This is a genomic window from Sporosarcina contaminans, from assembly GCF_042679045.1.
GTDB classification, from domain to species: Bacteria; Bacillota; Bacilli; order Bacillales_A; family Planococcaceae; genus Sporosarcina; species Sporosarcina contaminans.
In genome coordinates, this window is the sequence record NZ_JBHTLT010000028.1 from 1 (window position 1) to 57,671 (window position 57,671).

At 41.5% G+C, this 57,671-nt stretch carries 51 protein-coding genes, 1 tRNA gene, 2 CRISPR repeat arrays and 1 riboswitch (1 of these 55 running past the window's edge); of the genes, 23 read left to right on the top strand and 29 right to left on the bottom strand.

The window, feature by feature from the left end:
- Window positions 1-53: 53 nt before the first annotated feature.
- Together ACFQ38_RS05855 and ACFQ38_RS05860 are read right to left on the bottom strand one after the other, a co-directional pair.
- Window positions 54-317, bottom strand: coding sequence for a metal-sensitive transcriptional regulator (locus ACFQ38_RS05855; protein WP_336825418.1), 264 nt, complete (start codon window positions 315-317; stop codon window positions 54-56).
- 67 nt (window positions 318-384) lie between these two features.
- The gene (locus ACFQ38_RS05860) at window positions 385-1,386 is read right to left on the bottom strand and encodes a YeiH family protein (protein ID WP_381480035.1); all 1,002 of its coding nucleotides are present in this window, start codon (window positions 1,384-1,386) and stop codon (window positions 385-387) included.
- Between the two features lie 108 nt (window positions 1,387-1,494).
- On the opposite strand from ACFQ38_RS05860, the gene ACFQ38_RS05865 reads away from it, so the two are divergent.
- The gene (locus ACFQ38_RS05865; RefSeq protein WP_381480036.1) at window positions 1,495-2,385 is read left to right on the top strand and encodes a LysR family transcriptional regulator; all 891 of its coding nucleotides are present in this window, start codon (window positions 1,495-1,497) and stop codon (window positions 2,383-2,385) included.
- Between the two features lie 84 nt (window positions 2,386-2,469).
- Here the strand turns inward: ACFQ38_RS05865 and ACFQ38_RS05870 are convergent, their stop codons facing one another.
- Window positions 2,470-3,120, bottom strand: a complete 651-nt coding sequence (locus ACFQ38_RS05870) for an MOSC domain-containing protein (protein ID WP_381480077.1) — start codon at window positions 3,118-3,120, stop codon at window positions 2,470-2,472.
- Between the two features lie 554 nt (window positions 3,121-3,674).
- Here ACFQ38_RS05870 and ACFQ38_RS05875 point away from each other — a divergent pair.
- From ACFQ38_RS05875 to ACFQ38_RS05890, 4 genes are all read left to right on the top strand, one after another.
- A complete protein-coding gene (locus ACFQ38_RS05875; RefSeq protein ID WP_336825412.1) occupies window positions 3,675-4,337 on the top strand; it encodes a lysoplasmalogenase in 663 nt (220 codons plus the stop codon).
- Between the two features lie 35 nt (window positions 4,338-4,372).
- Entirely contained in the window at window positions 4,373-5,599 is a 1,227-nt protein-coding gene (pepT, locus tag ACFQ38_RS05880) for a peptidase T (RefSeq protein WP_381480037.1), read from the top strand.
- 125 nt (window positions 5,600-5,724) lie between these two features.
- On the top strand, window positions 5,725-6,702 hold the full coding sequence (locus ACFQ38_RS05885) for a DMT family transporter (protein WP_381480038.1): 978 nt from the start codon (window positions 5,725-5,727) through the stop codon (window positions 6,700-6,702).
- Window positions 6,703-7,061: 359 nt separating this feature from the next.
- Window positions 7,062-7,811: an arylamine N-acetyltransferase family protein gene (locus ACFQ38_RS05890; RefSeq protein ID WP_381480039.1), complete on the top strand. Its 750-nt coding sequence runs from the start codon at window positions 7,062-7,064 to the stop codon at window positions 7,809-7,811.
- A 53-nt stretch (window positions 7,812-7,864) separates the two neighbouring features.
- Here the strand turns inward: ACFQ38_RS05890 and ACFQ38_RS05895 are convergent, their stop codons facing one another.
- The 5 genes from ACFQ38_RS05895 to ACFQ38_RS05915 all read right to left on the bottom strand — a co-directional run bounded on the left by ACFQ38_RS05895 (window position 7,865) and on the right by ACFQ38_RS05915 (window position 12,674).
- On the bottom strand, window positions 7,865-8,944 hold the full coding sequence (locus ACFQ38_RS05895) for an ABC transporter substrate-binding protein (RefSeq protein ID WP_381480078.1): 1,080 nt from the start codon (window positions 8,942-8,944) through the stop codon (window positions 7,865-7,867).
- 41 nt (window positions 8,945-8,985) lie between these two features.
- On the bottom strand, window positions 8,986-9,774 hold the full coding sequence (locus tag ACFQ38_RS05900; RefSeq protein WP_336825403.1) for an ABC transporter ATP-binding protein: 789 nt from the start codon (window positions 9,772-9,774) through the stop codon (window positions 8,986-8,988).
- Between the two features lie 4 nt (window positions 9,775-9,778).
- Window positions 9,779-10,591, bottom strand: a complete 813-nt coding sequence (locus ACFQ38_RS05905; protein WP_381480041.1) for an ABC transporter permease — start codon at window positions 10,589-10,591, stop codon at window positions 9,779-9,781.
- A 368-nt stretch (window positions 10,592-10,959) separates the two neighbouring features.
- Entirely contained in the window at window positions 10,960-11,310 is a 351-nt protein-coding gene (locus tag ACFQ38_RS05910; protein WP_336825399.1) for a rhodanese-like domain-containing protein, read from the bottom strand.
- Window positions 11,311-11,405: 95 nt separating this feature from the next.
- Window positions 11,406-12,674: an acetyl-CoA hydrolase/transferase family protein gene (locus tag ACFQ38_RS05915; protein WP_381480042.1), complete on the bottom strand. Its 1,269-nt coding sequence runs from the start codon at window positions 12,672-12,674 to the stop codon at window positions 11,406-11,408.
- Window positions 12,675-12,768: 94 nt separating this feature from the next.
- Here ACFQ38_RS05915 and ACFQ38_RS05920 point away from each other — a divergent pair, with 94 nt between their 5' ends.
- Complete coding sequence (locus ACFQ38_RS05920; RefSeq protein WP_381480043.1) at window positions 12,769-13,476, top strand: hypothetical protein; 708 nt, start codon at window positions 12,769-12,771, stop codon at window positions 13,474-13,476.
- A 1-nt stretch (window position 13,477) separates the two neighbouring features.
- Here the strand turns inward: ACFQ38_RS05920 and ACFQ38_RS05925 are convergent, their stop codons facing one another.
- Window positions 13,478-13,759 carry a hypothetical protein gene (locus ACFQ38_RS05925; protein WP_336824630.1) on the bottom strand — a complete coding sequence of 94 codons (282 nt, stop codon included), beginning with the start codon at window positions 13,757-13,759 and terminating at the stop codon, window positions 13,478-13,480.
- A gap of 67 nt (window positions 13,760-13,826) precedes the next feature.
- Between ACFQ38_RS05925 and ACFQ38_RS05930 the strand changes: the two genes are divergently transcribed.
- Together ACFQ38_RS05930 and ACFQ38_RS05935 are read left to right on the top strand one after the other, a co-directional pair.
- The gene (locus ACFQ38_RS05930) at window positions 13,827-14,150 is read left to right on the top strand and encodes a CHY zinc finger protein (RefSeq protein ID WP_381480044.1); all 324 of its coding nucleotides are present in this window, start codon (window positions 13,827-13,829) and stop codon (window positions 14,148-14,150) included.
- Between the two features lie 13 nt (window positions 14,151-14,163).
- Entirely contained in the window at window positions 14,164-14,607 is a 444-nt protein-coding gene (locus ACFQ38_RS05935; protein ID WP_381480045.1) for an NUDIX hydrolase, read from the top strand.
- A 3-nt stretch (window positions 14,608-14,610) separates the two neighbouring features.
- Here the strand turns inward: ACFQ38_RS05935 and ACFQ38_RS05940 are convergent, their stop codons facing one another.
- Both ACFQ38_RS05940 and ACFQ38_RS05945 read right to left on the bottom strand, forming a co-directional pair.
- Window positions 14,611-15,207, bottom strand: coding sequence for a class I SAM-dependent methyltransferase (locus ACFQ38_RS05940; protein ID WP_381480046.1), 597 nt, complete (start codon window positions 15,205-15,207; stop codon window positions 14,611-14,613).
- Window positions 15,208-15,274: 67 nt separating this feature from the next.
- A complete protein-coding gene (locus ACFQ38_RS05945; RefSeq protein WP_336824627.1) occupies window positions 15,275-16,957 on the bottom strand; it encodes a DUF2207 domain-containing protein in 1,683 nt (560 codons plus the stop codon).
- Window positions 16,958-17,197: 240 nt separating this feature from the next.
- Window positions 17,198-17,399: riboswitch (cobalamin riboswitch) on the top strand.
- A gap of 147 nt (window positions 17,400-17,546) precedes the next feature.
- Between ACFQ38_RS05945 and ACFQ38_RS05950 the strand changes: the two genes are divergently transcribed.
- The 7 genes from ACFQ38_RS05950 to ACFQ38_RS05980 all read left to right on the top strand — a co-directional run bounded on the left by ACFQ38_RS05950 (window position 17,547) and on the right by ACFQ38_RS05980 (window position 24,666).
- Window positions 17,547-18,545 carry an ABC transporter substrate-binding protein gene (locus tag ACFQ38_RS05950; protein ID WP_336824637.1) on the top strand — a complete coding sequence of 333 codons (999 nt, stop codon included), beginning with the start codon at window positions 17,547-17,549 and terminating at the stop codon, window positions 18,543-18,545.
- Window positions 18,508-19,578 (top strand): FecCD family ABC transporter permease, encoded by a 1,071-nt coding sequence (locus ACFQ38_RS05955; protein WP_336824626.1) that lies wholly within the window; start codon window positions 18,508-18,510, stop codon window positions 19,576-19,578. Before ACFQ38_RS05950 ends, ACFQ38_RS05955 begins: the two co-directional genes overlap by 38 nt.
- Complete coding sequence (locus ACFQ38_RS05960) at window positions 19,575-20,945, top strand: ABC transporter ATP-binding protein (RefSeq protein WP_336824625.1); 1,371 nt, start codon at window positions 19,575-19,577, stop codon at window positions 20,943-20,945. Before ACFQ38_RS05955 ends, ACFQ38_RS05960 begins: the two co-directional genes overlap by 4 nt.
- Before the next feature lie 14 nt (window positions 20,946-20,959).
- The gene (locus ACFQ38_RS05965; RefSeq protein ID WP_381480047.1) at window positions 20,960-22,357 is read left to right on the top strand and encodes a cobyrinate a,c-diamide synthase; all 1,398 of its coding nucleotides are present in this window, start codon (window positions 20,960-20,962) and stop codon (window positions 22,355-22,357) included.
- The gene (locus ACFQ38_RS05970; RefSeq protein ID WP_336824623.1) at window positions 22,344-22,886 is read left to right on the top strand and encodes a cob(I)yrinic acid a,c-diamide adenosyltransferase; all 543 of its coding nucleotides are present in this window, start codon (window positions 22,344-22,346) and stop codon (window positions 22,884-22,886) included. The genes ACFQ38_RS05965 and ACFQ38_RS05970 overlap by 14 nt, the downstream gene beginning before the upstream one ends.
- A gap of 291 nt (window positions 22,887-23,177) precedes the next feature.
- The gene (locus ACFQ38_RS05975; RefSeq protein ID WP_381480048.1) at window positions 23,178-23,681 is read left to right on the top strand and encodes a sigma-70 family RNA polymerase sigma factor; all 504 of its coding nucleotides are present in this window, start codon (window positions 23,178-23,180) and stop codon (window positions 23,679-23,681) included.
- Window positions 23,665-24,666, top strand: coding sequence for an anti-sigma factor (locus ACFQ38_RS05980; RefSeq protein WP_381480049.1), 1,002 nt, complete (start codon window positions 23,665-23,667; stop codon window positions 24,664-24,666). The genes ACFQ38_RS05975 and ACFQ38_RS05980 overlap by 17 nt, the downstream gene beginning before the upstream one ends.
- Before the next feature lie 275 nt (window positions 24,667-24,941).
- Window positions 24,942-26,035: a CRISPR direct-repeat array (repeat unit 32 nt; unit sequence ATTTCAATCCACGCTCTCATATAGAGAGCGAC).
- Window positions 26,036-26,227: 192 nt separating this feature from the next.
- Here the strand turns inward: ACFQ38_RS05980 and ACFQ38_RS05985 are convergent.
- The 8 genes from ACFQ38_RS05985 to cas3 all read right to left on the bottom strand — a co-directional run bounded on the left by ACFQ38_RS05985 (window position 26,228) and on the right by cas3 (window position 37,278).
- Window positions 26,228-27,357 (bottom strand): IS3 family transposase gene (locus ACFQ38_RS05985; RefSeq protein ID WP_336825706.1). Its coding sequence is split into 2 segments (ribosomal slippage): window positions 26,228-27,105 and window positions 27,105-27,357, totalling 1,131 coding nucleotides; the frame shifts between segments, so codons are not numbered across the junction.
- A gap of 113 nt (window positions 27,358-27,470) precedes the next feature.
- A CRISPR array of direct repeats spans window positions 27,471-29,258; the repeat unit is 32 nt; unit sequence ATTTCAATCCACGCTCTCATATAGAGAGCGAC.
- Window positions 29,259-29,416: 158 nt separating this feature from the next.
- A complete protein-coding gene (cas2, locus tag ACFQ38_RS05990; protein WP_381480050.1) occupies window positions 29,417-29,707 on the bottom strand; it encodes a CRISPR-associated endonuclease Cas2 in 291 nt (96 codons plus the stop codon).
- 10 nt (window positions 29,708-29,717) lie between these two features.
- Window positions 29,718-30,749 carry a type I-C CRISPR-associated endonuclease Cas1c gene (gene cas1c, locus ACFQ38_RS05995; protein WP_381480052.1) on the bottom strand — a complete coding sequence of 344 codons (1,032 nt, stop codon included), beginning with the start codon at window positions 30,747-30,749 and terminating at the stop codon, window positions 29,718-29,720.
- Window positions 30,746-31,405 carry a CRISPR-associated protein Cas4 gene (gene cas4 / locus ACFQ38_RS06000; protein WP_381480079.1) on the bottom strand — a complete coding sequence of 220 codons (660 nt, stop codon included), beginning with the start codon at window positions 31,403-31,405 and terminating at the stop codon, window positions 30,746-30,748. The genes cas1c and cas4 overlap by 4 nt, the downstream gene beginning before the upstream one ends.
- Window positions 31,392-32,267: a type I-C CRISPR-associated protein Cas7/Csd2 gene (gene cas7c, locus ACFQ38_RS06005; RefSeq protein WP_381480053.1), complete on the bottom strand. Its 876-nt coding sequence runs from the start codon at window positions 32,265-32,267 to the stop codon at window positions 31,392-31,394. The genes cas4 and cas7c overlap by 14 nt, the downstream gene beginning before the upstream one ends.
- Window positions 32,248-34,182, bottom strand: a complete 1,935-nt coding sequence (gene cas8c / locus ACFQ38_RS06010; RefSeq protein ID WP_381480055.1) for a type I-C CRISPR-associated protein Cas8c/Csd1 — start codon at window positions 34,180-34,182, stop codon at window positions 32,248-32,250. Before cas8c ends, cas7c begins: the two co-directional genes overlap by 20 nt.
- Complete coding sequence (gene cas5c, locus ACFQ38_RS06015; RefSeq protein WP_381480056.1) at window positions 34,179-34,904, bottom strand: type I-C CRISPR-associated protein Cas5c; 726 nt, start codon at window positions 34,902-34,904, stop codon at window positions 34,179-34,181. The genes cas8c and cas5c overlap by 4 nt, the downstream gene beginning before the upstream one ends.
- Window positions 34,905-34,920: 16 nt before the next feature.
- Window positions 34,921-37,278, bottom strand: coding sequence for a CRISPR-associated helicase Cas3' (cas3, locus tag ACFQ38_RS06020; RefSeq protein ID WP_381480058.1), 2,358 nt, complete (start codon window positions 37,276-37,278; stop codon window positions 34,921-34,923).
- 546 nt (window positions 37,279-37,824) lie between these two features.
- On the opposite strand from cas3, the gene ACFQ38_RS06025 reads away from it, so the two are divergent.
- Genes ACFQ38_RS06025 through ACFQ38_RS06045 form a run of 5 tightly spaced genes read left to right on the top strand, consistent with a single transcriptional unit; the run spans window position 37,825 to window position 44,738 of the window.
- Window positions 37,825-39,147: a hypothetical protein gene (locus ACFQ38_RS06025; RefSeq protein WP_381480059.1), complete on the top strand. Its 1,323-nt coding sequence runs from the start codon at window positions 37,825-37,827 to the stop codon at window positions 39,145-39,147.
- Window positions 39,148-40,404: a Zn-dependent hydrolase gene (locus ACFQ38_RS06030; RefSeq protein WP_381480060.1), complete on the top strand. Its 1,257-nt coding sequence runs from the start codon at window positions 39,148-39,150 to the stop codon at window positions 40,402-40,404.
- 39 nt (window positions 40,405-40,443) lie between these two features.
- A complete protein-coding gene (locus tag ACFQ38_RS06035) occupies window positions 40,444-41,889 on the top strand; it encodes a M20 family metallopeptidase (RefSeq protein WP_336824612.1) in 1,446 nt (481 codons plus the stop codon).
- A gap of 12 nt (window positions 41,890-41,901) precedes the next feature.
- Window positions 41,902-43,413, top strand: coding sequence for an AbgT family transporter (locus ACFQ38_RS06040; protein WP_336824611.1), 1,512 nt, complete (start codon window positions 41,902-41,904; stop codon window positions 43,411-43,413).
- 41 nt (window positions 43,414-43,454) lie between these two features.
- Window positions 43,455-44,738, top strand: coding sequence for an amidohydrolase (locus ACFQ38_RS06045; protein WP_381480062.1), 1,284 nt, complete (start codon window positions 43,455-43,457; stop codon window positions 44,736-44,738).
- A 227-nt stretch (window positions 44,739-44,965) separates the two neighbouring features.
- On the opposite strand, the gene ACFQ38_RS06050 is transcribed toward ACFQ38_RS06045, so the two are convergent.
- From ACFQ38_RS06050 to ACFQ38_RS06070, 5 genes are all read right to left on the bottom strand, one after another.
- Window positions 44,966-45,394, bottom strand: a complete 429-nt coding sequence (locus ACFQ38_RS06050; RefSeq protein WP_381480063.1) for a hypothetical protein — start codon at window positions 45,392-45,394, stop codon at window positions 44,966-44,968.
- Window positions 45,395-45,749: 355 nt separating this feature from the next.
- A complete protein-coding gene (locus ACFQ38_RS06055) occupies window positions 45,750-47,123 on the bottom strand; it encodes a GntP family permease (protein ID WP_336824608.1) in 1,374 nt (457 codons plus the stop codon).
- A 70-nt stretch (window positions 47,124-47,193) separates the two neighbouring features.
- On the bottom strand, window positions 47,194-48,225 hold the full coding sequence (gene pdxA, locus ACFQ38_RS06060) for a 4-hydroxythreonine-4-phosphate dehydrogenase PdxA (protein WP_336824635.1): 1,032 nt from the start codon (window positions 48,223-48,225) through the stop codon (window positions 47,194-47,196).
- Window positions 48,209-49,510 carry a four-carbon acid sugar kinase family protein gene (locus tag ACFQ38_RS06065; protein WP_381480065.1) on the bottom strand — a complete coding sequence of 434 codons (1,302 nt, stop codon included), beginning with the start codon at window positions 49,508-49,510 and terminating at the stop codon, window positions 48,209-48,211. Before ACFQ38_RS06065 ends, pdxA begins: the two co-directional genes overlap by 17 nt.
- Window positions 49,507-50,277 carry a DeoR/GlpR family DNA-binding transcription regulator gene (locus ACFQ38_RS06070; RefSeq protein WP_336824606.1) on the bottom strand — a complete coding sequence of 257 codons (771 nt, stop codon included), beginning with the start codon at window positions 50,275-50,277 and terminating at the stop codon, window positions 49,507-49,509. Before ACFQ38_RS06070 ends, ACFQ38_RS06065 begins: the two co-directional genes overlap by 4 nt.
- Window positions 50,278-50,490: 213 nt before the next feature.
- Here ACFQ38_RS06070 and ACFQ38_RS06075 point away from each other — a divergent pair.
- The 3 genes from ACFQ38_RS06075 (at window position 50,491) to ACFQ38_RS06085 (ending at window position 52,616) form a co-directional block, all read left to right on the top strand.
- A tRNA-Asn gene (locus ACFQ38_RS06075) sits at window positions 50,491-50,562 on the top strand.
- Window positions 50,563-50,620: 58 nt separating this feature from the next.
- Window positions 50,621-52,294, top strand: a complete 1,674-nt coding sequence (locus tag ACFQ38_RS06080) for a ribonuclease J (protein ID WP_381480080.1) — start codon at window positions 50,621-50,623, stop codon at window positions 52,292-52,294.
- A 127-nt stretch (window positions 52,295-52,421) separates the two neighbouring features.
- Entirely contained in the window at window positions 52,422-52,616 is a 195-nt protein-coding gene (locus ACFQ38_RS06085; protein WP_336824633.1) for a DUF4083 domain-containing protein, read from the top strand.
- A 157-nt stretch (window positions 52,617-52,773) separates the two neighbouring features.
- Here ACFQ38_RS06085 and ACFQ38_RS06090 read toward each other — a convergent pair whose 3' ends face one another.
- The 5 genes from ACFQ38_RS06090 to ACFQ38_RS06110 form a co-directional block, all read right to left on the bottom strand.
- Complete coding sequence (locus tag ACFQ38_RS06090; RefSeq protein ID WP_381480066.1) at window positions 52,774-53,517, bottom strand: SDR family NAD(P)-dependent oxidoreductase; 744 nt, start codon at window positions 53,515-53,517, stop codon at window positions 52,774-52,776.
- Between the two features lie 61 nt (window positions 53,518-53,578).
- Window positions 53,579-54,178 carry a nitroreductase family protein gene (locus ACFQ38_RS06095; protein ID WP_381480068.1) on the bottom strand — a complete coding sequence of 200 codons (600 nt, stop codon included), beginning with the start codon at window positions 54,176-54,178 and terminating at the stop codon, window positions 53,579-53,581.
- Window positions 54,179-54,522: 344 nt separating this feature from the next.
- Window positions 54,523-55,602 (bottom strand): AI-2E family transporter, encoded by a 1,080-nt coding sequence (locus ACFQ38_RS06100; RefSeq protein WP_336825374.1) that lies wholly within the window; start codon window positions 55,600-55,602, stop codon window positions 54,523-54,525.
- Window positions 55,603-56,227: 625 nt separating this feature from the next.
- Window positions 56,228-57,328, bottom strand: coding sequence for a DUF4179 domain-containing protein (locus ACFQ38_RS06105; protein WP_381480069.1), 1,101 nt, complete (start codon window positions 57,326-57,328; stop codon window positions 56,228-56,230).
- Window positions 57,325-57,671, bottom strand: partial view of a sigma-70 family RNA polymerase sigma factor gene (locus ACFQ38_RS06110; RefSeq protein ID WP_336825370.1) — the 3' portion only. The gene runs 220 nt beyond the window's last position; 347 of the gene's 567 nt are visible here — the last part of the coding sequence; the start codon falls outside the window, past its right edge — the gene reads right to left on this strand; the stop codon is at window positions 57,325-57,327. The genes ACFQ38_RS06105 and ACFQ38_RS06110 overlap by 4 nt, the downstream gene beginning before the upstream one ends.

Below are 57,671 nucleotides of genomic sequence, written 5' to 3' on the forward strand. Positions count from 1 at the left end.
CCACCTGTTCTATTTTAGGGACTTATTGGACAGCCCCTTCGTATTAAGTATGGTTACCGGCTTTTCACTAATAGCTCTACAGCCTCTTTTACCAGATCCTCTTTGGAAGTCGGATTGTTTTCATCCATATTTTGCATGCAGGAAATTAAATTTTCACTGACGATTACGCCGATCGTTCGGTCCATAGCGGAACGGGAGGCAGATAGCTGTGTAACGACTTCTTTGCAGTCCTTGCCTTCCTCGATCATTTTCAAAATCCCTTTAATTTGCCCTTCTATCCTTTTCAACCGATTCACGATTTTGGCATCGTATTGCATTTGAACCTCCCCTTTCACTTCTTCATCAATCATATGCCCCAAGAGGTATATGAGTCAAACGAACTGTTTAGATGATGAAATATGCCAATACAGACAGCATGACAGATGTGATGGTCATGGCAATTAACGGTTTCATTGCACGTTCGCGAAGGTCCTTTAAGCTTACATTTAAGCCAAGCCCAACCATCGCAGCTGTCAATAGCCATGTCGTTAACGTACTGACGCCATCCATGAATCCTTCTGTAACCGGAATGGAGTGACCTAAGACGTAACTGCCTAAAAGGCTTAGTGCAATAAAACCGACCAAAAACCAAGGAAACTCAATTTTGCTTTGTTCTCCCTCTGATCCTTTGCTTTTACGTTTCATGAAATAAATAAAAATAAAACATAACGGCACTAATAAGAAGACTCTTCCCAGTTTCGCCAAAAGCGCGATCGCTAACGCATCTTCTCCTGCAGGTGCTGCCGCAATTGCAACATGCGCCAATTCATGTAGGCTAATGCCTGACCATATTCCGTATTCTGTCGGTAATAGCGGAACGATCGGCCGAAGAATCGTATAGCCGATTGCAAACACCGTCCCCATTAGCGCAATAATGCCAACGCCAATTGCAGTGTCTTCATCTTTCGCTTTGACTATAGGCGCTACCGCTGCAATCGCTGCTGCTCCGCATACGCCAGTCCCTACGCCAAGCAGCAATGAAATCATTCTATCTGCTTTCAGCCATTTTGCAATGAGAACAGTAACCGTGATAGCAAATGCAATGACGATCGCATCCCGCGCTAACAATCCAAGACCATCTTTAAATACGATATCAATATTCAGCTTCAATCCATATAATATAATCGCCAACCGAAGTAGTTTTTTCGATGAAAACGTAATCCCTTTACGAAGCAATTCGGGATAGCCAAAAAACTGCCGGTAAGCGACAGCAATAATAATTGCGCTCGCCAACTGTCCGATATGATTGAAGCCAGGCAGTTTTGCCAATAAAAACCCTAATAATGCAATGAAAAATGTAAACCCTATTCCAGCTATCCATAATACGCTTGATTTTCTGTCATTCAACGGTGAACACCTCCTGCCATTAGAATAGTATCGTAATTGCTATAAGTAAAATAAATTATAATAATAGTAATGATAAGTAATCCCTTATGAATCAAGGAGGTCTTCAATTTGGATCAGCAATTGCAAATATTTATTACAGTTGCAGAAAAAGAAAGCTTTTCTCAGGCTGCAAAAGAACATCATATGACACAGCCGGCCGTTAGTCAGTATATTCGACAATTTGAGGACCAGTTCGGGACCAGGCTATTGGAACGATCAAATAAATATGTACGCTTAACAAAAGCCGGGGAAATTGTCTTTCATCATGGAAAAGAAATATTGGCTCTCTATGGGAAAATGCAAAATCTATGTGATGACCTACTGAACCAAGCATCCGGCACTCTGTCAATTGGTGCGAGTTACACTTTTGGAGAATACGTCCTTCCCCGTATTTTATCCAATTTGAAAAGAACATACCCTACTATTCTGCCCGCCGTTACTATTGGCAATACAAATACAATCGCTGACTTAGTCGCAAGCCATCAATTGGACATCGGGATTGTAGAAGGTCAATTTGAACAAGTAAAACTGATAAAGGAGGAGTTAGCAGAAGACGAAATGGTTGTCGTTGCTCCTCCTAACCACCCGTTCGCTAAAAGAGCAATTCCTTTGAAAGCAAACGAGTTAGAACAGGAAATGTGGATCAAACGGGAAATCGGTTCTGGAACACGTGAAGCGATGGAGCAATTTTTTGAACGCTTTAACATTTCACCGAAGCAGACGATGAGCTTTAGCAGCACTCAGCCTATTAAGGAGTCCGTAGAGGCAGGGCTTGGCATTAGTTTGTTGTCGACTTGGGCGATACAGAAAGAAGTACGGAATGAGGATTTATGTATATTATCAGTTGAAGGACTGCCCTTCCTCCGTAAGTTTTCCATTATTACAAGTACTCCTTTTCAAACAAAAGCTCTGGAGGTTTTCATTGATTTGCTACGAACGCGTGCTTTTCTTCGCCATTGATGGAGTAGCTGCAAGTAGCGCACGCATAGGAATAGTTTATCGATAGAGGGAGCCTGCTTCCTGTCCAAGCAGGCTCAATCCAAACTAACGGGAAATTGTAAGTTTATGTAACCGACTTTTTAGAGCTTCTTTCCACTCATTTGCTAATTCATCAACAGACAGTAGTCTTTCTATCCCTTCAATATCTTTTGGACGATGAAAATAAACTTCATTTCCAAAAAGAATGGACACTTCTTTCGGGTGCGCTTCCAATAAAGTAATGCGTGAATTATTTCGAACAATGCCTTCCTCTAAAACCCGGCATAAATAGCCCGTGAATCCCGTTTTCACCAGCATTTTTAAAAGGGCTGGCTCATTCGTTCTTTTTGTAATTGTGCTGCAAGGGATTCTGCCTTGGGTTACTTGGATAACCGCTTCCCCGACACGAAATATATCCCCAATACAAACGTCTTTTTCCAGCATATTCGTCACTGTCAAGTTTTCACCGAAAGTTGAAGGGGATAATGAATGTCCCAATTCCTTTTCCCAAAGCAAATAATGTTCGTAAGGATATACACATACCGCACGATCTAAACCGCCGTGATGCTTTAAATCCCCTACACCATCTCCTTGGAAACCTTCCCTTTTCAAATGGGCCTCTTCCGTAGATTGTTTGCGAATTCCTGTGAGGATTTCTTTACCATCTCCGTATACCATCTTTGTAGGCATTCCAGTTGATAATGTTTTAATTTCCATCGTTTCGCTACTTATCACTTCATATATACCTTCTTTCTTCAATTTAAAAGCCCTTCTATCCTAGGCATCATGTGAGAGACTATTTTTTTCTTTCTATTATTAATTATACAACAGACATTGTTTCATAGTGTTTCATTATTTTTAGGTTTTATTAAAGAACTCTGTCGATATAACACAGCTATCCGGTTTTAAAGAAGTTTTTATGGATGGGGATGGAACCACTATGAAGGAGTGACTTGGTTTATAGGGGAATTCCAATAATCACTAGTAGGGCTGATTTCGACTGTCCTCTTTTTTCACGAGACCGATTTAACACTTTATTGATTGAACGTATCACTATGAGAAAATGCTATTTTCCTATACAAAACGGCAAATTTTCACGTCATTATAACCAATTAAGCGTAGTGGGCTACTGCCTTTTTAATTCTTCACTTCAGCGAAAAAAATGGCATTTCCGAGTTTATTTTCGTTTCCCCGCAACTTTGTTTTTTCCACGCAGGAAGGAATTTTGTACGTCCTTCTCGAATATTTTGGGAGGAAAGGAGTTGGGCGAAATGGCAAGAATCTTGTTGATGGCTGCGATAGCCGTAATGGGTATCATTTACATATTTTTCATCCCCGCGGATCCTGTCGTTTTCAAGATTGTTATGAAATTGATACCAATGGCGTTAATTATAGCGCTTGCTGCGACGACCTTGCCGCTTGTCTCGAAAAAGTATAAGCGCATCATTATAGCTGGGCTGTTCATTTGCATGATTGCAGACGGGGTTATTTATTGGTTTATGGCTGGGTTGGTAACGTTTTTCATCGGCCATCTTTTTTATATTTATGCGTTCAAACAAGCAATCCGTAAGAAAATCCCCATTTGGGTTGCGGCATTGTTGCTGTTGTACGGGGCAGCTATGGCAATTGTCATTGCAGGGTCGCAGTTTAAAATCGGGCATGTTTTATTGGGAGTCGCCATAATCGCTTATATCATTGTCATTTTGACGATGGGCTGGATGGCTATTCGAACAGGATTCCCTTTAGCCATTGCAGGGGCAGTGCTATTCATTTTTTCCGATTCAGTTCTTGCTATTGACCGTTTTGTTATAGATATACCTTATAGAGACGCATTCGTGATGGTCACTTATTACGCGGCGCAATTCCTCATCGCTTTAAGTATTGGAAGCCGAGTCGTTACGTATTCCGTGAAGCGAAGTAATCTGATAAGATGAAATCATCCAAAGTGATGAAATTAGGAGGAATCCAAATGAAAGAGAAATTAATTGATCGGTTAATTCGTTATGCAAAAATCGATACACAATCCGATGCGAGCAGCACATCCACCCCATCTACAGAAGGACAATGGGATTTACTGCACGTATTGCAAAAAGAACTATCAGACATCGGAATGGAAGAAATTACGTTAGATGAAAACGGTTATCTTTTCGCTTCATTGCCTGCTAATACCGATAAAGAGTTGCCGGTAATCGGCTTCTTGGCGCATGTCGACACAGCAACCGACTACACGGGCAAAAATGTCAATCCACAACGCATCGACAATTATGACGGCAAAGACATTCATTTAAACGAAAATACAGTGATGGCTGTCGAGACGTTCCCAGAATTAAAAAATTACGTCGGCCATACATTGATTACAACAGACGGCACAACGCTTTTAGGGGCTGACAATAAAGCCGGAATCGCTGAAATTATGACGGCTATGGAATATTTGATTGCCCATCCTGAAATTAAACACGGCAAACTCCGTGTCGCTTTCACGCCTGACGAAGAAATCGGTCGTGGGCCGCATAAATTCGACGTAGAAGCATTCGGTGCAAAATATGCGTATACGATGGATGGCGGCCCAATCGGCGAGCTTCAATACGAGAGCTTTAACGCTGCAGGTGCAAAAGTAACTTTCACTGGGACGAATGTGCACCCAGGATCTGCAAAAGATAAAATGGTTAATTCCATTTTAATTGCGAATGAATTTCAAGCGGTCATGCCTGTAGATGAAATCCCACAGAAAACTGATGACTATGAAGGCTTTATTCACTTAATGGAAGTGAATGGTTCAATCGAAAAGACTGAGTTAGACTACATTATCCGTTACTTCGACCGCGAGCAATTTGAAGACCGCAAGCAGCTTATGGTCAACACAGCGGAGAAATTAAAAGAGAAATACGGAGAGCATGCTGTTTCTCTAAAAATTGAAGACCAATATTTCAACATGCGTGAAAAAATTGAGCCCGTTATGGAAATTGTCGATATTATTTCGGATGCATTCAAAATATTAAACATCGAGCCGAATATCGTCCCAGTTCGTGGTGGTACAGACGGATCGCAATTATCCTATATGGGCATGCCGACACCAAACATTTTCACTGGCGGTGAGAACTACCACGGAAAATATGAATACATCTCTGCAGATAATATGGTGAAGGCGACCGAAGTTATTATTGAAGCAGTCAAACTTTACGAAGAACGCGCATGAGGAAAAAGTAAGCAGCTCCTATCAATTGAACTGAATACAGTGCAGTTCTATGTAGCCGTTGAGAATGAACATGAATGGGGATACAAACTGTATATTGGAGAACAGAAGGAATGGGGGATGCTGCTATGAAAGCAATTTGGCTCGGAATTCTATCATCTTTGTTTTTTGCAGTCACTTTTGTGTTGAACCGTTCAATGGAGATGGATGGTGGCAGCTTCCTTTGGAGTGCATCTTTGCGCTACTTCTTCATGGTCCCCTTCTTGGTTGCCATCGTTGCAAAGCGTAAAGGTCTTCGGGAGATGACAGAGGCGATGGCCGCGTCTCCAGGTCCATTTTTTCTTTGGAGCTTCGTTGCATTCGTTCTTTTCTATGCGCCGCTGACTTTTTCCGCAGCATATAGTCCGGGTTGGTTGCTTGCTGGAACTTGGCAATTGACGATTGTTGCGGGGGTTTTATTGGCCCCGCTATTTTTCGTTCGGACGCAGATGACTACTGGACAGCAATTCGTGCGGCAACGAATTCCAATCGCCTCCCTGTTCATTACGCTGATCATTTTCGCAGGGGTTGTCCTCATTCAAATCCCGAATGCGAGCAGCGTCGATAGAAGAACGCTTTTGCTTGGCATTTTACCTATTATAGTCGCAGCATTCGCCTATCCGTTAGGAAATCGTAAAATGATGGATTTGTTGCAAGGTAAGTTAGATACATTCCAGCGGGTACTCTCCATGACATTAATGACAATTCCTGTCTGGATCGGCTTTGCCGTCTATGCTCTGTTAACGGTAGGACCTCCTTCCATCGGGCAAGTCGCCCAATCATTGATTGTCGCCATTAGTTCGGGCGTTATTGCAACGACTCTATTCTTTATGGCGACCGATCTTGTGAAAAATGATCAAGGAAAGCTATCAGCTGTGGAAGCAACACAATCGACCGAGCTCATCTTTGCGATGTTTGGCGAAATGCTAATTTTACATATTGCCTTGCCAGGCCCGCTTTCCCTAATCGGAATTGGTGTTATTATTATTGGAATGGGGCTACACAGTTACCAGACGGCGATCGCAGGAAAAAAGAAATTCAAATTGGCAAACGAACAACAGACGTAAAGGAAACCAAGATTGGATAACTCAATATATACTACTACGTTACAAATAAATGATGAATCCCTATTATGCACTGGAAGCTTCCTATAATCAATTTGGGAAGCATTTCAAAAGGAAGCTGAAAAACGTTTTGAGGAAATTTAGGCGCAAGGAACACTTCTTATAATTATTTGGGACCATGAAACCGGGAGCTATCTATGAAGGACATGGTATGGTTACCTATTCTAATCGACCAAGACTGAAAATCTTTCTTGGATTTTTCAAAAAGCAGACTCATGGTGCTTCAATCCGCCTGACAAGCATCTACTATCGGAAGATCACTTTTTCAGAACAGAAGTATTACGTAAAAGGAGTATCTATATATGAATGTAAATGAATATTTACGGCGGATTGGCATAGACAAAGTTGAAGAGGCAAACGAAAAAACACTTGCTCATCTCCAATTGCAGCATATGCTTCATATTCCTTTTGAGAATTTGGATGTAATGCGTAATGTGCCGATTCCTTTAGATGTGACAACGTATTATGAAAAAGTTGTGTCGAATCATCGCGGAGGGTTTTGTTATGAGCTAAACGGGCTATTCAATTGGCTGCTTCATAACGTAGGCTTCACCAACCACCTGGTTGCAGGCACTGTTCGACGCCCCGATGGCGGTTGGGCAAAAGAAGGAAGCCATGCTGCCCAGATTGTCGAACTCGATCAGCCTTATTTAGTCGATGTCGGTTTTGGCGACTCTGCTCGGGTTCCAATTCCATTGACAGGCGAACTTCGAGAAGATGTGAGTGGTGTTTATCGTGCAGTTCAAGTGAAAGATCATATTTTCGACTTGCAAAGAGCTGATGGTGATGCAAACTATAATACATTGCTACGCTTCGACATCACGCCTAGGGAATTGCCGGATTTCGCGGAGGTTTGCCGCTTTAATCAAACCTCTCCCGAATCGCATTTTACTCAAAAAGAGCTCGTTACAATTGCCACCCCGGATGGTCGGGTGACATTATCCGATAATCAGTTAATAACTACACGTAACGGGGAGAAACAAAAGACAACTGTCAGCGAAGATGAAAAGCCAACTATTCTACAGCAATATTTCGGTATCCAACTGATGTAACGAAAAGGATGCCAGATTCACAACAATAAGTTGTGTGTGGCATCCTAAGTTATTTATTCATATTCCCCAATAATTTCTACTGCTTCTTCTGCAAGGGATGTATCCACAGCCTTTTCAAAATCGATCTCTCCAACAATTGCCCCGTTCGCTTTATAGGTTTCAAATTGCTTTTTAATATCATCGACAAACATCTTTCCATTTGGATCAAGACCAGTGACATACACTTTATCCCATAATGCAGGGTCTTTTAAAGCAGTATGCTGCACCATAATAGCTACGATTTCATCTCGATTGATATCTTTGAAGAACGCATCGTTGTAATCATGCAGACCTTTAAGATACGCGGCCATGAAACGGATGGACAGCTCTTCATCCTCCATAAATTTCGGTGAAGCTAGCACCATCGCAATTTGTGATTCCGGCATATAATCGGTCGTGTCGCCGAAGCGGACGTGGATTCCTTGGTCAACGCCTTGCGCAATGAGCGGTTCGATGTTCAGTGCCGCATCAATCGTACCGGAGTTAATGGCACCTAACATCGCTCCAAAATCTGCGATGTGCACGTACTCAACATCATCCTCTGTTAATCCCGCATGCTTCAGCATTTCTTCAAAAATATAGCCGTCAATGGAATTTCTAGAAGATACTGCAATCTTCTTTCCGTGAAAATCCGGATAATCTTTAATCGTATCTACCATATGATTACCGATGACAAATGTGAAATACGATTTGCCAGGTACATTATGTCCTTTATCCGCAATGATTCGTACGTCGATTCCTTGCGCAATTGCATTAAAAAACGAAGCTGTCGAGACGCCTCCCGCAATATCAACTTCCCCTGCGGCAAGGGCCGGCAACATGTCGTCACTATTCGCAAAATCCGCAAATTCTACTTCTATATTGTATGCATCAAAATATCCTTTTTCCTTGGCAATGTAAAAACCTGCCCCCGAAGCAGCCCCATCTTCTGCAATCAGTATTTTTGCCCGTTTTTCTAAAGGCGGCAAATCTCCTGAAGAAGGTGTGTCTACAACCGTATCGAAAGGCTGATCGACCGGCTTCTCCTTTTCCGGCTCTGTTTCCTTTTTACTGCATGCAGCTGCCAATAACAAGACAGACAACAGCATGAGCATCCACCCATACAACAACCCTTTTCTCACCGATTCTCCCCTTTTCAAGCCTGATCCCTCCTTGACCGTTGTACCTCATCTTGCAAATGCGTCCATATGTCAACAAACTGTGCCGCCATGACTGGGTTCTTGCGGATATCTTCAATCGTTCGCGGACGTGGCATGTCAATCCGGACCTGCTTGATAATCTTCCCGGGCTGTGCGCTCATAAGTAAGATGCGATCGCTTAATAGCAACGCTTCATCAATGCTATGAGTAATGAACAGTACCGTCTTTTTCGTTTCAGACCAAATCGATAATAGCTCTTCTTGCAAAATAAATTTATTTTGTTCATCCAAAGCAGCAAACGGCTCATCCATCAATAAAATTTCCGGATCATTTGCGAAGGCACGCGCGATGCTAACCCGTTGCTTCATACCACCGGATAATTCTTTCGGATATAGCTTAGCAAAACGGTCAAGCCCCGTTTTCTTTATATAATAGTCCGTCCGTTCTTGGATGATTTCCTTCGGCAAGCCTCTCATCTTTAATCCGAAGGCGACGTTTTCCTCTACTGTTAACCATGGAATGACTCCTCTTTCTTGAAACACCATCGACTGTAAAGGACGGTTTTCATTTTCTGAACGGATCGTGAATTCCCCGACACTCGGCTGTTCCAAACCTGCCAAAATTCGAAGCAACGTCGTTTTCCCGCAACCACTCGGACCAACGAGGCAGACAAATTCTCCGTCTTCGATCGTCAATGAAATATCGTCAAGCGCTGTCACACTATCCTGCTTTTTGTAGAAAGCCTTCGTCAAATGTTGAATGTCAATTTTCGCACCTTTCTTCATCCACTCACCTCCAAGGCAGCAATTTTTTTTGTAATCCACGCAGCAACAAGGAGAAGAGATAGCCGAAAAACGATATGAGAATCAACCCGACAAACATCTCTTTCAGCAAAAATGCCTTGTACGAAGTCCATATCAAATATCCGATGCCTGAAGTCGCTCCCATCATTTCTGCAGCAACAATCGTCAGCAGTGCAATCGCCTGACCCATTTGAATGCCTTCCAACATGACCGGAAGTGCACCGGGCAATGCAATCTTAAAGAAAAATTGCATCTTCCCCGCTCCATAATTATTCGCTACGTCCAAATAGATTCGGTCGATATTCAACACACCCGCAGCCGTATTAATGGCAACTGGGAAAAATACGCTTCCTGCAATCGTCACTACCTTCGACAGATCGCCAATACCGAATAAAATGATGATAATTGGCAACAACGCAAGCGTCGGAATCGGCATAAGCGCCATGACAATCGGCTGAACGAAATGCCGTATCGGTGAATAAAGCCCCATCAGCAAACCGATGATCACACCAGGTATGACACCTGCTAAAAACCCGACAAAAATTCTATAAAGGGACACCCCAATATGATTTGCCATCGCACCGCTCGCAATCATATCGAAAAATGTACCGATAATTGCAGTGGGCGGCGGAAAAAAACGAATATCAAAGATTCCAGTACGCGACAGCACTTCCCAAACCATCAACAGAAAGATCGGAGAAATAATCGTCAGTAACTGCTTATAGCGTTCCTTCTTCTGCTTTTGCTTCCACTCTCTCTGCTCGATCTCAAATGGATCAGTCACATAGTCTTTTTTCAACGGCCACCACCTCTTCATCTAAATAGTATGTATCCGCCTAAAGGTATGGTTGGGCAAACGTATCGATCATCATGTTTTTCCCCCGGATTTTGTTGAAAAATGTGCGGCGTGGTTTCCAGAATAATTTGGGGTGCTATACCACTTTGAAGGTGAAATGTGAGGTAGATGCAATGCACGTGGGTAAAATATCACAATGTAGACGCTACGCAACACAAGGGTAGATGTGCAACACAATGTAAAAGCTCTGTATCACAACATAGACGGGGCGCAACATAACATAGCATAATTACAGTCTTCCTTCCCCAAAATAAAAAACACCCTAATGACTGTATAAAGCCAATTAGGGCATAGCAACAACATCTATACTTTTAACGCCATGCACTCATGCCGCCTCTTACATTGATCACTCGTTCAAATCCGGCTTTCTTTAAAGTCTTGGCGGCTTGTGCGCTTCGCATGCCGCTTTGGCAGATGACGAAGGTTTCTTTGCTTTTATCCAACTTTGATAAGTGGGCATTTAGGGCATTCAGTGGAATATTGCTAAACTCTTTTATATGACCGCCCTTGTATTCTGCAGATGTTCTGACATCTATAAATTGACTATTTTTGTCTGAGAGGCGCTTCTTTAATTCAGCTACAGTTATTGTTTTTACACCTTTTGCTGGCATCATTCGGTAGGCGATAAATGCAATGATGAGTAATATGATAATCCATTTCATAAAAATCCCCCCTTTAATCCTCTGTAAATATACCATGCAGGGTATAAACGAACAATGTTTTTGCCTACAAAAAAAGAGAGCGATCTCCGCTCCCTTTAGATCAAACCAAATTCCTTCGCTTCATGCTTCAGTTCTTCTCTAAATTTTGGATGTGCTATGCCAATTAAAGCTTTTGCCCGCTCAGACACCGATTTTCCGTGAAGCCGAGCAATACCGTACTCCGTTACAACATTGTCGACGTCATTTTTCGAAGTAGTGACGACAGAACCTATGGACAAATTCAACTTAATACGTGAAATCGCATCGCCCTTCACTGTTGAATGCATGCATATATACCCTTTACCATTCTCCGCAAGCCTCACGCCGCGCGCAAAATCCGCTTGTCCACCGGTTGAGGAAAAATATTTGCCCGCAACCGTCTCTGATGCACATTGCCCGTACAAATCAACTTCCGTCGTAGCATTGATGGAAACCATATTCTTTTCTTTTGCAACTTCATAAGGGTCATTGACGACACTTACAGGGAGGAACTCTACAGATGGATTATTATGAATGAAATCATAAAGCCTCTGAGTGCCGAAAGCGAAAGTGGTGACGATCTTGCCTTGATGTGTTCCCTTTCGCATGCCATCTACTGCGCCAGCTTCAACAAGGTCAACAATGCTGTCTGTCAGCATTTCCGTATGCACCCCAAGATGACGCCGATTTTTCAGCTGCCTCATAACTGCATTTGGTATTGCGCCGATGCCGATTTGCAACGTATCTCCATCTTGGATATCTTCCGAGACATATTCAGCAATTTTCAAATCCTTTTCCGTAATGACTGGCGATTTTTCTTCCGTCAACGGCAAGTCATTTTCAATAAATCCAGCAATTTGACTAATATGAATTTGATTTTTTCCGAAAGTTCGCGGCATATATCTATTCACTTCCAATACGAAAGGAACCTTCCCGATAAATTCAGCCGCATAATCAGCCTGTGTACCAAGTGAAAAATAACCATGCTCGTCCATTGGCGATGCAACAGCCATCACAATCGGCTTCTTCACCGTCTTCCTTAGCAATTGATACATTTCCTGAAATCGATTAGGAATTAATTCAACATGACCTTCCCAATAAGCTTTCCTCGTTGCCCCGCTCAGAAAATATGAAATATGAGAGAGATGCCCTTTCATTTTTCCATTTATATAATCACGTTCATGCAGCGTCAACATTTGGTGCACTTTAACGTTATCCAACTTCTCATAATGGGCTTCAAGCAAATCCAATATCCCATGAGGTTCCCCATTTGAAAGTGGAATAATAATATCCGAGCCTTTATCAAGCAAATCGATGAATTGAAGTGGGTGCAAAAGCTTCGTCATTCGTCACACTTCCCTATTTCTTTTTATTCAGTATATTATAGACTGAGCGCTCGCTCAACTTGTTGAAAAGTGTGAACATACGTATAATAAAAATATGACAAAATTAACGAATGATCAAATTCAGCAATTGAATAATTATAGTATCTATTTGAAAAACCCGCAACGTCCCTTATTTTCACTTGAAGAGCTTTTATATGACGAGAAAAATAGGGATTGTCTTCTTCTCGTTCAAGCTGTCAGCTCAAGCCCAAATTTGACAGTTGCGGCATCGTTTTTCATGCGGCGGTTTGGCATGATGATTGCGATGCAGCTAACAAACCTTACGATGTATGATGAAATATGGGATGGACCTGCGGAACGGATGAAATTTGGTGCATTGGAAGAGTACGGCAATCGCACCGTCAGTACGTTTATCGAAACGGGGGATTGGAAGTCTGTCGATGAAGAGGATCGGACTGCTGTTATCCGCGGCATTTTAAGTATGGCGGACAGCGTTATTCGTCAAATCCGTAAAACTGCTGCTGTTTCCCCGATAACATTATGGGAGAATATTTTCGGCTTTTTACTTTGGCAATATCATGTTTTATTTAACAATCCGGGGACGTCAGAGGAAGCTCAATTAGACCTTCAAATTCTGAAGGACGATCGAACTTGGGAAAGCATCGCCCCCCGTTCCCGTTTCGCAGCCTACTTGAAAGGCAAAGAACCATCCGAACTGCTGAACACGACAGTCCGGACGACATGCTGCCTGTCAAAAGACGTACCGGGGTTAATGCAATGCGGATTTTGCCCGCTAAAGTAATTTATTCCGTTGTGCGATACGCCAAATAACTTTGCTTTACAGAATAAATAATGCCGATCGCCGCACCGCCATAAAAGAATCCCATAAAAATTCCTGCCGCTAAATTATGAGGATGACTTACAAAAACAGATAACAACAAAGCTGTAACGGTCGCAACGGTAGACAACCAACTTGAAGGCACTTTAAACACCCATTTCGCCAATAGCACAATTATCAATACAACAGGAACAGCCCAAAATGCGTCCCAAATATTTGTATGGACAACGGGAAATTCAGTAATCATAACATCAGTCCTTTTTCAAATAGGATGTGCGTTTTTGTATAAATTACACGAAAGTATGAGGGAGAAAATGAGAGAATTTCAAGTGATGGGAAGCATTATAGACGAAGAAACTAGATGTAAACATTACAACTCAAAGGTAGATATTATTGCAATAAAGTTTCATTGCTGCAAAATGTATTTTCCATGCTATTCATGCCATGAAGAATCTGGTTGCGGTACTCATAAAGTATGGCCAAAGGATCAGTTTAATGAAAAAGCTGTCTTGTGCGGTATATGCAAGCATGAAATGACGATTGAAGAATATAAAAACTCCCAGTACAAATGCCCTTCATGTCATGCGGAATTCAATCCGGGATGCGGGCTGCATTGGGAGCTTTATTTTGAAAATTAGGAGGTGTCACTACATGCATCCTCGAGCTACCGCTTTAGGAATCATCATTAAAGAAGACGATATCCTTTTAGAGGAGAAAATAGGGAAACACTCACAAGGAAATGGTTATTATTATCGTCCGATCGGTGGGACGATTGAGTTTGGCGAGACGTCCGACGAGACATTAATAAGAGAATTCCGCGAAGAAATAGGTGCCGAAATCCGTATTATTCGATATATAGCATGTCTCGAAAATATATTTACAATAGAGGGCATTATTGGACATGAAATTACTCAAATCTATTTAGTGGAGCTTGTAGATAAAAAACTTTATGAGAATGCAACCTTTGCAGTAAAAGAACAAACTAAAGTAACGACTGCAAAGTGGATATATAAGGAAGATCTATTTTCAGGCCAAAAGAGCATTTATCCTAATGGCATTGTCAATTTGTTAAAAGGCATATTTTATAAGAGTTAAGAATCACTTCATACAGGTGCATATGAACATCGATGCATCCTTCTTCATAAAAATATTTTTCCCATGATGGAATGTTTTAATATCAATTGAAGTAAAGCCAACTTCAGCCAACACTTTCTCCAATTCATCATGCAAAAAGCCGTTATGGACTTTCGGGTGGCTTATTTTATCGTTTTTATCAAAATCAATAATGATTAGCTTGCCCCCATCGTTCAATACTTCGAATAGTTCATGTAAAATTTTCTTCGTCTCCGGTATATGAAGAAGAACTAATGATAGTAAAACGATGTCCGCCTTCAGCCCAGGATTCCCTTTTGTAAAATCGGAAGAAAGCACTTTCGCATTCGTAATTCCTTTATTGGATATTTTAGCATCCGCAACCTCTAGCATTTGCTCTGATGAATCAACCAATAAAACAGAATCAACCAAATCCGCAACTTCAAGCCCAATTAGGCCAGTGCCGCTCCCATAGTCTATTAAAGATTTTGATGCACGATCGCTCAGCTCCGATCTTACTTCCTTGATGATCACTTTAGACAACTCGATTCTTTCTTCTGTATCGTATTTTTTTGCCATTTGTTCAAAAACGTTACTTTCCATTTTGCACTCTCCTACCTAGCGGAATAGACCGGACTTCATATGCCCGGCACCGCTCTTATAGATTAAGTTAAAACGCACCAGATCCTCCACCGCCGCCTCCGACGCCACCACCTCCAGATGAAATCGAAGTGGAACTTCCACTTGAAGAAGGAGAGGCATCGTTATTGGCTGTTGCAAATGTTTGCGTCATGAACATAGGATTATAGGCAGCATAATAATGATCATTTTTACGATCTGAACGCTGTTCGGCTCGTTCAAATTCGTTGTATAGCTTTTCTAACTTACCATCTTTCACACCGATTCCATAAATATATGCTCGGTATTTATCGTCGACAGGCAACCTCTCCCACTCTTCCGCGCTCACTTGCTCAAAGTGTTTTCTAAATCGTTTCCATTCTTCCTTTATTTGTAAACCTTTCAAATTTCGAGGTTTGTAAAAGAATGCAATACACAGCCCAACGAGCGCTAGTCCAATCAAAATGGCCATAGAGAGATATACTTCATAGCGTCCCAACTGCACAATGACCGGAATAAGCGCAATGCTTAATAAACCCGCTGACCAGCGTAACCCAATTTTCTCTTCATATAGTTGAGCATCTTTCACTTCCTGTAAAATTGCAGTTTTCCAAGTATGAAGTGTATTACTATACGATTCATGATTTTCTTCGTTTTTCGTATACGTCTTCAAATCCTCAAGCGTAAATTGTTCACCATCTCCAACTTCGTTAAACAATAAATCGATTAGTGCTGCTTCATGATTATTGACACCAGATGTATGTAGAAGTCCAAAAGACTCGTCTGTTACTTGTTTCACATAGCCTTTTCTAATTAAATCCAATAACGAAGCAGACATCACCTCAGGTCCAAGCCCAGAAGGGTGAGTATAATAAATCGTCGCCGGCATTGATAACGTTTCTTTCGGAATGAAACCGTCCTCCATTAACGAGTGCACCATTTCTCGATTATCTTTCCTCTTCATAACCATGTACACAAGCAGTCCGAATAAAAAGGCAACAAAAGCTATTATTGAGTAGCTACCGACTTTCCCCATACTTTTCTGCGCCGTTAGAAACGCAGTCCGATCTTCTTCAATTTTCTCCTTATCCGCCTTCAACGCATCACGGATTGTTCCCTTTTCTGCATTTATACTTGAAAATAGAGAAGGCTCATAAATGACTCGGATATCGCCGTTCGTACTGTCCGGAACTTTACCGAAGTCAAAAACGACAACTCCATCTGCTTCAAGGACGCCCTTTCCATAAGCAGCGTCATACCCAAGATAATCTACATCCATTGCTTTCGCGGGTGGATGCACAGATATTTTCAGTTTACCGTAATCCGTTTCATTTCTTTTATCAAAAAATGGCCAATAAAATTGCGCTCCATCTTCATACTTCTCTACACCATTTCCAATTTGATAATGCAGCTCAAAGCGTACAGTTTCATTTTTCCCTGATCGATAAACTTTATAAAGCTGCCCCTTTTTTTCAACCTTCAATAATTTACCGTTTTCATAGGCTTCAAAACGATCAATGGAAGATCCTTTTTTCGGGCTAATCTCACGGGAAATCCCATTAAATTTTCCATCAAAATCATACGTATGCTTTTCAACGACATCCACATGTCCATTTTCTTTTAGGTAGACATCAATTTGAACATCGGAAATTTCGAATTCAACAGCATTTGCTGTAACCGGAATTACTAAAAGAACTATGAAAGCCAATATCGAAATAAAATTACTCCATCTCATTGCATTCACCTCTTCTTACTTTTATTTTACGGAATAAGCAAAGTGAAAGTTTCATATTTGAAGAATGCCCATCCTATCGTATATAAGTAAACCTTATTCGGCCGCCTTTCTCCAAATCGGTTTATTACGTTTTCATGATGCGTTTAAAGAAGAAACACATTATTCGCATTAATACTATATCAATATAAAGTTTACAAACCATTCTCACTTCTATATACTTGGCATGAGCTAAAACGTTAAAAAAGAATAGTAGAAATAGGTTTTTCAAACCGTTGCTATAAAACTGTTTGAGACTAAGAGGGAAGTTGGTGAGAATCCAACACGAACCCGTCACTGTAATCGTCGAGGAACGTCCCATTTATCCACTGCGCTAATAGCGTGGGAAGGAGGGACCATCCGTTGAACCGTAAGTCAGGAGACCTGCCTATTTCGATTATCGGCTTCCTCGGGATATAGGAATGCTTGAAATATCGGTTTTGCCGTCCTTTTGGATTTGATGACAGCCGTTCTTATTTTCATGCGCTTTCCCCCGAGGAAAAGCGCTTTTTTGACGTTCACCAACAAAAGGAGGACTATAATTTTGCAAAACATGATGAAACGTTGGGGACTATTCAGCCTAATCTTTGTCTTATCCATGGCCATTTTGGCTGGATGCGGATCAGAATCGGCAAACCCTGCGAAGCAATCGGGCCAAGAAGGTCAATTAACTGAAACGGATAAAACTCAAGAGACAAATAAAGATGAGGCACTTTTCCCTGTCACATTTACCGATGATGCTGGACGTGAAGTGACCATCGAGGAAGAACCTGAAACGCTCATCTCGATCCAGACGAGCAACACAGAAATTTTATACGCCCTTGGTGTAGGGGATCGTCTCATCGGCGTATCCGATTACTGCAACTACCCTCAAGAAGCGCTGGAAGTACAGAAAGTCGGCGGACAAGATATGGATGCCGAGTTAATCATGACACTTTTGCCGGATGTCGTGTTTGCTACAAAATATCATTTTGATAACCATGAAAACATCCTGAAACAATATGAAGATGCGGGCATTAAAGTTGTCGTTACAGGCAGCGCCACTTCATTCGACGATGCCTACAACACGATGAAAATGCTTGCAACTGCTACAGGCACGGAAGACAAAGCAGATGAAATTATTCAAGATATGAAAGATCGCCGTGCTGCAATTGAAGAAAAAGCAAAAGAGATTACAAATCCAAAAAAAGTTTGGGTTGAAGTTTCACCCGAACCGGATATCTTTACGACTGGAACGAATACATTCATGCATGAAATGCTTCAAACCATTCATGCTGTAAACGCCGCGGAAGCACATGAGGGTTGGGTGAAATTGACCGAAGAAGAAATTGTGGCCCTTAATCCGGACGTCATCATTACAACATATGGCTACTATGTAGAGAATCCTGCAGATGGCGTATTGGCCCGTGATGGATGGCAGGAAGTCAATGCTGTAAAAAATGGACAAGTGTTTGACGTTGATAGTGATACGGTTACACGTCCAGGTCCACGCCTAATTGAAGGAGTCGAGCAGCTTGCGAAACTTATTTATCCGGAAGTTTTTGGGGAATAAAATTACCTATCTTTATATCGCAAGTATCGGGGTTGTACTTTGTGCAACCCTTCTTGGCATATTCGTCAGCAGTGTAAAGTTTCCGATATCGACTATTCTTCATGTCGTGACAGATAAAACATTTGGGCTTGGTTGGCTGACAGAGGTTCCGAGAAACGAGGAGCTAATTATTTGGAACATCCGTGTTCCCCGCGTATTATTGGCCTTCCTTGTCGGTGCTTCCCTTTCGCTTGCCGGTGCCGCATTCCAAGGACTTCTCAGAAATCCTTTAGCCGACCCCTACACGATCGGTGTCTCATCAGGTTCTGCCTTAGGTGCCGTAACAGTTCTATTTTTTCAATATACAATTTGGGGGCTCGGCAGCTATACATTGCCAATCGTCGCTATTCTAAGCGGATTTTTCACATTATTTATCGTCTTCGGCCTAGTTAGGTTAAGCAGTCGAAGCTTGGCGATCGAAACGATCATCCTTGCCGGGATTATTGTCGGCGCTTTCGTAGGAGCACTTACTTCGTTAATGATTGCATTAGGAGATCGAGATGCGATGGCGCAAATCATTTATTGGCTATACGGAAGCGTAGCCATGCGTGGTTGGAGCCATGTGCAGCTGATCATCCCCTTCCTTGTGATTGGAGCAATCATCCTACTAGCCCATTATCGGGAACTGAACGCTTTAGCTCTTGGCGAAGAAGCTGCAGATCATATCGGGGTCAATGTGAAGCGGGGTAAAATACTCATTTTGATTGGTGCATCTCTCCTTACCGGATCGGCAGTCGCCGTTTCTGGATCGATCGGTTTCGTCGGATTAGTTGTCCCCCACTTAGTACGGCTCATGACTGGACCGAACCACCGGAATGTCCTCCCGTTGTCCATGCTTCTTGGCGGTGCATTTCTTGTCTTGGCTGATTTGCTTGCACGGACAGTGATCGCTCCGAAAGAGTTGCCGATCGGTGTTATTACCGCTCTAATCGGAGCACCTGTATTTGCATTTCTATTAATCCGAGATCGAATTGGAAGAGGGGAACAGCGATGATCACAGTCGAACATCTAACAGGCGGTTATGGGAAAAAGCCAATTATCCGTGATCTCCAATTCGAAATCCGTAAAGGGGAATTCTTCGCTCTATTAGGACCGAACGGTAGCGGTAAATCGACAATTTTCAAATTGATTACCGGTCAACTGCCGATCACATCCGGCTCCATTTTGATTGACGGGAAACCGATGTCGCAACTAACAAAGTTAGAGAAGGCACGGAAAGTGGCTGTGCTTGCCCAAGAAAGCCAAGTAACATTTGATTTCACTGTCGAAGAAATCGTAAGCCTTGGGCGATATCCCCATCAGACCGGTCTCTTCAAGCGACTATCTCCGGAAGATAAGCAAGTCATCGAGGACGTTATGCACATGACACGCATTGAGCAATTCAGAAGTTTTCAGTTCAGAACATTAAGCGGGGGAGAAAAACAAAGGGTTTTGTTGGCAAAAGCGCTAGCGCAACAACCCGAAGTTCTTTTATTGGATGAACCAACCAACCATTTGGATATTAAGCATACGTTCCAAATACTTACTATGCTGAAGAAATGGCAGCGATCAAAAGATTTAACCATTTTCGCCATCCTGCATGATTTGAATGTCGCTTCTCTCTATGCAGACCGAGTTGCCCTACTCCATAAAGGCAACTTCCTTGAAGTGGGAGATGTGAACATCTTGCGAAAGGAAAATCAGCTGAAGAAGGTGTATGAGGTTGATGTTAAAACACAGGCACATCCAGTTGTTGCCAAGCCTCAGCTGCTCATGACGCCTATGTTCGAGGAAACGGATGCCTCAGTTGCCCTTATTGAAAGTTTCTTTGTAGATCGCAAGGAGGACCATCTGATCGTCCATTTTACAGAGCCTTTGCGGACTATTTCCAATGCTGCAATCGGCAGTGGCATCCAGTGGTTTAAACACTTTTGCCTTATGAATCAACCATCTGCCCATACAAGCCGTGAACAGCTGAAAACCATGTTGGAAAAGTATGGCATTCCACCTGAACAGGCATCTATCGTGATATGCTCCGGAAATCTGAATGACGCTTTCATTATGGAACGGCAATTAAATGGCGTGGACATTTTACTTATTACAGCATTCGATGAAGCGGTCCACCTTCTTCTGTTCATCGATGCACCATTAGATGATCGGACATTGTTCGATTTTTACATGGCAGCGACAGAAGCGAAAGCGGCAGCGTTCCAGCGAGCCGGAATTCCGTTGGAAACGGACAGGCAGGATAGCCTCGTCATCGCTGCAAACCTACAACACAGTCTTCCGGGTGAAGCGATCGAGTCGATTTCCCGCGGACAGATCGGACAACTTATCTTATCCGAAATGACCGAAACGCTGCTACAGAAAGTAGGAAAATAAAGGAGGGATGTTGTATGGCGAAACGAAGACTCGTAATTGCAGGTACGAACAGCGGCGTTGGAAAAACGACTTTAACCATCGGAATAATGGCTGCCCTGATGAAAAAGGGATTGACTGTGCAAGGATTCAAATGCGGTCCAGACTATATTGACCCTTCCTATCATACGGCAGTAACAGGTCGGATTTCCCGTAACGTGGACAGCTATATGTTAGGACGGGAAACGGTATTGGATGTATTCACACATGCGAGCCGCGGTGCGGATATTTCAATTATGGAAGGTGTTATGGGCTTTTTCGATGGGAAAGACCCGAAAAATGATATTGGAAGCACAGCAGATATTAGCGTTATTACGAAAAGCCCGGTGTTGTTAGTCGTGGATTGCGCTAGCATGGCAAGAAGCGCGGCAGCTATCGTGAAAGGGTTTCAAACATTGTCATCCAAACCCGACATTGTAGGCGTAATTGCCAATAAAGTTGGAAGTGAAGGCCATTTCAACATTGTGAAAACCGCCATCGAGCAGGAATGCGGCATTCCGGTTATCGGGTATTTGAAGCGGGAGAATGAAATAGAAATTCCTGAGCGCAGCCTTGGGTTAATTCCTTCAATTGAACGAGGCGAGCTTGACCAATTTTTCGAGCGACTCGGGGAATTGGTTTCAAATACTGTTGATCTTGATAAACTACTTGAAATTTCAACAGTAGAGCCTCTTTCCTTTCATGGAAAAGAATCGCTCTTTTCCCGTTCGGAAGTTCCTGTTGTTCGAATCGCTGTCGCAAAAGATATAGCCTTCAGCTCCTATTATGAAGAGAACTTCGAACTGCTGAAATCCTGCGGTGCTGAACTCGTGCCGTTCTCCATAATGGCAGATGAGCCAGTCCCACCAAATTGCAGCGGATTATACATCGGTGGGAGTTTGCCGGAAGAATTTGTGCTCGCAGTAAGCAATAGCGAGCGAGCGAAACAGTCGGTCTTAGAAGCAATTATGAGCGGCATGCCAACATTTGCGGAAGGTGGAGGCTTTAGTTTCTTAACGCAATCCATCACGTTGACGAACGGTGAAACAGTGGAGATGACTGGAGCTATTCCAGGAAAAGTAACAATGCATTCATCGTTAAAAGCAATTGGCTATCGAGATATAAAAGGCTGTAAAGAAAATTTCCTGCTCCCTGCTGAAGGACAAGCAAAAGGACATGAATACCACTATTCCACTTTCGAATCGGACGTACAGCAATATGCCTATGCAACGAAAGGAATGCGCGGCACGAAATTAGATGGCTACACTGCTGAAAACCTTGTTGCAGGATTCGTCCAATTCCACTTTGCAACTTGCTTGCATATGGTCGAAAGATGGATAAAAGCGTGCACAACTTATCAAAATACACAAATGGAGGTACATCATGGGGAAAGATAAAAAAGGACTAACACTCGTTTATACAGGTAATGGAAAAGGGAAAACAACTGCAGCGTTGGGCATCGCCTTGCGCAGCACGGGTCGAGGCATGAAAGCGAAAATTTATCAATTTATTAAATCTCCTGAACGAACTTATGGCGAACAGATCGCTCTGAAAAAAATAGGCGTAGAAATGGTCCAATTAGGCATCGGCTTCACTTGGACAAAAACGCCTGAAGAACATCGGGAGGCGCTGAAAAAAGCGTGGCCAATCGCAAGAGATGCCGTTATGAGCGGAGAATACGACGTCGTCATCCTTGATGAATTGAACAATGCCCTATCGATCGATAAATTCCCGATCGATGACGTCCTTCCAAAAGAGGAAGTGTTGGACATGATCCGCAACAAACCTGAACATGTCCACCTCGTGATCACTGGCCGAAACGCCCTTCCCGAAGTACAGGAGCTCGCCGACCTCGTCTCCGTTATCGAACCTGAAAAGCATTATTACGAAGAAGGCGTGGATGCGGTGAAAGGACTTGAATTTTAAACGATTAAAAGAGGCTGTTCATATGTAACGAACGCCTCTTTTTTCTGTTATGTGTAACATCGATTAGAGAGCGAACGATTCAATCGGCTTATACAGGGATATTTTTATACCTATTTGATGTTCCAATAAAGGTTGCGTATTGTTATGAATGAACGGAGTTCATTGTTTCCAATCAGCTACTCTTCATAAAAGTGCTCCCAAAATCAACATAGATTAATATTTTTCACAATAACTGTAACATTTCACATATATATACGTGTTAATAACGAGACGAGTAAAGAGGGGGGCAAAATGCAAAGTAAACGACAGCAATTAGGAAATCTGTATAAGCAGTTATGCGATTCGAAGCAGCTTTCGGAGGACTTAACACAAGAAACATTTGTCCGTGCGACTATTCATTTGCACACTTATGAGGAAGAAGAAGCCCGTGCTTGGTTATTTAAAGTTGCGCGCAATGCATATTTAGATGAGTGGCGCAAACAACAGAAAAGGCGGTCAATCCCCTTCCTATCTGCCTTTTCAGTGAAAAAAGAAATGATTAGTCCGTACGGGCTTCCAGAGGAATCCATTTTGACAGAGGAACGGAACGAACAACTTGAAGAGCTATTAAAATACTTACCCGAGCATTATCGCTCCATTATTTATTTACGAGAGTACGAGGAATTTAGCTATAAGGAAATATCTGAAGCATTGCAGCTGACGGTTGACCAAGTGAAAATAACACTTCATCGGGCAAGGAAGCGCTTAGCAACCATTGCCGACAAGGAGGGATGGCAGTATGACAGAATGGAATAGCGATTTGGAGAAACGGATACTCAAGAAATCCCGTTTCACATTAACATTTCGAATTCTTCGTATATTATTGTTACTGTTTTTGATTTATAGCGGGTACATACTTTCAATAAACTTTGCTGCAGATAAACTACATATAGCGGATGAAAACGCCTATTACTCTAAGCTATCAATCGATTGGACTATACCAAATGTAAGAGGGGATCTTAATTTTACAGATGAAGAGATGACGTTATTTGGAACAAAGAAATTATCATATAATTTGATTAAAAAAGTAGGGAATTACGACAAAGTCATTGGCCAAGCGAAGGTAGCAAAACGTCTTATTGGTCGATCAACTATTCAATTGACGCATCCCGGGCTAAAGCAAGTGAATGAATTTTCATTTTCACTGCCTGTAGATCCTCGTACAGATAAACAATTGGAAGGCAATACTTGGCCGAATGTATGGGAAACATTATCTATGCTTCCTGAAGGAACAGTTGGAGAATTGGCTTTTTCAACAAATCGGTTTATGGAATCCAAACAACTCATTGACGCTTTGGAAAAATACGATTTACATGTATTATGGATGCCATTATATACAGGCGAGTTTGTAGATTATGAACCGTATGAATGGAGTAGTGGCGGCGATAAATCACTCATAGTTTCTCCCTTTGGGCTAACCGGAGGAAATGATCACAATGAGAATTTTCATGAGTCGATGCGAATCCTTCGATTGGATAAGGAATCTCTTATTGAAAGTGAACAATTAATGCTAAAAAACATTGAAAACCTTTTAAACAAGTCATCGAGTTATTATGAGCAATTTTTAGGATTAAGCCATTTAGAACAAAAATATCAGTATTTACAGGAAAACGGATTTACTGTATATGGAGCTGTTGTCACAGGACCCGTAAAAGAACTGTTAAAACTGCAGGATGTATCATTTATTCAAGGCGAACAATTAGGCAATGTGGAATTGTGGAACTGGCAATCAAAGAATTGATAGAATTGAGCGATTCCATGTAAATGTGCGCGTATGTAAAGGTATTTCCTATATTTAGGAGATGAACTACGTTACGCGCTCTTTTAGCCATGTAGTTGTAGTACTTGTCACAAAACTTATCTGCGGGTTTTGCAGCCTCCATTTTTCCGTTCCAATTTCCATAAACGATAATGAAGTGACCCCAAAACAGGTATCCATCTGAATAAAACAGTTCAAACCATGCATATCGCACACGTAACAACGCCATTTCAATTACCTTTCCTCAAATCACATTTATTTCAATCCACGCTCTCATATAGAGAGCGACTATCGTCTGGATCAAGAATAGTTTCTTCGGTTTCATTTCAATCCACGCTCTCATATAGAGAGCGACGTTCGTCAAACACTAAAGAACCATCATTGTAATACAATTTCAATCCACGCTCTCATATAGAGAGCGACGGGCAATGAGCCGTCTGCCTGTTTGGGATGCATCTATTTCAATCCACGCTCTCATATAGAGAGCGACTCGGCATTTTGCTACACGAACAAAAGACGCGAAACATTTCAATCCACGCTCTCATATAGAGAGCGACAAAGTATTCAAAGTGAGCTGTTTCCTTCTTATATATTTCAATCCACGCTCTCATATAGAGAGCGACGGAACAGTGGGTGCGGTATTTACAAGCTCTCGGCATTTCAATCCACGCTCTCATATAGAGAGCGACATGTATTTTAATAGATTTTACCAACGATCTAATATTTCAATCCACGCTCTCATATAGAGAGCGACAGAGGGTAGAAATTGTAAACGTTGCCCACTGATTATTTCAATCCACGCTCTCATATAGAGAGCGACTCTCGCGGATTTTTCGGTATGCCGTCTTGCCACTATTTCAATCCACGCTCTCATATAGAGAGCGACTCCAATGAAGGAAGCTCCACATCTACTGTTCCTAAATTTCAATCCACGCTCTCATATAGAGAGCGACGCGTATGGCGGCTACGAAGCCCATCGGAGGTATTTATTTCAATCCACGCTCTCATATAGAGAGCGACTTGATATTCGACATTAAACGTATCAGCGACAAATGATTTCAATCCACGCTCTCATATAGAGAGCGACCCCATTCGTAAAGCGTTTGGGTGGTGAAGAAATCAATTTCAATCCACGCTCTCATATAGAGAGCGACTTTAACACCAAGTATAAACATACCCGGTACAAAAATTTCAATCCACGCTCTCATATAGAGAGCGACCCATGCACGCTCACTATTGCCAAACATAAAGAAATTTCAATCCACGCTCTCATATAGAGAGCGACCACGATGGTAACATTATGAGTGTTTTCGAGGTGCATTTCAATCCACGCTCTCATATAGAGAGCGACTGGATTGTCAACACTAAACTGCACAAAAGTTTTAAGGTCTGCCTGCGTTTGCAGTTGCGACTTGACAGCGAGCCTCTACGGGCATGACTTCCGAGCCAGGACGCCAGCTTCAAAGAGATCCGGCTCATCCTGCCAAAGTTATCATGCCCGCCCCTCACTGTAAAGTCGCAACATCCCTTGCACGATATCTGCTTAACTCCCTGCGGCAGCCTTGCGGTATTCCATCGGTGTCAGATAACCAAGGGTGCCGTGTATTCGAAATTTGTTGTACCAGTTAACATAATCATCAAGTTCCAGATCCAGTTGCTGTTGACTTTCAAATCGCATTTGCTTGATAAATTCCGTCTTAACTACATTGAACATCGCCTCGGCAACCGCATTATCATAAGGGCATCCTTTCATGCTCAGTGATCGCTTGATGTTGAATGTTTCCAACACTTCGTTGATTAGTTGATTATCAAATTCGCTACCGCGGTCAGTGTGAAACAGTTGAATTGTATTGAGCGGACGGTCGATACCCGACAATGCTTTATAGACCAGCTGAGCGTCCTTGTTCGGACCAGCACTATAGCCGATAATTTCTCGATTAAATAGATCCGTGAACAGACAAACATAATGCCATTTGTGGCCCACTCGCACATAGGTCAGGTCGCTGACAACAGCAGCGAGTTCTTCTCGGCCAGTAAATTCCCGGTTCAGGACGTTTCCAACTTTTTCTTCATTACACTTGCTTTTATGCGGTTTGAATTGGATAACAGTATAATTCGAAACAAGCCCTTGTTCGGACATAATGCGGCCGATCCGCCTTCTGGAGACAATATAACCCTTCTTCTTTAGTTCGACTTTAATTTTTCGAGTTCCGAAATTTTTCCGATTTGAGAAGAAGATTTCCCGGATTAGTTGTACCAGTTCTTGTTCATCTTTTTTCACTTGGGTTTTAGCTTGGGTTTGAGAGTAATAGGTACTCCTTGGAATATTGAGGACGTCGCACATTGCTGATACCGAATAGAGGTGAGAGTTATTGCGGATTACATCTATTTTCGTCCCATGATCAGCGCTGCTTGCTTTAAAATATCGTTCTCCATCCGAAGTTGTTGAATCTCTTTCCGGAGCCGGATAAGCTCCTTCTCTTCCGGTGTACGGTTGTCCTTTTCACGGAAAGAACCACTGTTCTGTGATTGTTTCACCCATTTATCAAAGGCTGAAGGTGTCAACTCATATTCGCGGATAATATCCGCTCTTGGCTTACCATTTTCATAAAGCTGAACCATTTGCTTTTTGAATTCTTGGGTAAAGGATCTTCTTGTTCTTTTTTCGGTCATTGTAGTCTCCTCATTTCTATTAGTTGTATTCTACAAGACCTTAATTTTTCTGTCCATCTAAGTGTAGCCTATCCAGACAGCAGGTAAACTAAACAAATCGGAGGGGTTAAAATATTTCAATCCACGCTCTCATATAGAGAGCGACAAAGGACCTTTTTGGTATCTCGGATTTGGAAATGGTAATTTCAATCCACGCTCTCATATAGAGAGCGACATAATGACACGATCGATTCGCCCGAGGGTAAAAAATTTCAATCCACGCTCTCATATAGAGAGCGACGAAAAAAATGCCGAATCTATTTTCATTTTTTACGCTATTTCAATCCACGCTCTCATATAGAGAGCGACAATAGCGCAATCAACGAATAAGCAACGAACTCGCCATTTCAATCCACGCTCTCATATAGAGAGCGACGCTGGCTGATATGGTCGATGTACCCGATGATGTGTTATTTCAATCCACGCTCTCATATAGAGAGCGACCAAAGCGATTATTTTAATCGGATTGTAGCTCACACATTTCAATCCACGCTCTCATATAGAGAGCGACTTATTCGCGATGTTGTCACTAAAGGTGAGAAATTATTTCAATCCACGCTCTCATATAGAGAGCGACTACAAATTCAAAAGATTTTAGACCGGATAGGTATATTTCAATCCACGCTCTCATATAGAGAGCGACGNTATAGAGAGCGACATTTAATTTCTGGAAAGAAAAAGGGGCATTCGTTATTTCAATCCACGCTCTCATATAGAGAGCGACGCTGCGAGATTACGGAATGAAAAAACAAATTGGTTTGATTTCAATCCACGCTCTCATATAGAGAGCGACAGATGATACCATAAATGCATATTATGACCGTGTATTTCAATCCACGCTCTCATATAGAGAGCGACGAAAAAAAGTTAAAATCCGACAAAATAGTTAAAAAATTTCAATCCACGCTCTCATATAGAGAGCGACCCCTTCATAGTCAGTTCCTTTACTCCCTACCAATTATTTCAATCCACGCTCTCATATAGAGAGCGACAAACATTGATGCGGAATACAGAAAAGCGTTGAATATTTCAATCCACGCTCTCATATAGAGAGCGACGCCATAATCGTTGTATACTGATACTTTGCTGTATTATTTCAATCCACGCTCTCATATAGAGAGCGACGCAAGCTATTCGAAGGCAAGCAGCTCGAAGTCTACATTTCAATCCACGCTCTCATATAGAGAGCGACCGTATGATGCGCCCGGTAATTATCCGATACTTGACATTTCAATCCACGCTCTCATATAGAGAGCGACAAGCCGAAGCCGAACGCGCCAAGATGACGGAAATTATTTCAATCCACGCTCTCATATAGAGAGCGACCAGACGCAATCTACAACGCAAGCCGGCGGTGGGAATTTCAATCCACGCTCTCATATAGAGAGCGACTTGAAACGAATAACGTCCTCAAGAATCCGGTCGTCATTTCAATCCACGCTCTCATATAGAGAGCGACAGGCGCGCCAAGTGACAGTTGCTACTGTCGCGCGATTTCAATCCACGCTCTCATATAGAGAGCGACGAACGCATGAAGCGTACTGAGTTTATGTCGCCTGCAATTTCAATCCACGCTCTCATATAGAGAGCGACAAGAAGGACAGGCGGAAGCAGATGCGGAAATGGGAATTTCAATCCACGCTCTCATATAGAGAGCGACAAAAGAGAGCAAAACAGAAGCGTAGAAAATATAGCATTTCAATCCACGCTCTCATATAGAGAGCGACATACATTGCTCCCGTAGCTGTTTTACGACCCTTGTATTTCAATCCACGCTCTCATATAGAGAGCGACCGATACCGACGCAATAATCCGTACCTCTTGCGCCGAATTTCAATCCACGCTCTCATATAGAGAGCGACCGCAACATAATGAAAATTCTACTTCATATTCACTATATATTGTAGTGAATATGAAAAAGCTTTTTATTTTTCAACATACTTTTTCCGTTTCTTTCCTTTTTGAACAATTTCTTTGCGCGAACCTCCTAGGGATTTCATGTTCACTTATGGTTCGCGCATTAGAAAATAAGAGGGTCTTCAACTTTAATTGCAGGTTTTGCACCAACATGTCTTACTTTTGTATCATATTTTTTTCCTATTCGGTAATAGCGTAAACTATCAACATTTGGGTCAATAATTTTCTCCAAGGCTATTTCCAACTGTCGTAATTGGGTAGTGTCAACTATACATTCAAATACGGAGTTCTGCACACGAACTCCGTATTCTTCACATTTCTTTGCAACCTTTCTTAACCGCCTTTTTCCACTTTCCGTTTGTGTCTGTACATCGTATGTGACAAGTACAAGCAAACTAAAACACCTACCTTATCAAAATGGGAGGATAGGCATCCAAATCACCGCGAAGATAACGAGCTAACAACAATGCTTGGACATGTGGAATAAGCCCCCATTGTATTTTTTCTTTTAGAAACGGGTGTGTAATTGTTTCTTGTTTTTCTTTTTGCCACAACTGCAAAAAGTTTTTACGTGCATCTTCTGTTAAAATAACCGCCTTATTTTCCTTTACAATAAAATCCTTCTTCGTTATTTGCTGCCTATTTATCATTTTCAGAACAAACCGATCAGCAACAATTGGCCTTAATTCTTCCATTACATCAAGCGCCAGTGACGTACGACCTGGTCGATCCCGATGTAAAAAACCCACATATGAATCCAGCCCTACCCCCTCAAGCGAAGCGGCAGTTTCGGATGCAAGAAGGGAGTAGGAAAATGAAAGCATCGCATTTACGGGGTCAAGCGGTGGTCTTCTATTACGGTTATTAAAATAAAAAACCTCTTTTTGATTAAGAATGCATTCCTCGAATGCACTATAATATACACTTGCAGCATTTCCTTCTATGCCTCTTAACGCATCCAAACTTGTGCAATTTCCCGCCTCGGATCTTGAAACTTTCAATCGATCAATAGCTTTCATAACCTTATTCGTATCAACGCGTAACGCATGATCTCTTACTGTTCTCTTTAATATTTGTTCACAATTGAAAATCTTACCGACAATCATATGCCTTGCTATTTTCGCACTTTTTTCTTCATCTTCCGATATGCGATATTGTTTTTTTCGAAGTGTGACGTTTCCATTCACCTCTCCTATAACTCTCCCACGGAATCTACCATTGCTTGAAAAGAATGATATACTTATATTTTGTTTCATGCACTCACTCATCAAAGCCGGGCTTGCCCCCTGATGACCAAACGTACTAATTGCTTCAATATTGTGCAATGGAATGCGCGCAACTGTTTCATTCTCTTTCAACAAGTTAAGATTTTGTCCTTTTAGTGATAGGTAAATTTCCGGATCTGATACATATACGGTATTCAGCAAATTTTTCAATCCGCCAACATCCTTTTCATATAAGTAGAAACTTTTTCCCGTTCTAATAGATTAGGCATACACTTATGCCGAAGCGAACAGTTGTTACAGTGCTTTCCAGTTTTTACGCGCGGAGTAAAACGCCGTCTATAATACTGATGCATCTCATTAGTCATATCGACGACCTTCTCTCTCATCTCTTCAGTAATCTGCCGTGGCTCGCGTCTTCTGACTTCATGGTAATAAAACGAAGCTTCCTCAATCTTTATACTAAGCATCTCTTCTAAACACATGACTTGAGCGGTAAGTTGCATTATGTCTGCATCATGATTTTTCGGCTTTCCCCGTTTATACTCGATTGGTTTCGGAATAAATTTTCCTTTTTCCCCCTGAAGTGAGATGCCTTCGTCACTTTTAGTAAACTCAACCATATCGCAAATACCCGAAATGCCCAAAACTCTTGAATGAATAGGCATCGCCCGGACATATAATGTATCCCCTCTTTTTTCCCGAGTAAAAGGATCATCCACTTTCTCATGCAGCAAATTTCCTTCTACTGTTAAAACATTATCCTCCCACATTTGCTCGATATGAATCAGCGCCCATTGTCTTCTACAAAAAACAAAATGTTGAAGGCCGGAGAGCATTAGAAATTCTTCTTCGTCATAGCCCATCATATTCCTCAACAGACAATCCTTCGAGAGGAGTTGCGACAATTCGGTAATTTTCAATTGTTGCCGGGAATTCGTTTTTCACTTTTTCCACTTTTAACGAACGGTGCACTGCAGCAGAAGAATACTGTCCAAGCTTGGAGTTATGTTCCCACCACAATAATTTATTTACTTCCATACTTCCATCCGGTCGAGCAGAGGAGGCATCGTTGGCGAATAATGTCTTCAAGACTTCCTTTAGCATTTCTGCATCTTCCTTGCTAAAACCTGTTCGTTCAGCAAGTTGCGGATTAATGCTTCCATAGCACACATACACCCCGAAATCTACTCGGTGCTTCATACCCATTGTATCGGAAGTTTTTTGGCTCGGATCTTTTTCATTCGTTACGGAGTTGACACTTTTTGTTATCTGCATACTCGTCACATCCACAGGTTCAATACTTGTAGCGGTATGAATTGAAACTGGTCCCCTTACTCCAATCGACATTTTTGTTCCTTTGAATGCAAATACTTGTCCAAAAGCCCTGACATCATACCAAGTTTCACATGCTATCGCTTCCGCCGTTTGCTCATCGGCACCTGTGGCTTTTGCCTTGGATAGTAATTTCTTTAATTCTTCAACAGATTCAGCTCGATCTTTAATACTCCGATAAGAATCAGAGCGTCTTTCGTCAGATTGCACAAGAATTGGAACACCTTCATCTTGTAAGCGGTTTCTAATTTTCCTTTTAATAGCTACGTCTGAAATTTCACCATGTCCATTAAAGTCTTGCCTTGGGCGATTTCCATTTAGCGGGTCTCCGTTCGGATTCGCTTTATTTACAGTAAATACAACTGCGAAGTCAATCTTATGATTCAGTGTCGACATGTTCTTTTTCCCCTTTCTTTGTATACAATTCCTGTATTTGACTACTATATCCAAGTAAAAATATTGGACCGAGTGGATCATCTGTCATTTGTTCATTGGTCAGCCGATCCTCGATTTTTTGGATTAACATACTGAAATACCCCGCATTACCCCATGAACGTTGAAAGTACGGAGTCAATTGCTTTCGGATCACGAGCCAAGTCCGTGCAGGATGTTGGGTGAACGCATTGAAATATCGGGTAGCATTTGTTGCTCTCTTTTCATCCCGCTCTTTTAAAATCCTGCTTTCCATTACTTCAGCTAAACCTAATAGCCGGCCAAACAAATAATCCCTTTGGTTGTTTTCTTCCATTAAAGCCACGCCATATCCCTCCTCTTCGTAATATTTTGCAGTCAATGCGCATGCGATATTTACAGTTGCATTCCAAGATTCTGTCGAATTGGTAAAACTGAATGGATTTTTCACACGATTGAAGATGATCCGCACAATGTCGTTCGGCAACCGTTTCCGTTCGACAATGCACGGGAGCAAACGTGTATAGAGTTCTTTCTTTATTCTGCTATCCGCCTTGCTGCCGTAGACGGCCTCTGCAATCCGATAGGTGGACGGTGTTCCAACAAAAGAATGAATTTTATTTGTTTTGGCATCTTTATGACTTTGCAACCAACGGCATGTATGATGCCATTCCTGAATAGCATCATAGAAAAGATCCGCCTCAATTCGTTGGTAATAAACTATAGCCAATCTGCCCGTTGTTGCCGCATCAAGAGCCATTACGATTATGTCTTCCAAATCCTCTTTCTTCAATGAATGGCGCATTCCCTGGATCGCCTTATTCAGTTCACCTGCTACGAGTTCCTCCGTGCGAGCAATGTCGTTTTTTAATGAATCGAATTCAGAAGTGAAAAGATCATCCCATTCAGTGTTCTCCTGTTCAATCAATTCACGCGTACTTGCAAAAGGAGACGCTACATCCGCATGTTCAATTCCAAATGCCACGAAATACCGTGTATCTACATATGTCCCTTGCCTTTGAATTAGCCATCTAAGTGCGTGATGCGCTTTTTGCGAAGTCTCATACCCAATTTGAACAGCTTCGGTCGGTTTTGCAAATCTGCCGCGATATGTAAAACCTTTATCATCATTCGCAGAGATCAATTTCGACATATCCCCAGCATTTCGGATTCTTGAACCGTGCCGAGTTGTTAAACCAACTTTTTCCCCCGTAACATAACAAATCCCCTTTTCTGCTTCTTGATAATGTTCCAGGAATTCAATGAACGACCGAAAAAGCTCCCTATCCTCCCAAACGACAGGATCATTTGCAGTTTCATGATAGACATCAAACCGAACAAATGCAGTCGATGCATCGCCAGTTACGACTTTATAAATCATAGGCTTTTCTTCTTTCGAGCTCGCAGGCCACTTCTCTAATATCTTCCCCCTTTCGTTCGTCGGAAGGATATGTGCATCTATTAAATCTTCTATCAACCTACCTTTGGAAACATAGCGGTAGATTGCCCGCACTTTCCGATTCGTGAGGGGCGAATCATTCCACGCCTTCATTTGCTTCAGATAATCAGGATGATGCTCCTTATATTTTGGATCCCCTCCAAATTTTGTAAAATCTCCAGCTACATAGACTAATTTGTCATGAAGAAAATGCGGGGCACTACTGTTGCTTCGGTTTGCAGAACTTGGTGTTGCCGGCACAATTGTTCTGGCATTTTCTTTCTCAATGACCTTTGCGTTGAGAAATTCACCTTCCGCTGTCAGAAGCACTTCGATTTGCGCACTTTGCATGACATGCGACACCGGCAGCAACGTCATGCGCTGATTGCGTCTTTCTTCAAATTCTCCGACACGCGTTTGGTTTCGGCCATAGACATTGTTCAGTTCTTCCATCCAGCTCATCGGTCAACCTCCTTAAATAGAGATTCGTATTCCTCATCAACAGAAGTAAAATTGACTCCTCTTTCAAATTTTTTCATCGGCTCTTTATGAATTGTTCGAATGATATTACACTCTTCCGGTCTATCAAAACGAATAATGCCATCCTTCATCGTAGGATTCCAAAGACGAGCTTGAAACGTTTCTCCATCGCCTTCATCCGGATAAGTGAATCCATGGAACATATGGCCAAAACTAATTTCACCATAGCCATCATAATATCCTTTCCCTTCACCAAATGAACAAGACTCAACATAGCCTTGGCATTCTCTAGTACCCAAATAAATATCACGACGTCCCCCACGTTCAACCGACCTTTTCGCAATGTTATGGTGCTTGTGTTCGTTGCGGTCATAAGATAGATCCGGACGATTTTCATTGAATTCAAAATGCGCACGCACTTGATACTTCGGTTCTCTCAAATACGTGTAATACATCAAGTCATTCCCATCTTCATGATATTTGGTTGGTCGAACAGCTTTCACTTCTGTCTGGATGGGATTCATAATACGCACTTCATCGATGTACCAGACGATAGTCGGTTTCCAATAAATAGACTCAGTAATTCCTTTCAATGCTTCATACGTCGGAATTTGATAAGTAAATTTTTCTCCACCAATACGGCTAATAGGATCCGTAAATAAACCATATTTCCCATGAACAACGAATTCGATTTGATTTCGCAACTTCTTCTTCACCTCCTTAAAATGTATAAGACTCCACTTTGGCAAGCCCGTCCAAGGACACACCATAGGAAAGATCATACGCTTTTTCCTTTAGACAATAGATTGAACCGTCAAAAAGTGGTTGGATTAAACCCGTCTCGCTCAGTTTACGCAATTCATGCTGATATAAATTGACACTATATTGCTGCGCTTGTTTAATGCGTTCGTTAAATAATGTTAAGTCATAGTGATTATCATTCAAATCAGCTATGATTTTCTCTCCATCCTCGTATGGAACAATAACTGCAGTTGTCGGGGAATCAATCGCTTCAAAATATTGTTCAATCGTTTTAAACATTCCCAGGGACCGAGTTTTCGGATTTTGCATCGCGGCCGCTTTTCCGTTCAATAAGTGATAGAGCGGATGATTCAATCCTTTTGGAGCAATCTGTATTTCTCTCTCTGCTTGCTCAAAAAAGTGGGAGAAGTATGTCTCGATTGCTTTCGGACCTAAAAGTTGACCTCTAAATTCTGGATTGGAAAGGATATAGTTTTCCGTCACTTCCCCACCAATCCGAATTTCAGGCAATTTTGAAAGGCTTTCATCTTTTGCACGTACTATATAGACATTGCCCCTTAACTTTTCAGCATTTCGGTTGCACCTGCCTGCAGCTTGAGCAATTGAATCGAGACCTGCAAGTGAACGAACCACTGCCTCAAAACTAATATCTACCCCCGCCTCAATCAGTTGCGTGCTAATACAGACCACTTTTTCCTTTCCCAATCGTTCGCGTATTTCCTCTAATTTTCGCTTTCTGTGTGCCGGACACATCGAAGTGCTTAAATGGACTACGAAAACGTCCTCATTTTCCTTTAACAACTTATAGACGTTTCGGACTGCAGTCTTTGTATTTAAAATTACTAGAACTGAACTATTTTCCTCTAAAAGATCTTCAGTAAATTCAGCAATTTTTTCCGCTCCCCATCCTTCAGATTCAACTTTAGAAGTAATTGAAACCCTTTCAAAAGCTTTTACCGCACCCACAAGATCAGGCACGATTTCCGCTTTCTCTGGCAGTCTTATTGCAGGTTCAATTCGATCCAATGCCGGCTGGGTAGCTGTGCAAAGCAAAATACTGCTCTTTCCAACGGTTTGAAGAAAATTTATAGCTGCACTAAATAATGACTGATGCTGGAATGGTACAGTCTGGACTTCATCAAAGACAAGGACCGCATTCGTTAGACTATGGAGACGTCTTCCTTTCCTCGTTCCTTTTTGATAAAACGTATCCAAAAATTGGACCATCGTTGTAAAGATGATCGGATATTCCCAATTATCCCTACCGAGTTGCATCTTTTTATGCACGTCCGAATCGTAAAAATCCGTTTCGTTGTCCAACGCAGTATCATCAATCACATTCGCATGATGTTCTAAAACAGCGTCTTGCCGGTCGATAATATCCCTTACAGCTTGTGCATTCTGTTCAAGAATCGTCGTGTAGGGAACAATATAAATGATCTTAGACTTATTAAATTCAAGTGCGTGTTTTAAAGCGTAACGAAGGCTGGCAAATGTCTTTCCTCCGCCTGTCGGGATAGATAATGTACGAATTGCAGAGCATTCTAACGCGATGATATCACACTCTTCAGACATCTCATTGCGCAATTGGTTTATCGGCTTTTCACTTTTCCGAAAACGGATAACCGTTTTCATAAGATTCTCATATCCCTCTTTAAATAGAGATTGAAAATTCGAATCTAAGACAGATTCAGCTTCTTCAAAACATCTTGTATTTGTACGGTCAGCATCGATCAGACAGCTAAAAACAAGCTTTTGCATTAGAGCTAAATAGGTGTACAAATCCCCGTGTGGCTTAACCGTGCGAAGAAAACCCTCCATTTCTTCAATTGCTTCGGACACAAGAGATTGGACTCTTTCTTTATTTCCCTGGATACCTTCAAAATTCCGCACGACTTCTTTATAGTAGGGTAATTTGTCATTGGTTACACGCCTGACAAAATCCGATGGTTTAAAATCAGGCTGAACAAAGTTTTGCATGCCGGAATGATGGGATAGAATCCCCATCCCTATAGTTTCTACTACAAGATTTTGCAAAGTATTTTGTCCGTAAAAGTTTTCATATAAGTACTTAGCGCCAGCAGTTGAATGGTCAATTTTCTCAGTGGCTATTTCATTCTCCAATACGGCTTTTTTCAAGTAATTCGTGAAATGTATTGTAAATTTCCCCATATCATGCAACAGGCCAGATAGTTCAGACAAAGCTCCCAAATTCACTGATTCTCCATAGCGACGTGCTAAACTGGCTACTTCTTCTAAATGCTGTTGGACACTCTGCTCCTCAAAATCCGACTTTCTAATATGCGCAATTAGCATACTTTTACCCCCTCCACATTCTTCCGCCTTGTATAATTACCAATATAGCACAAGTTTCAGTTAAAAAGGCTCATTTCACAGAATTGTTCATAATGTTAAAGTTGCCTAAGTATTTACGCCCTTAGGCAACTTTTTCGATGTCTTATTTAGATTCGTGACGTATATCACACTTAACTATCGTCCCATCTTTGAGTAATTTTACTTTCACTGTCATGGTGCAGTTACGATCCGAATGTTCCGAACGGTTTTCTTTCTTCCGCAACCTTCGATGCATCTTACTGTTCGGCCTATGTAACTTGAAGCTCAATCCATAACTCACCCTCCAATATCATAGGCTCTCTGCCCTTCTAACCTTTATAACGGTTTTCTTTTCACCAATTATTTATGTGTCATTTTCTTTTCTCATAGAAACCACCAAACCACAAAAAAGAATTTTAAAAATATTGTAGACTTTTAAAATTCTTTATAGTAATGTATAGGGAAACTTAAAGGAAATCTTCCTTATATCGATATTTGTTATTTCATTTTCGTGAAGGAGGAGATGAATTGTTTGTCACAATCGGAGTAGTTGGCCCATCTGAATCTGTGGATAAGATTTTAAAAGTGGCGGAAGAGTTTCCAAGTGCGCGGTGCCTACCTTTTATTTATGAGGATGTAAAGGAGTTGCCAAATTTAATAAAACAGGGACAGTTGCTTGTAGACCAGTGGTTGTTTTCGGGAGTAATGAATCATACATACGCATTAAAACATCGCTTGGTACAGCCAGAACAGGCAAGCTTTCCTCTGCTGCATGGTTCGAGCTTCTTTGGAAAACTTTTAGAAATTCAGCAAAAGGAACAACGGATATTTCAATCGTTCAGCATTGACCATATAACGGCTGAGGAGATTCAAAAAGTCCTTTCTTTTTATGACATGGATCATCTTCATTTTGAAACGATTCCTTTTTCGATTGATAAAGAGCCTGAACAAATTGCACATATTCATCAAGTGTTGTACGAGAGCAAAAAGACGGAGGTTGCAATCACTGCAACAAGAGGGGTATATGATCGATTAAAACGTCAGGCAATCCCTGTTTACAGGCTTACTCCTTCCTACTTTTCAATTAAACTATCGATCGAACTGCTTATTGAAAGAGCCCAAGTGAAGCATTATGAAAACTTGCGTATGGCCGTTATCGCATGCCAAGCTCTCAATGCCAATGAGAATATTGACGCTTCTCTCTTTAAATGGAAACACCAAGATTTAGACTTAAAAAAGAGCTTGCTAACGTTAACGGAAAGATTGAATGGTTCATTCGTGGAAGTGGCAGATGGGCTTTACTACATTTACACGACTAAAGGCGAAATTGATACAGATATCGAGTCTTCCTTAATGAACAACATGGCGTCCTTTCGGATACATAACCAATTAGAAATTGGTTTCGCAATCGGCTACGGACAAACTGTTTTAGCTGCCGAACAGCATGCGCGCCATGGACTCAATCAGTTAAAAATGGGCGGGGAGCCTTCCTTGCTCATTGTTCAAACGAAAGATGATATAACGCAAAAAGTACAAAACGAAGAGCATACGCTGAACACCGAAGCGATCACTAGTGCACTGCAAGAAAGGTATGAGCTGAAAAACGCCAATACCCGTGATGTGTTGCGCATAGCATTGTATTCCCGCAAATATAATAAACCGCATTTCACAGCCGAGGACGTCGCTCAATGGTTCAAAAGCACAAAACGTAATGCCCGTCGGATCCTATCGGAATTACAACAGGATGCGATTATCGAAATACATGATAAGACCCAGGCTGCACCGAGGGGTAGACCGAGTAATGTTTATCGTTTTACGGACAACGACCTTTTTTTCGGAAAGGAGAGTTAAATGGAAAACGAACTTCTTCAGTGGATTAAAAAAGCCTTACTGCAACTGAATTTAGTGGAAAGTATGGAGCAAACAAAAGGATTTACCCGACTAGGCTACACGAAAGAAGAACAAGCAGCACAGAGGCAATTCCGCTTAATTGCCCAAAGCCTTGGATTGCATACCTATCAAGATGTAGCGGGCAATCAATGGGCTGTATGGCAGGTGGATGACCACTTAGGAACAATTGCTACAGGCTCACATTTAGATACTGTCTATAATGGAGGCGGCTACGACGGCGTTGCTGGAGTAGTCGCGGCATTAGCCGCTGTAAAACTGCTTAAAGAAAGACGATTCATGCCTACAAAAAATATTGCCATCGTTGTTTTTGCATGTGAGGAATCCGCTAGATTCGGTATTTCAACGATCGGCAGCAAGGCAATTTGCGGGTTATTAGAAAAAGATCATGTTGCTTCTATCCAAGATGCAAATGGCATTACGGTAGAAGAAGCTGTCAATAATTGCGGCTTGAATTGGCGGAATATTGAGGAAGCTGAGTTATCAACACATTCATTAGAACAATTCATCGAATTACATATTGAGCAAGGAAGCCGGCTCGAAAAAGCACAAAAAGAGATCGGCATTGTCCGTGCAATTGCCCAGCCAACTAGGCTGTTCATCACTTGCAATGGCATGACAAACCATACAGGCACCACCCCTATGAATGAACGACAAGATGCGCTCGTTCCCATCGCACAATTAATAAGTTACATTGAAAAAATTGCACTTGAAATAAACGAATGCCAAACAACTCCCCTCATGGCGACAGTTAGCACAATAAAAGCAAGTCCAAACGCTATGAATATGATTCCTGAGGAAGTTATCGTTGGCATTGATATTCGCAGTACAAGTGCAAAACTAAAAAAAGAAATTGTAAGCGCTGTAAAAAAGTTTATTGAAAAAGTAGAAGCTGAGAGATCCGTCACCATGCATCTAAAAACAACCGTTGATGATGAACCGATTCAACTGGATCAAGCAATTCAAACGACATTCACAAATCTATGCAAGGAATTGGGACTTTCATCAATGATAGTAGATAGCGGAGCAGGCCACGATGTCATGAATATGGCTAAGCGCTGGCCAAGTGGATTATTGTTCATCCCTTGCCGTGAAGGAATTAGTCACCATCCATCGGAATATGCCGATTGTCATGATTTATTAAAAGGAGCAACCTTGATTGCCGCTTTTCTTGAAAAAGCAGCGACCATTACTTCTTAACGTTATGATTCCAATGACCAGTATATAGGAGGTTTTGAATTGCATACATTCATCCAAGAGTATATCGAAAAGAACAAAGAGTATTTTCAAGAAGTATCTAAATATATTTATAACCATCCAGAAACACGCTTTGAAGAATATAAATGTGCTGCTTTTTTAGCAAATGAATGTAAAAAATTGGGCTTTACAGTGGAGCGTAATATCGCAAATATACCAACTGCTTTCAAAGCTATCTATGGGAACGGCAAGCCTGTCATCGCATTTTTAGGAGAATTCGATGCACTCCCCGAATTAAATCAACAACCGAACATTTCTATACCTGAGCGTATTGAAGATCAGCCCAATATCGGTCATGGATGCGGACATAATTTACTTGGCGCCGGGGCATTTGCCGCAGCATGTGCTGTAAAAGCTTTTCTTGAAGTAAATGAACTTTCAGGAACGGTTGTTTTTTATGGTTGTCCCGGGGAGGAAGGTGGTTCCGGTAAAACATTTATGGTCCGTGAAGGCGCTTTCAATGGGGTTGATACGGCTTTAACTTGGCACCCTTCTCCAATTAACGCCATTATGAGCCTACCAACACTCGCAAACTACCAGGTCGCTTTTCGCTTCAAGGGAATCGCCGCACATGCTGCCAACTCTCCGCACTTAGGCCGCAGCGCTTTGGATGCTGTTGAATTAATGAATGTAGGGGTCAATTACCTAAGGGAACATATCATCCAAGATGCCAGAGTACATTACGCAGTTACCGACACTGGCGGTTTATCACCTGCCGTTGTGCAACCACATGCAGAAGTTCTTTACTTAATTCGAGCGCCAAAGAACGAACAAGTAAAAGGGATTTACGATCGTATTTGCAAAATTGCAGAAGGCGCAGCTCTCATGACAGAAACCGAACTGACAATTGAATTTATGAAAGCTTGCTCCAATTATATTCCGAACAGAAGCTTAGAGGAGCTTCTTCATAAAAATCTCAAAATAGTTGGAACTAGTGAACCTAGTGAAGACGAAAAAACTTTTGGAAAACAAATATGGGATACCTTCTCAAAGGACGAACAAGATTTCTCTGTAGAATTAATGAAAGGATTTGGATATATCGGAGATGGTAGTGAGTTCAAAGGAAAATATGTAGCTGATTCTATATCTGACTACGCAGTTACAGATGAACTATTTTATGGTTCTACTGATGTTGCAGATGTTAGCTGGGTAACCCCTACCGCACAATTAACTGCGGCAACGAGTGCCCTTGCTACTCCATTACATACGTGGCAAATGACAGCGCAAGGTTTATCGAGTTTCGCCAATAAAGGTATGCTGCGCGCTGCATCAGCTATGGCATTGACTGGAATTGAACTTTTATCTTCAAAAGAGAAGCTGAAACAGGTCCAAGAAGAATTTCAAAGGTATCAACAGGACCATCCATATACTAACCCAATACCGCCCGAAGTCAAGCCAACCACACTTAGCGGGAAAAAAATCTACTAATGAGGTGAAATTATGAAGGAGAAAAAAAGTTTTTTCCAAAGATTTTTGGATATCGTTGAGCGAGTAGGAAATAAGCTTCCCGATCCATTTGTACTTTTTATCGGACTCGCGGTGATGATGATCATCATTTCCTATATTTTTAGCTTATTCAATGCTTCTGTCGTACATCCCGGCAACGGAGAAACGCTAGCAATAAAAAGCTTAATCTCTGCAGAAGGATTACAATTCATCCTCACTTCTATGCTAAGTAACTTTACAGGTTTCGCACCACTTGGCTTAGTGTTGGTCATGATGTTGGGGATAGGTTTAGCAGAAAAGGTTGGTATGCTTGATTATGCTGTACGCAAAACCATTTTAAAATCACCACCTTTTTTATTAACCTATACAGTTGTGTTTGTAGGAATCATGGGGAATCTTGCATCAGATGCTGCAATCGTATTAATTCCCCCATTGGCGGCACTTGTTTTTTATAAAGTTGGCCGCCATCCACTTGCAGGGCTAGCAGCAGGATTTGCTGGAGCGGGTGCGGGATTTACCGCTAATCTATTTATTGCTGGAACAGATGCATTGCTAGCCGGTATTTCAACAGAAGCTGCACGCTTTTTGGATGAAACCATTACCATTACTCCAGCGGACAACTGGTTTTTCAATGTTGTATCCGTCTTCGCACTAACGATTGTTGGCGGACTTGTTACTACTCGCTTCATCGAGCCTCGTTTAGGAAAGTATGAAGGAGATGCTATAGAAGAAGAGAATACAGAAGATTTGCCACAAGCGAAAAGAGCCTTTATACACGCAATAATTGCAGGGCTCATTTACGTTGCCATTATTGCTGTTACAATTTTTATTCCGAACAGCCCTTTGACAAATGAGGAAGGCGGACTCATTCCGTCTCCGTTCCTTGATGGCATCGTTCCGATTATACTAATCTTTTTCGTTATTATTGGAGTGACATTCGGTATCTCTGTCGGCAATATAAAATCAAGTAAAGATGTCAGTAAATATATGTCTGAGTCTATTAAAGACATGTCCAGCTATATCGTCTTAGTTTTTGCAATCGCCCAATTCACCGCCTACTTTAACTGGTCCAATCTTGGTACTTGGGTTGCAGTAAATGGAGCAGAATTTCTAAAAGATATTAACTTCACCGGAATGCCGCTTATTATAGGCTATATTATCTTCACGGCATTGATGAATTTCTTAATTACATCGGGTTCAGCTAAATGGGCAATTGAAGCACCGATCTTCGTTCCGATGTTCATGCAATTGGGATATCATCCCGCCTTTACCCAAGCAGCTTATCGCATCGCAGATTCATCTACAAATATTATTACACCGCTGTTTCCATATATGGTCATCATATTGGCATTCATGCAACGTTACGATAAGAAAGCAAGCATTGGGACGTATATTTCCCTCATGCTTCCTTATACAATCACTTTCTTAGCAACATGGATCATTTTAATTATGCTGTTTTATTACCTCGGAATTCCATTTGGACCGGGTATCCATGCCCGTTTTTAATCGTGGAATAAAAGAGCTTGAACGGTCAGGAGGAATTACATTTGAAACTAGTAGAACAACTAACGGACTGGCGGCGTGATTTTCACCGTTTTCCCGAACAGGGATTTTTGGAAATGCGTACCGCATCAATTGTTGCAAGTATACTTTACGATTTGGGGTTCCATTTAAAAATGGGCAAAGAGGTCATGAACGTAGATGAATGCATGGGAAAACCCGACTTAAAAATAACAAGTGAGCATGCAAAATGGGCGAAAGAAAATGGAGCAGACGAGAAATTCCTCCCCTTTTTCACGGAAGGTTATACTGGAATCGTTGCTACGCTCGATACACAGCTACCCGGACCAACGATCGCTTTTCGTTTTGACATGGATGCATTACCTATTAAAGAATCTGATTCATCAGAACATCTTCCGACTCAATTAGGATTTCGGTCAATTGCAGAAGGGACTATGCACGCCTGCGGACATGATGCCCATACTGCAATCGGATTGGGCTTAGCTACTCTGTTGGCGGGTAATAAAGAACAGCTTACCGGCGTTTTTAAATTAATATTTCAGCCAGCTGAAGAAGGGACGCGTGGCGCAAAAGCAATGGCTCGTGCAGGAGTTGCAGATGGCATTGACTATTTCATCGCCTCACATATTGGAACAGGTGTACCACAACATCATTTTGTAGCGGCAAATAACGGATTTTTGGCCACATCGAAGCTGAACATCACTTTCAAGGGTACTGCTGCTCATGCTGGAAGCGAACCGGAAAAAGGAAAAAATGCGTTGCTTGCCGCAGCAACCGCTGCTTTAAATATGCATGCAATATGCCGGCATTCAGGGGGCGATTCTCGCATTAACGTCGGTGAACTACATGCAGGATCCGGCAGAAATGTCGTTGCAAACCATGCCTCTCTCATCGCGGAAACTCGCGGAGAAACAAGTGAAATCAATGATTATATGAAGGAACAAGCCCACAATATAGTTGCAGGTGCAGCCCTTATGTATGGGGTGGAATATAGTATCGATACCGTTGGAGAAGCAATTAGCTGCAAATGCTCCGAGGCGTTAGCAAATAAATTAGCTACAATAGCCGAACAACATCCTTTTATTGAACACGTCGTCCCAATAAGCGACAACAATGCAGGTTCAGAAGATGCGACTTATTTCTTGGAAGCCGTTCAACAACAAGGCGGGCAAGCAACGTACTGCATCTTCGGCACAGACCTTGCTGCAGGGCATCACCACGAATGCTTCGACATCAACGAAAATACTTTACTTCCTGCAGTAGAAATATTGTTCGCTGCTGCTAAGGACATAGCGAAGCATGATGAGTAACGATAACAACCCGCCGAACTTTTGAAGTTTGGCGGGTTGCACTGTCAAATGAATATTTAACGCTAACCCAAAACACATAAATTATACAACAACGCATAAACCTATTTTTCAACGTATATCTGTGGGCAACAACTCATAATCCACTAAAAAAACGCTTAACTTGCCGACAAGGCGCATAAACACCCCTTATTTCTAAAAAAACGGATTCGGTTTTTATCGAACCACATTCAAGCAAAAAATCGATAAACCATGCTTAGTAAAATGAATGGCAGTATACCCCTAACTAAAAATTGTACGATGAGTGGCTTTTGTTCTTCATTCATCTGAACGCGCACCATTCCCGCTCCTTTCGTCACATTTGTATCGAACTGCACAATTTGCGATGTACGTTTATGACAATGAGGGCATTTGAAAACAATTGCCGTGCTTTGACTGCCGAAGGTACTTTTTTCAATTCGAGGCGCTCGGCGGAGTTTTTTCATTTCCGGCCCTTTCAATGAGTGCATCTCGCCGCACTTACCGCATTGAAACCGATGAACCGTATCTTCATCATACATTTGTTTGCTTAATCCTTTAAACAACCGAATGGTTTGGTAAACAAAATTAATAAAAACGATTAGCACAATTATAAGGCCAAGCATCGTCCCGATTTTCAATTACCCTTTCACCTCTTATTGAATAACGACTGAAAAGAATAACCTATCAATCGTTTAATACTGTACCCCTCATTTTCAATGAAAAAAAGTCTATTTGCAACAAGAGAACTTTATAGTCGCTCCCTTGACGTATCAGTTTTGGATGAATGCATTATTATCCCCGGAGATCACGCGATTGAACGTGGGTTTAGGTCCTACTTTCAGGGTGTAAAGGGGATGCTATTGAAGAAAATGGAGGAATGATAAGGCTTTACATTACCTTTATTGATAGCAACAATTCAGCGAAGGGTGTTAATAAAATATCAGGCACTTAAGCGATTGTACATCGTTAAGTGCCTGATATATGAATTTCTGTTTATCCTACAATCATATTTGCAACTAAGATGCACACCAAAGAAACTGCCCATGCGATCGTTGTAGGGACGGACCAAACTAAGATTTGCTCCTTCACTTCTTTGACACCAAGCATCCGGTTGACTACCCAGAACAAACTATCATTAAAGTAAGAGAAAATCATAGCACCTAATGCGGCTGCTTGTGCCGCGAGGGCCATATTGACATCCAAATTCATGACGATCGGCGCTGAAATGGATGCCGCCGTAATCATCGCAACCGTGCCGCTACCTTGTATTAAACGAACAATTGTCGCAATGAAAAATGGTATCAATACTGCCGGCAAAGGGAGTGATGCGACTTGTTGCGCGATATAATCTCCCGCACCACTAACACGCAGCACCTCGCCAAGGGCGCCGCCTGCTCCTGTAACCAAGAGGATGATACCAGCCGTCACCATTCCTTCTTCCATTCTTTCCAATGCTTCTTCCCGCTTCAAATGACCCGCCAACAGATAAATTGCCGACACAAGGGATAAACCTACTGCAATGATCGGCTGTCCTAAGAACAGAATATAATCGACCCAGCCCCCTGTAAGATCCATTGCAACCATTGTTGTATTTATGAATATAAGGAGTATTGGCAATAATATCGGCACCATGGAGCGGAATAACGATGGAAGCTCTTTACTTCTCTCATCTGTCAGCCGAATAAGCTCCTGATAAGCCAACTGCTCGTCTGGTCTTTCAAAATCCAATCCATCTTCTGTCGGTATTTGATAAATTCTTTTACCAATCCATTTTGCATATAAAACGCCTACAATGATAATCGGGATGGAGAACAGCAATCCCCAAAGAATCATATGGCCTATATCAACACCGAATATACCTGCAACACCTAAAGGACCTGGAGTAGGCGGAACGGCATGATGCGTAGCTGCCAATCCGACTGCAAGCGCGACCCCCAATGTAATGACCGATTTACCAGTCTTCCTTGATAACGCTTTCACCAAAGGGTTCAAGATAACGAATGCCGAGTCGACAAATATCGGAATGGAGACGATATAGCCAGCAATCGCCATCGCCCATTCTTCTTTCCGTTTTCCTACAAATCGTATAAGGCTATATGCCAAACGTTCTGCAGCTCCTGAAACTTCCAAAATACGTCCAATCATAACGCCAAACCCTACCACTATACCGATTGAACCTAATGTGCTTCCGAATCCTTTAGATATTGTTGCAGAAACTTCAATAGGATTCATCCCGCCAATTAACCCCGTCAATGACGCAGCTATGACCAAAGCTAAAAATGCATGTATCTTCGTTTTTAACACAAGAATGATTAATGCAGCCACACCCACAACAAGACCGACAATCATTTGCATTTCCGGTGTCATCCTTAGTACCCCCCAATTCTTTATTTAATTGATGAAGGGGAAATGCTCCCCTTCATCGCTATTCAATTATTTAGAGTGATTCTCTTGTAAACTTCGGAGCGTATTCTGCAGCGAGTTTTATGCATTCTTCCATGCTTACGCTAGCTGCGATGTTTTTCCATGCAATATCAAATGCAGTGCCATGATCGACAGAAGTCCGTAAGAATGGAAGTCCGTTTGTAATGGAAATCGTACGGTGGAAATCCGTCATTTTCGCAGCGATATGTCCTTGATCGTGATAAAGGGAAAGAACTGCATCGTATTTACCGTTCAATGCTTGGAAAAATACAGAATCTGCAGGTACAGGGCCATATGCGTCAATGCCGTCTTTTTTAGCGGCTTCAATGCCCGGTCCGATTTCATTCACTTCTTCCATTCCGAACAGCCCGCCTTCACCGCTATGCGGGTTCAATCCGGCTACCGCCAGTTTACGGTTTTCAACGCCCAATCTTTGCAATGCCAAATCACATCTGTTCAAATAATCACGCACACGCTCTTTTGTCATTTGAGAAATGGCTTCTTTCAAACTAACATGGCGAGTTAAGAAGAAAATCCGCATGCCATTTACTTGGAACATTGTAAGCGGATCTGGAGCTCCACCTAAGTCCTCCAACATTTCTGTATGACCAATATACGGTACGTTTGCCGCTTTGAGGGATTCCTTGTTAATTGGCGTCGTTGCAAGCGCTGCAACCTTTCCATCCATTGCAAGTTCCACTGACTTTTTAATGAATTCAAATGCCGCTTGTCCACATTGCGCTTGGACTTCTCCTGGCTGCAATGCATCAATATCAATATTGTTCATATCTAACACATCAACAGTTCCGAATTCGTATTTTCCTTCCTGAGGAGCAGAAACAATATTCACATTCAAAGCAACACCTGTCACTTCGATCGCTTTTTTGATTACATCGGCATCACCTACAACAAGAGGGCTGCACATACCGTAAATTTCTTCCTTGGATAGTGATTTCACAGTAATTTCAGGTCCGATTCCTGCAGCATCGCCCATTGGAATTGCGATTATTTTACGTTCGTTCGTCAATTCAAACACGTCCTTCATGATTTTTTGTTTGTAAATACGTAACACATTTATAAATCGATTGCTTTTCTCCGACCATGCCACCCTTTGTTACGACTGGTATTCCATCGAAAGTACCGCCGATGAATTTACCATATGCCGCCAAAGGGATCACTTCTTCGTCGAGTTGAATCGCTTCCGCATCACTAACCGAATAGAGTGCAGCTGTGACATCGCCGCCACTTGAAAACATGCCATCGATTATTTCATCGCTTTGCTGGATGATGGAGTATGTCACTTTTGCAAGCCCAGTAGTAATCCGTTTCGCTAATGCTTCTTCTGTTGTCTCTTCTTCATTTGCGATATTTGCCAAAGGTAAAACGGTCGAAGTAGGTGATAGCGTCGTGACAATCAATACTTCTTGCTCTTTTAATTTCAATAACCCTTCTTCCGTAGCACGCTTAACTTCCGAATCCCATCTATCCGTCATCGTCGCCAATTGAGCAGCGTCCACATATACAGGCATTGAATTTGTCTTATCCATTAAATAGCGCAATTGCCTGCCTGTAAGCCCTGTAACACTTCCAACTGTCACAATGTACTTATTTTTGTACAGGCTCTTCCTTGATAGTACCCGTGCGAACGCCGCCGATAAAGGTCCGGGATCCACCGGAAATACAGTACGTTCTGTAATGGACGCCATCGACTCAGCGATATTGCTGATTTCCTCATTCGTTACCGCATCCACTACAATAATTCGATTGCCATTGCCGATCAGTTTATGCAAGGAAGATAAGATTTTTGATTTCCCCTGTAAGACATCACCTAAACCGATATGGCCGATTTCATAATTGCTTTGCTCGGCAATGACGGCTGGTAAAAAGGATTTTGTTATAGGGTTCATCGGATCTTTTGCAACGTCCGTTTCTTGTACAGGAACGCCTTCAACTAAAAGGTATCCACCTGAAGTGACGCGTCCCGAATCAGGATAGGACGCAACGACAATTGCTACACTATCCTCTCCAGTGTTCTCCAACATGGCGTCGATTTCAGAACCGACATTACCTCGAATTGTGCTATCAATCCGCTTGCCAATTACATCGGCTCCCCACTTTTTCAGTTGTTTGAATGTATGTTCCACACGACTTTTAGCCATATCAGGAGCTACATAACGGCTATCTGTATCTACACAAATAGATGTGAATGTGCTTGTCGTTGGTACTTCTCCACCAAAGACAATGGTTGCACTTGTAAATCCGGCTTTTGCAAGTCTTACACCCGTCGCGTTCGCACCTGTCAAGTCATCAGCAATTATTCCGATCTTCATTCTCTCACCTGCTCTGCAATAATGATTTCAACAGATTCGCCGTATAATTCTTTTAGTTCTTCGGATAATTGGTCGTCTGTAATAATCGTTGATACGTCTTCCAAATCACATACTTTAGAAAACGACTTTTGATTGAACTTTGAAGAATCAGCGACAAGAATCACTTCTGCTGCGGTTCTCATCATCGAACGCTTCAAAGAAGACTTTTCAATAGTTGGCGTAGTAATTCCAAAGGAATGATTAATTGCATTCGCCCCTAAAAAGAACAAATCGACGTGCATAGATTTTAAAATCTCTTCAGTTAATGAGCCGTAAAGAGTTCCGGTTACCGTTTGCAATCGCCCACCTAAAACGATTATTTCTAACTTACTATCCATCAGCTCTGCAGCAATTTTTATGTCATTTGTTATAACCGTAAGATCTTCACGTGATTTTAATAAAACAGCAATTTCGCGTGTCGTCGTTCCAGAGTCAATGAGAACGGTCATACCGTCTCTGATCAAAGAGACAGCCTTTGCGGCAATTGCTTTCTTCTCTTGGACGGCCATAGTCGATTTTGATTCAAATGTTCTTTCATGTATTAACGGTTGGGCCCGAACTGCTCCCCCATGTGTACGGATAAGCTTATTTTGCTTTTCTAACACATCAAAATCACGCCGAATCGTCATAGAAGTCACTTCTAACATTTCCGCCAGTTGGACAATCTCAACCTTGCCTTCTAATTCAAGTAATTCAATTATTTTTGTACGCCGTTCTTTTGGAGACACTTGAATTAACCCCTAACTTCATATGTTAAATATGAACATATTATTGTTATATACAAACATAATTATGTTACTTTGAAACGATTAAGTCAATAATGTTTTAAAAATTTAATGTAATATGCCGAATATTTCCTATTAAATTGAACTGTCCACAATTACAAAATTCGAATGCATACTTCTATCCTTTCCGGGCATTCTAAGATCAATATCGTTTATTCCGAAATAGCTTAGTGGTAGAGCAATCGGCTGTTAACCGATAGGTCGTAGGTTCGAGTCCTACTTTCGGAGTCTTAAAAGCCCCTTCCATCGAAGAGGCTTTTCCGCAATGGAACAATGGGAGGGCTTTATGTTGAATTCAACTAAAACATTGTCTGTGTTCGCTTTAGGCGGCATTAATGAAATTGGAAAAAACATGTATGTGATTCAATACGGGGACGATCTTTTGATGATCGACTGTGGATCAAAATTTCCTGATGAGAGCTTATTAGGAGTAGATTTGATCATTCAAGATATTTCTTATTTACAGGAAAATAAAGAGAAGATCCGGGCATTGCTTGTTACACATGGACATGAAGACCATATTGGTGGGATTCCTTATTTATTGAAACAGTTGAATGTGCCTGTCTATGCAACGAGGCTGACGTTAGGTTTGATTGAACTGAAATTAAGGGAGCATGGATTGCTTAGGGATACGGAGCTAAATTTAGTAGACAGCGATTCCAATTTTGAATTTGGTACTATTAGCGTTTCGTTCTTTAAAACGAGTCATAGTATCCCCGACTGTTTAGGGATTGTCTTTCAAACTCCTGAAGGAACGGTTGTGCATACGGGTGATTTCAAGTTTGACTTAACGCCAGTCGGAGGAGATTATGCGGATCTCCATAAGATGGCCAAAATCGGGGAAAAAGGCGTTTTATTGCTTTTATCGGAAAGCACAAATGCCGAGCGTCCTGGATTCTCACAATCAGAACGGATCGTTGGAGAGCATATCGAGGATGCCTTCCGCAGGGCTGATCAAAAGATTTTCATTTCAACATTCGCCTCCAACGTTCACCGTATTCAACAAATCATTGATGCAGCAATTAAAACAAATCGGAAAATCGGTCTATTGGGCAGAAGTATGGTGAATGTTGTTTCCGTAGCTGAAGAATTGGGATACTTAACGATACCTGAGGGCATGATTGTCGAGGCAAATGAAATCAATGGAATGGACCCTGAACGGGTCGTTGTCATTTGTACCGGAAGCCAAGGCGAGCCGATGGCGGCACTTTCCAGATTATCGACTGGAACTTACCGTCAAGTTTCTGTTTTGCCAGGAGATACAGTCATCCTATCTTCCAGTCCAATACCCGGCAATGAAAAAAGCGTATCGCGCATTGTAGATAATCTATTTCTTTTAGGCGCAAAGGTCATCTACGGTTCCGGAAGCACATCAGGCATGCATGTGTCTGGACACGGTTTTCAGGAAGAATTGAAACTGATGCTCACATTGATGAAACCGAAATATTTCATTCCGATCCATGGCGAATATCGGATGCTGCAACAGCACAGGGCATTGGCAGAATCTGTAGGTGTGGAAAGGGAAAATATTTTTATTATCAACAACGGTGACGTTGTCGACATTGAGCAGTCAGTAGCACGCCAAACAAGAACTGTCCAAGCAGGCCACATCTTTGTCGATGGGTTAGGTGTTGGAGAAGTCGGCAAGATGATTTTGCGAGACCGCAAATTGCTGTCAGAAGAAGGCATGCTACTCATCATCCTAACGATGAGCAAAACAGACGGCAAACTATTGACAAGTCCCGACACGATTTCCCGTGGATTTGTTTATGAACGCGGAGCGGAGGATCTTTATAAAGAATTGAATGATTTAATTGTCACCATCGTTCAAAACTTTGATCGGCCAAACCGTAATCGAAGAAGTGATCTCAAACATAATATACGGAAATCCACCGAAAAAATGCTATTCGCAAGAACAAAAAAACGACCGATGATTTTGCCGTTTATTATTGAGATATAATGATAACAACCCACGAGGGCTCGTGGGTTGTTGCTATTTAAATCTTGGGCTGAAGTATGCTGATTAATAATGATAGAATGGAAATAATTGCATTTGAAAAATCAAAAGGAGTTGAGAATAGTTGAGTATGATAAATAGCAGTTTTAATATTGGCGATGTCATTTTTACATTAATCTTCGCCTTGCTCATCGTCCTATTTTTTGTTTCTTTCGCTTTGTTTATAATGTCATGGTCCAAGAATCGAAAGAGGAATACCCAGCGCGACATCGATCTTGAAAAGAAGTTAGATAGGATCATAGAATTGTTGGAGAAAAAAGAGTAGTCGTTGGATTTCTTTCATAGCAAAGAGCAGCTAATTGAGTTTAATTAGCTGCTCTTTTATTCGAAAAGAAAACATTGTCATTCATCAATTGAAATATACAGGAAGGACAATCGTTGCTCTCTTATTATGATATTACATCCACCCCTACCTAACACATTTAAACAGCAGTATAACCACCATCAATTGGTAAAATCGCACCAGAGATGAATGAAGCATCATCACTTGCAAGGAATAGAACAGTTTTTGCCACTTCTACAGGTTTTCCTAGTCGACCCATTGGGTGAAGACCAACTAAACTGTCAATTACGTCTTGCGATAATGTATTCATTAAAGGAGTTTCTATATAACCTGGAGCAATCGCATTTGCGCGAATTCCCTCTTTGCTATATCTGGACGCTACTTGTTGAGTAAGCATCTTCACTCCACCCTTTGAAGCTGAGTAAGCTGTGAGACCGTTTCTTGCAACAAGACTATGAATGGAACCCGTATTTACAATGACACCGCCATTGCCTTGTTTTAAGAATTGTTCAATTGCATATTTGTCTGAAAGATATACGCTAGTTAAGTTTACATCAATGACCTTTTGCCATTTATCAAAATCTAATTCGTGAAGATCCGCTTCAATGTTAATACCTGCGTTAGCGACCATGACATCTAATTTGCCGTACTTCTCGACTGTCTTAGATAGTAAATTTTTAACATCGTCTTCCTTGGCTACATTAGTCTGTACAAAAATCGTATCATAGCCTTGTGCATTGAGTTCTTCCGAATAGCCTTGTCCTTTTTCAGACAAGTCTGCAATAACAACTTTCGCTCCTTCTTTTGCAAACTCTAGTGCTGTAGCTTCCCCTAGTCCACTTGCTCCGCCTGTTACGATTACAACTTTGTCTTGAAATCTCATAGATGTCATCTCCTATTAATTTTGTACAGTTACTGGTTAGAAATTCTTTTACAATCATTAATTATTTATAAAATTTCACTCGATCTTCAAGTGGTTGGAATTCTTTTTCGCCTGGTGTTTCGGTTGGATTTCCAAAAGGCATTTGTGCAATCAGTTTCCAATTATTAGGGATATTCCATTCTTTTTTCACTTCATCATCAATTAGTGGATTGTAATGTTGTAATGAAGCTCCTAATCCCTCTGCTTCTAGTGCAACCCATACAACTAATTGGTGCATACCTGATGCTTGATTTGACCAAATTGGGAAATTTTCAGCATATAGAGCAAATTGTTCTTGAAGTGATTGAACGACAGCCTCATCTTCAAAGAATAATACGGTTCCATAACCTGCTTTAAAGGAATCCATTTTTTGCTGGGTTCCTGAGAAATCTCCGTCGCCGACTACATTTCGTAATGTCTCAGTTGTAATGTCCCATAATTTATTATGTGCTTCGCCAGACAATACAACGACGCGTGCAGTTTGAGAATTAAAAGCAGACGGAGTATATTTTACTGCAAATTCTACAATCTCTTTAATTTTTTCATCCGATACTTGAACCTCTTTATTAATTCCATAATACGAACGTCTTGCTTGAAGCACAGAGTAAAAATCCTTTGTCATAGATTCACTTCCTCATATATAGTCTGTATCTAACTTGCCCAGTGTGTGGCTTAGTTATTCCGCTTCACACGTAAATATACCTTGAATTAAAGGTTTAATTCGAGATAATTTTATTCTTTTTAGTTATTTTCGTCAATAAGAAAGCTCAAATTACATTGTTAAAATTCTTTAAAAAAGACAAATTTATCGGGAAGCAAAACAGATAAAAACAGAAAAAGAGGCCTCTCAAAAATTCATGTATATGAACGAGAGACCTCAATATTTAAAAATGATTTTACTGACACGTTCTTGCGAGAAATGCCCTAAATAATTCAGGGGCTTGGCGTTTTCTTTCCTTCTGCCCTCTACACACTTTTCGTAGCAGCTCGGCGAATCTCTTTCCTTCTCTCATAAATATTCCGTACAATTACTTTTCCAACTGCGTAAACAGGCACGCCAACGATGATACCGATGAAACCGGCGATGTTCCCCGCAGCTAAGATGATCGTGATAACGGTAAGCGGGTGAATGTCGAGCGTTTTCCCCATGACGTTCGGCGTGATGAGATTGCTGTCTGTTTGTTGGGCAACCAGAGTAACGATTGCGACTCCGATGACTAACTTAGGGTCTTGGAGGTAGGCAATAATCAAAGCTGGTGTAACGGCAATCCACGGACCTATGAAAGGTACAAGGTTCATGAAGAGGGCGAAAATCGCTAACAATAAAGAGTATTGCAAGCCTAAGAGCATATAGCCAATGAAGATCATTGTCGCCAAAATAGCACTGATTAGGAACTGACCTTGGATATAAGAGCGTAGCACATGATCGATATCGCCTAATGTTTTTTTAACCCATTCACGGCTTTCCCCGCTGAATAAGTTATAAATGATCGGCGCAAATTTTTCGTGATCCTTCAACATGAAAATGAAGAAGAACGGAACTAATACTAATAGGAACATCGCTTGGAAAAACGATTGCAAAAATTGGACAATCCATTTTCCAAACTTAACTGCGATGGACTGCAATGAATCCGCCGCACTAGTGATGGACTTTTGAAGTTCATCTGGAAGGTTATCCTTCTCTTGCAGCAGCATGTCTTTTACTTCATTCAACTCACGCGTCAATGTTGGAGCATTTTCGACAAGATTATTTACTTGTCTCGTAACAGGCGGTCCGACAATCGACAGGAATAAATAAAAGAGCAAAATAAGACCTACCAAAATGATAAGTATGCTTCCCCATCTTGGAACATTTCGCTTCTCCAAAAATCGCTGCAACGGCTCTGTTATGTAATAAAGTACCCCACCTAATAGGAGCGGCAAGATGATCGCCTTAATAATGATGCCGACTGGTGCGAAAATGAAGCTGATTTCCATGAAATATTTGATGATCAGAATGGCGAGCAAAATGCCAACGCCAACTTGAAACCAAAGCTTTTTCGTCAATTCCCCACATCCTTTTTTAATTCCGCTGATCTTTTACTAATTATACGTTTAATTACGGGCGGTGTCGAAAGAAGTTTCATTGGGATAGTGGATATTTGAGGGAAAATCGCTTTGTTTTGAAATAGAATTGTATGTTCGAGTAGTTCATACGAGGGTGAAATGATGGTTTAGTGGTATATAGACATTTTATATAAATACTTTACGTTACTTCAGAGAATTCAGCGGTTACTGAAGTGGGTCATATTTTTATACTGATGCCATTGCCAAATTACAAGTGCGTCTGTTAGATTTACTATGTATGTTGATGTTTACAAATTGCTTACGAAATGTTTACTGTCGAAGATTGATCATTTTCTGGCGTTTACCAGCTCGTTATTGGCGAATGTTGATCGCTTACTGTCGCTTTCTAACGATTTATTGGTTGACGATACTCATTTATTGCCGAAAGGTAACGATTTACTGGTGATTTCAAATCACTTATTGTCGCGATAATACCTTTTACTGGCGCAACTGACTCAGTTACATGCGTAGCGCTTCATTTACAAGTACAACTCAAGCCCTCAACACATACGGCTCTTGTGTGAAAAAGAAAAGAACCGCAGTCTATGCCACGGTTCTTTATATATTATTTTTCCAATTCAATTACGATTTCATCTAACGTGAATTCTTCTCGGCCTTTTCCTTCTTTCGTTGGAATGCTGATTTCAGTTTCATTTCCATTCTCATCGATTTCCACCCCTCCGAAATTTTCCGAAGTATATTCATACAATGAAACATGTGGCGTTATAACTAGCTTAGTTGCATTAGGATCCAATTTTTTAAATGTTTTACTCCAACTAAAATTGTTTTGTCCATCCCCTTTTCCGCCGTTATGCACACCAGGGTATTCATTGCCAAGATCATCTTTAATTTCGATATCGACATCGGCGCGATTCCATTTGTCGGTCACTTCCTTGGAAACAATCTGGTTAAAATAGACAACAAATGACATCGGCGAGATCGATAGCTTGTCGATTGCGACCTCTACGCCATTACGCGCAGTATTTTTACCAACTTGCTGGACAAGCTGCTCGGCTGCATCCAAAGAGAAGGCGAATTTCCATTTTCCTTTAATATAATCGTGACTGTCGGTTGTAATGTTGCCGATGTTCCAATTCACCTTTGCTTGATCCATATCCGCACCATCTATTTTGCTTGCCGTAATCAAACCGACATATTCATGCTCTCCTACTTTTGTAATGGCACTACTTCCCGCTATCCCACTTGTTCCTTTTATATCCAAAAATCCTCCTAAACTTGGTTGTTCACCAAGGTCTTGTTCACTTTTCATTGTGTACGTGACCGAAACCGTTTTACCATCATAAATTGCATCGTTAATTGTTATCTGAATGCCATTGCTTTCTTCGGTTAGATTAAGAGCACTTGAATATTCTTTATAATTATCAAATGTTCCGTTGTTGTCCACAAATCGGAAAATATCGCCGATAATCGGTATATTGCCAGCTGTTGCAGGAAAAGCTGCCCCTAACATGCCAACAGACAATACGCATACGGCTACAGCAGACGCCGCTTTTGTTTTCCAGCTCATTTTTCTTTTTTTATAAACAGACGCTTTTACAGCCTTTTTCACCTTCGCCCGATCGATATCTGTCACTTCAACTTCCTTAAACTCCTTTTCATCTATCTCTATCTCATTGAACAACTCATACAAATCTCTGTCTTTCATAGCACATACCCTCCAGACTTTAGCTTCATCGCCTTCTGTGTTAATTTCTTTTTTCCGCGATAAACCCGATTGTCGATAGCCGTTCTGCTTAGCCCCAACTTTTCGGAAACGTCCTCTGTTTTATAGCCTAAAAAGAATTTTAAAATAAAAATCTCACGGTCTACCGGCTCTAATTGATTAATAAGCGCAATCAATTCCTCTTGATCTTCCATTTGAATAAAAGCCTCTTCTACGGAATTTACCGATTGGTCAACCATCTCTTCCGTGGAAAATTCCTTTCGCTTCGTTACTTTTCGGTAATAATCAATCGAGCGATATTTCGCTATTGCGCATAACCACTTTC

Bases quoted from the DNA above. Each gene is read 5' to 3' on its own strand.
- ACFQ38_RS05930 (WP_381480044.1), top strand. From the start codon at position 13,827: ATGAGAGAATTTCAAGTGATGGGAAGCATTATAGACGAAGAAACTAGA.
- ACFQ38_RS05975 (WP_381480048.1), top strand. From the start codon at position 23,178: ATGCAAAGTAAACGACAGCAATTAGGAAATCTGTATAAGCAGTTATGC.
- ACFQ38_RS05885 (WP_381480038.1), top strand. From the start codon at position 5,725: ATGAAAGCAATTTGGCTCGGAATTCTATCATCTTTGTTTTTTGCAGTC.
- ACFQ38_RS05970 (WP_336824623.1), top strand. From the start codon at position 22,344: ATGGGGAAAGATAAAAAAGGACTAACACTCGTTTATACAGGTAATGGA.
- ACFQ38_RS05935 (WP_381480045.1), top strand. From the start codon at position 14,164: ATGCATCCTCGAGCTACCGCTTTAGGAATCATCATTAAAGAAGACGAT.
- ACFQ38_RS05900 (WP_336825403.1), bottom strand. From the start codon at position 9,774: ATGAAGAAAGGTGCGAAAATTGACATTCAACATTTGACGAAGGCTTTC.
- ACFQ38_RS05920 (WP_381480043.1), top strand. From the start codon at position 12,769: ATGACAAAATTAACGAATGATCAAATTCAGCAATTGAATAATTATAGT.
- cas8c (WP_381480055.1), bottom strand. From the start codon at position 34,182: ATGAGCTGGATGGAAGAACTGAACAATGTCTATGGCCGAAACCAAACG.
- ACFQ38_RS05960 (WP_336824625.1), top strand. From the start codon at position 19,575: ATGATCACAGTCGAACATCTAACAGGCGGTTATGGGAAAAAGCCAATT.
- ACFQ38_RS06040 (WP_336824611.1), top strand. From the start codon at position 41,902: ATGAAGGAGAAAAAAAGTTTTTTCCAAAGATTTTTGGATATCGTTGAG.
- ACFQ38_RS06065 (WP_381480065.1), bottom strand. From the start codon at position 49,510: ATGAAGATCGGAATAATTGCTGATGACTTGACAGGTGCGAACGCGACG.
- cas7c (WP_381480053.1), bottom strand. From the start codon at position 32,267: ATGTCGACACTGAATCATAAGATTGACTTCGCAGTTGTATTTACTGTA.
- cas3 (WP_381480058.1), bottom strand. From the start codon at position 37,278: ATGCTAATTGCGCATATTAGAAAGTCGGATTTTGAGGAGCAGAGTGTC.
- ACFQ38_RS05925 (WP_336824630.1), bottom strand. From the start codon at position 13,759: ATGATTACTGAATTTCCCGTTGTCCATACAAATATTTGGGACGCATTT.
- ACFQ38_RS05940 (WP_381480046.1), bottom strand. From the start codon at position 15,207: ATGGAAAGTAACGTTTTTGAACAAATGGCAAAAAAATACGATACAGAA.
- pepT (WP_381480037.1), top strand. From the start codon at position 4,373: ATGAAAGAGAAATTAATTGATCGGTTAATTCGTTATGCAAAAATCGAT.
- ACFQ38_RS06090 (WP_381480066.1), bottom strand. From the start codon at position 53,517: ATGAGATTTCAAGACAAAGTTGTAATCGTAACAGGCGGAGCAAGTGGA.
- ACFQ38_RS06030 (WP_381480060.1), top strand. From the start codon at position 39,148: ATGGAAAACGAACTTCTTCAGTGGATTAAAAAAGCCTTACTGCAACTG.
- ACFQ38_RS06085 (WP_336824633.1), top strand. From the start codon at position 52,422: ATGATAAATAGCAGTTTTAATATTGGCGATGTCATTTTTACATTAATC.
- ACFQ38_RS06095 (WP_381480068.1), bottom strand. From the start codon at position 54,178: ATGACAAAGGATTTTTACTCTGTGCTTCAAGCAAGACGTTCGTATTAT.
- cas4 (WP_381480079.1), bottom strand. From the start codon at position 31,405: ATGATGGGCTATGACGAAGAAGAATTTCTAATGCTCTCCGGCCTTCAA.
- ACFQ38_RS05980 (WP_381480049.1), top strand. From the start codon at position 23,665: ATGACAGAATGGAATAGCGATTTGGAGAAACGGATACTCAAGAAATCC.
- ACFQ38_RS05945 (WP_336824627.1), bottom strand. From the start codon at position 16,957: ATGAGATGGAGTAATTTTATTTCGATATTGGCTTTCATAGTTCTTTTA.
- ACFQ38_RS05915 (WP_381480042.1), bottom strand. From the start codon at position 12,674: ATGACGAAGCTTTTGCACCCACTTCAATTCATCGATTTGCTTGATAAA.
- ACFQ38_RS05965 (WP_381480047.1), top strand. From the start codon at position 20,960: ATGGCGAAACGAAGACTCGTAATTGCAGGTACGAACAGCGGCGTTGGA.
- ACFQ38_RS06105 (WP_381480069.1), bottom strand. From the start codon at position 57,328: ATGAAAGACAGAGATTTGTATGAGTTGTTCAATGAGATAGAGATAGAT.
- ACFQ38_RS05895 (WP_381480078.1), bottom strand. From the start codon at position 8,944: ATGCTCATGCTGTTGTCTGTCTTGTTATTGGCAGCTGCATGCAGTAAA.
- pdxA (WP_336824635.1), bottom strand. From the start codon at position 48,225: ATGAAGGACGTGTTTGAATTGACGAACGAACGTAAAATAATCGCAATT.
- ACFQ38_RS05950 (WP_336824637.1), top strand. From the start codon at position 17,547: ATGATGAAACGTTGGGGACTATTCAGCCTAATCTTTGTCTTATCCATG.
- ACFQ38_RS05855 (WP_336825418.1), bottom strand. From the start codon at position 317: ATGCAATACGATGCCAAAATCGTGAATCGGTTGAAAAGGATAGAAGGG.
- ACFQ38_RS05875 (WP_336825412.1), top strand. From the start codon at position 3,675: ATGGCAAGAATCTTGTTGATGGCTGCGATAGCCGTAATGGGTATCATT.
- ACFQ38_RS05890 (WP_381480039.1), top strand. From the start codon at position 7,062: ATGAATGTAAATGAATATTTACGGCGGATTGGCATAGACAAAGTTGAA.
- ACFQ38_RS06055 (WP_336824608.1), bottom strand. From the start codon at position 47,123: ATGACACCGGAAATGCAAATGATTGTCGGTCTTGTTGTGGGTGTGGCT.
- ACFQ38_RS05870 (WP_381480077.1), bottom strand. From the start codon at position 3,120: ATGGAAATTAAAACATTATCAACTGGAATGCCTACAAAGATGGTATAC.
- ACFQ38_RS06080 (WP_381480080.1), top strand. From the start codon at position 50,621: ATGTTGAATTCAACTAAAACATTGTCTGTGTTCGCTTTAGGCGGCATT.
- ACFQ38_RS05910 (WP_336825399.1), bottom strand. From the start codon at position 11,310: ATGAAATGGATTATCATATTACTCATCATTGCATTTATCGCCTACCGA.